Source organism: Halocynthiibacter sp. C4 (genome assembly GCF_028823805.1).
GTDB lineage: Bacteria > Pseudomonadota > Alphaproteobacteria > Rhodobacterales > Rhodobacteraceae > Falsihalocynthiibacter > Falsihalocynthiibacter halioticoli.
The window spans coordinates 114,126-169,285 of sequence record NZ_JAPEIE010000001.1; the positions used below are offsets into that span (position 1 = coordinate 114,126).

Annotated in this window: 63 protein-coding genes and 1 tRNA gene (2 of these 64 cut by a window edge); 54 read left to right on the forward strand and 10 right to left on the reverse strand. The window is 53.1% G+C overall.

What is annotated here, in order from left to right; genetic code table 11:
* The 3 genes from OU789_RS00540 to OU789_RS00550 all read left to right on the forward strand — a co-directional run.
* Positions 1-318 carry the 3' portion of a P-II family nitrogen regulator gene (locus OU789_RS00540; RefSeq protein WP_263954860.1) on the forward strand. 21 nt of this gene lie to the left of the window's left edge, so the window shows 318 of its 339 coding nt (coding positions 22-339); its start codon lies beyond the left edge, outside the window; its stop codon occupies positions 316-318.
* 29 nt (positions 319-347) lie between these two features.
* The gene (locus OU789_RS00545) at positions 348-1,679 is read left to right on the forward strand and encodes an ammonium transporter (RefSeq protein WP_263954861.1); all 1,332 of its coding nucleotides are present in this window, start codon (positions 348-350) and stop codon (positions 1,677-1,679) included.
* Between the two features lie 105 nt (positions 1,680-1,784).
* Positions 1,785-2,192 (forward strand): DUF1801 domain-containing protein, encoded by a 408-nt coding sequence (locus OU789_RS00550; RefSeq protein ID WP_274652387.1) that lies wholly within the window; start codon positions 1,785-1,787, stop codon positions 2,190-2,192.
* Here the strand turns inward: OU789_RS00550 and OU789_RS00555 are convergent.
* Positions 2,189-3,868, reverse strand: a complete 1,680-nt coding sequence (locus OU789_RS00555; protein ID WP_274652389.1) for an acyl-CoA dehydrogenase family protein — start codon at positions 3,866-3,868, stop codon at positions 2,189-2,191. The genes OU789_RS00550 and OU789_RS00555 overlap by 4 nt on opposite strands.
* A 160-nt stretch (positions 3,869-4,028) precedes the next feature.
* Between OU789_RS00555 and OU789_RS00560 the strand changes: the two genes are divergently transcribed.
* Positions 4,029-4,799, forward strand: coding sequence for a sulfite exporter TauE/SafE family protein (locus tag OU789_RS00560; protein WP_274652391.1), 771 nt, complete (start codon positions 4,029-4,031; stop codon positions 4,797-4,799).
* A gap of 59 nt (positions 4,800-4,858) precedes the next feature.
* On the opposite strand, the gene OU789_RS00565 is transcribed toward OU789_RS00560, so the two are convergent.
* The gene (locus tag OU789_RS00565; RefSeq protein WP_274652393.1) at positions 4,859-6,457 is read right to left on the reverse strand and encodes a phosphoenolpyruvate carboxykinase; all 1,599 of its coding nucleotides are present in this window, start codon (positions 6,455-6,457) and stop codon (positions 4,859-4,861) included.
* 347 nt (positions 6,458-6,804) lie between these two features.
* On the opposite strand from OU789_RS00565, the gene OU789_RS00570 reads away from it, so the two are divergent.
* From OU789_RS00570 to OU789_RS00595, 6 genes are read left to right on the forward strand one after another with little or no spacing between them, the layout of a single operon-like run.
* On the forward strand, positions 6,805-7,506 hold the full coding sequence (locus OU789_RS00570) for a response regulator transcription factor (protein WP_263954866.1): 702 nt from the start codon (positions 6,805-6,807) through the stop codon (positions 7,504-7,506).
* A gap of 39 nt (positions 7,507-7,545) precedes the next feature.
* Positions 7,546-9,222 carry a sensor histidine kinase gene (locus tag OU789_RS00575; RefSeq protein WP_274654478.1) on the forward strand — a complete coding sequence of 559 codons (1,677 nt, stop codon included), beginning with the start codon at positions 7,546-7,548 and terminating at the stop codon, positions 9,220-9,222.
* Between the two features lie 21 nt (positions 9,223-9,243).
* On the forward strand, positions 9,244-9,666 hold the full coding sequence (locus OU789_RS00580; protein ID WP_274652395.1) for an HPr kinase/phosphorylase: 423 nt from the start codon (positions 9,244-9,246) through the stop codon (positions 9,664-9,666).
* On the forward strand, positions 9,663-10,601 hold the full coding sequence (rapZ, locus tag OU789_RS00585) for an RNase adapter RapZ (protein WP_274652397.1): 939 nt from the start codon (positions 9,663-9,665) through the stop codon (positions 10,599-10,601). The genes OU789_RS00580 and rapZ overlap by 4 nt, the downstream gene beginning before the upstream one ends.
* Positions 10,598-10,993 carry a PTS sugar transporter subunit IIA gene (locus OU789_RS00590; protein WP_263954869.1) on the forward strand — a complete coding sequence of 132 codons (396 nt, stop codon included), beginning with the start codon at positions 10,598-10,600 and terminating at the stop codon, positions 10,991-10,993. Before rapZ ends, OU789_RS00590 begins: the two co-directional genes overlap by 4 nt.
* Before the next feature lie 5 nt (positions 10,994-10,998).
* Positions 10,999-11,271 (forward strand): HPr family phosphocarrier protein, encoded by a 273-nt coding sequence (locus OU789_RS00595; RefSeq protein ID WP_263954870.1) that lies wholly within the window; start codon positions 10,999-11,001, stop codon positions 11,269-11,271.
* A 6-nt stretch (positions 11,272-11,277) separates the two neighbouring features.
* On the opposite strand, the gene OU789_RS00600 is transcribed toward OU789_RS00595, so the two are convergent.
* On the reverse strand, positions 11,278-12,153 hold the full coding sequence (locus OU789_RS00600) for a 3-hydroxybutyryl-CoA dehydrogenase (RefSeq protein WP_274652400.1): 876 nt from the start codon (positions 12,151-12,153) through the stop codon (positions 11,278-11,280).
* Positions 12,154-12,329: 176 nt separating this feature from the next.
* Here OU789_RS00600 and OU789_RS00605 point away from each other — a divergent pair, with 176 nt between their 5' ends.
* A complete protein-coding gene (locus tag OU789_RS00605; protein ID WP_274652402.1) occupies positions 12,330-13,148 on the forward strand; it encodes a DUF6473 family protein in 819 nt (272 codons plus the stop codon).
* A gap of 59 nt (positions 13,149-13,207) precedes the next feature.
* Here OU789_RS00605 and OU789_RS00610 read toward each other — a convergent pair whose 3' ends face one another.
* The 5 genes from OU789_RS00610 to OU789_RS00630 all read right to left on the reverse strand — a co-directional run bounded on the left by OU789_RS00610 (position 13,208) and on the right by OU789_RS00630 (position 16,714).
* Positions 13,208-14,134, reverse strand: a complete 927-nt coding sequence (locus OU789_RS00610; protein ID WP_274652404.1) for an electron transfer flavoprotein subunit alpha/FixB family protein — start codon at positions 14,132-14,134, stop codon at positions 13,208-13,210.
* Entirely contained in the window at positions 14,134-14,892 is a 759-nt protein-coding gene (locus OU789_RS00615; protein WP_274652406.1) for an electron transfer flavoprotein subunit beta/FixA family protein, read from the reverse strand. Before OU789_RS00615 ends, OU789_RS00610 begins: the two co-directional genes overlap by 1 nt.
* 147 nt (positions 14,893-15,039) lie before the next feature.
* Complete coding sequence (locus tag OU789_RS00620) at positions 15,040-15,612, reverse strand: cob(I)yrinic acid a,c-diamide adenosyltransferase (protein WP_274652408.1); 573 nt, start codon at positions 15,610-15,612, stop codon at positions 15,040-15,042.
* Between the two features lies 1 nt (position 15,613).
* Positions 15,614-15,820: a twin transmembrane helix small protein gene (locus OU789_RS00625; RefSeq protein ID WP_263954876.1), complete on the reverse strand. Its 207-nt coding sequence runs from the start codon at positions 15,818-15,820 to the stop codon at positions 15,614-15,616.
* A 63-nt stretch (positions 15,821-15,883) separates the two neighbouring features.
* Positions 15,884-16,714, reverse strand: coding sequence for an SDR family NAD(P)-dependent oxidoreductase (locus tag OU789_RS00630; RefSeq protein WP_274652411.1), 831 nt, complete (start codon positions 16,712-16,714; stop codon positions 15,884-15,886).
* A gap of 110 nt (positions 16,715-16,824) precedes the next feature.
* Here OU789_RS00630 and parC point away from each other — a divergent pair, with 110 nt between their 5' ends.
* The 29 genes from parC (at position 16,825) to rplP (ending at position 46,970) form a co-directional block, all read left to right on the forward strand.
* A complete protein-coding gene (parC, locus tag OU789_RS00635; protein WP_274652413.1) occupies positions 16,825-19,062 on the forward strand; it encodes a DNA topoisomerase IV subunit A in 2,238 nt (745 codons plus the stop codon).
* Between the two features lie 182 nt (positions 19,063-19,244).
* The gene (tuf, locus tag OU789_RS00640) at positions 19,245-20,420 is read left to right on the forward strand and encodes an elongation factor Tu (RefSeq protein ID WP_274652414.1); all 1,176 of its coding nucleotides are present in this window, start codon (positions 19,245-19,247) and stop codon (positions 20,418-20,420) included.
* A gap of 144 nt (positions 20,421-20,564) precedes the next feature.
* Positions 20,565-21,224, forward strand: a complete 660-nt coding sequence (locus OU789_RS00645) for a CatB-related O-acetyltransferase (protein ID WP_274652416.1) — start codon at positions 20,565-20,567, stop codon at positions 21,222-21,224.
* A gap of 86 nt (positions 21,225-21,310) precedes the next feature.
* A tRNA-Trp gene (locus OU789_RS00650) sits at positions 21,311-21,386 on the forward strand.
* A 91-nt stretch (positions 21,387-21,477) separates the two neighbouring features.
* Positions 21,478-22,443, forward strand: coding sequence for a hypothetical protein (locus OU789_RS00655; RefSeq protein ID WP_274652418.1), 966 nt, complete (start codon positions 21,478-21,480; stop codon positions 22,441-22,443).
* Between the two features lie 103 nt (positions 22,444-22,546).
* On the forward strand, positions 22,547-22,750 hold the full coding sequence (gene secE / locus OU789_RS00660; RefSeq protein WP_263955030.1) for a preprotein translocase subunit SecE: 204 nt from the start codon (positions 22,547-22,549) through the stop codon (positions 22,748-22,750).
* A gap of 185 nt (positions 22,751-22,935) precedes the next feature.
* Positions 22,936-23,469, forward strand: a complete 534-nt coding sequence (gene nusG / locus OU789_RS00665) for a transcription termination/antitermination protein NusG (RefSeq protein ID WP_263955019.1) — start codon at positions 22,936-22,938, stop codon at positions 23,467-23,469.
* Between the two features lie 126 nt (positions 23,470-23,595).
* On the forward strand, positions 23,596-24,021 hold the full coding sequence (gene rplK, locus OU789_RS00670; RefSeq protein ID WP_263955020.1) for a 50S ribosomal protein L11: 426 nt from the start codon (positions 23,596-23,598) through the stop codon (positions 24,019-24,021).
* Between the two features lie 2 nt (positions 24,022-24,023).
* Positions 24,024-24,722, forward strand: a complete 699-nt coding sequence (rplA, locus tag OU789_RS00675; protein ID WP_263955021.1) for a 50S ribosomal protein L1 — start codon at positions 24,024-24,026, stop codon at positions 24,720-24,722.
* Positions 24,723-24,959: 237 nt separating this feature from the next.
* The gene (gene rplJ / locus OU789_RS00680; RefSeq protein ID WP_263955022.1) at positions 24,960-25,475 is read left to right on the forward strand and encodes a 50S ribosomal protein L10; all 516 of its coding nucleotides are present in this window, start codon (positions 24,960-24,962) and stop codon (positions 25,473-25,475) included.
* Between the two features lie 69 nt (positions 25,476-25,544).
* Positions 25,545-25,925: a 50S ribosomal protein L7/L12 gene (gene rplL / locus OU789_RS00685; RefSeq protein ID WP_263955023.1), complete on the forward strand. Its 381-nt coding sequence runs from the start codon at positions 25,545-25,547 to the stop codon at positions 25,923-25,925.
* A 238-nt stretch (positions 25,926-26,163) separates the two neighbouring features.
* Positions 26,164-30,300, forward strand: a complete 4,137-nt coding sequence (gene rpoB, locus OU789_RS00690; RefSeq protein WP_274652422.1) for a DNA-directed RNA polymerase subunit beta — start codon at positions 26,164-26,166, stop codon at positions 30,298-30,300.
* Between the two features lie 48 nt (positions 30,301-30,348).
* Entirely contained in the window at positions 30,349-34,593 is a 4,245-nt protein-coding gene (rpoC, locus tag OU789_RS00695) for a DNA-directed RNA polymerase subunit beta' (protein ID WP_263955025.1), read from the forward strand.
* Between the two features lie 134 nt (positions 34,594-34,727).
* Positions 34,728-35,540 (forward strand): glycosyltransferase, encoded by an 813-nt coding sequence (locus OU789_RS00700; RefSeq protein WP_274652426.1) that lies wholly within the window; start codon positions 34,728-34,730, stop codon positions 35,538-35,540.
* Positions 35,537-36,445 carry a DMT family transporter gene (locus OU789_RS00705; RefSeq protein WP_274652428.1) on the forward strand — a complete coding sequence of 303 codons (909 nt, stop codon included), beginning with the start codon at positions 35,537-35,539 and terminating at the stop codon, positions 36,443-36,445. The genes OU789_RS00700 and OU789_RS00705 overlap by 4 nt, the downstream gene beginning before the upstream one ends.
* A 357-nt stretch (positions 36,446-36,802) precedes the next feature.
* The gene (gene rpsL, locus OU789_RS00710) at positions 36,803-37,174 is read left to right on the forward strand and encodes a 30S ribosomal protein S12 (RefSeq protein WP_039003445.1); all 372 of its coding nucleotides are present in this window, start codon (positions 36,803-36,805) and stop codon (positions 37,172-37,174) included.
* A 12-nt stretch (positions 37,175-37,186) separates the two neighbouring features.
* Positions 37,187-37,657: a 30S ribosomal protein S7 gene (gene rpsG / locus OU789_RS00715; RefSeq protein ID WP_263955028.1), complete on the forward strand. Its 471-nt coding sequence runs from the start codon at positions 37,187-37,189 to the stop codon at positions 37,655-37,657.
* A 24-nt stretch (positions 37,658-37,681) separates the two neighbouring features.
* Positions 37,682-39,799: an elongation factor G gene (gene fusA / locus OU789_RS00720; protein ID WP_274652434.1), complete on the forward strand. Its 2,118-nt coding sequence runs from the start codon at positions 37,682-37,684 to the stop codon at positions 39,797-39,799.
* A 57-nt stretch (positions 39,800-39,856) separates the two neighbouring features.
* Positions 39,857-41,032, forward strand: a complete 1,176-nt coding sequence (gene tuf, locus OU789_RS00725; protein WP_274652414.1) for an elongation factor Tu — start codon at positions 39,857-39,859, stop codon at positions 41,030-41,032.
* Between the two features lie 136 nt (positions 41,033-41,168).
* Positions 41,169-41,477: a 30S ribosomal protein S10 gene (rpsJ, locus tag OU789_RS00730; RefSeq protein ID WP_263954417.1), complete on the forward strand. Its 309-nt coding sequence runs from the start codon at positions 41,169-41,171 to the stop codon at positions 41,475-41,477.
* Between the two features lie 13 nt (positions 41,478-41,490).
* Positions 41,491-42,213 (forward strand): 50S ribosomal protein L3, encoded by a 723-nt coding sequence (gene rplC / locus OU789_RS00735; protein ID WP_263954416.1) that lies wholly within the window; start codon positions 41,491-41,493, stop codon positions 42,211-42,213.
* Positions 42,210-42,830, forward strand: coding sequence for a 50S ribosomal protein L4 (rplD, locus tag OU789_RS00740; protein ID WP_263954415.1), 621 nt, complete (start codon positions 42,210-42,212; stop codon positions 42,828-42,830). The genes rplC and rplD overlap by 4 nt, the downstream gene beginning before the upstream one ends.
* On the forward strand, positions 42,827-43,123 hold the full coding sequence (locus OU789_RS00745; protein WP_263954414.1) for a 50S ribosomal protein L23: 297 nt from the start codon (positions 42,827-42,829) through the stop codon (positions 43,121-43,123). Before rplD ends, OU789_RS00745 begins: the two co-directional genes overlap by 4 nt.
* Positions 43,124-43,312: 189 nt before the next feature.
* On the forward strand, positions 43,313-44,005 hold the full coding sequence (locus tag OU789_RS00750) for an FkbM family methyltransferase (RefSeq protein WP_274652441.1): 693 nt from the start codon (positions 43,313-43,315) through the stop codon (positions 44,003-44,005).
* Between the two features lie 323 nt (positions 44,006-44,328).
* On the forward strand, positions 44,329-45,171 hold the full coding sequence (gene rplB, locus OU789_RS00755) for a 50S ribosomal protein L2 (RefSeq protein ID WP_263954411.1): 843 nt from the start codon (positions 44,329-44,331) through the stop codon (positions 45,169-45,171).
* A 3-nt stretch (positions 45,172-45,174) separates the two neighbouring features.
* Positions 45,175-45,453, forward strand: coding sequence for a 30S ribosomal protein S19 (gene rpsS / locus OU789_RS00760; protein ID WP_263954409.1), 279 nt, complete (start codon positions 45,175-45,177; stop codon positions 45,451-45,453).
* A gap of 4 nt (positions 45,454-45,457) precedes the next feature.
* Positions 45,458-45,838, forward strand: a complete 381-nt coding sequence (gene rplV / locus OU789_RS00765) for a 50S ribosomal protein L22 (protein WP_263954408.1) — start codon at positions 45,458-45,460, stop codon at positions 45,836-45,838.
* Positions 45,838-46,545: a 30S ribosomal protein S3 gene (gene rpsC / locus OU789_RS00770; RefSeq protein ID WP_263954407.1), complete on the forward strand. Its 708-nt coding sequence runs from the start codon at positions 45,838-45,840 to the stop codon at positions 46,543-46,545. The genes rplV and rpsC overlap by 1 nt, the downstream gene beginning before the upstream one ends.
* 11 nt (positions 46,546-46,556) lie before the next feature.
* Entirely contained in the window at positions 46,557-46,970 is a 414-nt protein-coding gene (gene rplP / locus OU789_RS00775) for a 50S ribosomal protein L16 (RefSeq protein WP_263954406.1), read from the forward strand.
* A gap of 239 nt (positions 46,971-47,209) precedes the next feature.
* On the opposite strand, the gene OU789_RS00780 is transcribed toward rplP, so the two are convergent.
* Positions 47,210-47,896 (reverse strand): L,D-transpeptidase family protein, encoded by a 687-nt coding sequence (locus OU789_RS00780; RefSeq protein ID WP_274652446.1) that lies wholly within the window; start codon positions 47,894-47,896, stop codon positions 47,210-47,212.
* Positions 47,897-47,961: 65 nt separating this feature from the next.
* Complete coding sequence (locus tag OU789_RS00785) at positions 47,962-48,582, reverse strand: TIGR02466 family protein (protein ID WP_274652448.1); 621 nt, start codon at positions 48,580-48,582, stop codon at positions 47,962-47,964.
* 99 nt (positions 48,583-48,681) lie between these two features.
* Here OU789_RS00785 and OU789_RS00790 point away from each other — a divergent pair, with 99 nt between their 5' ends.
* The 14 genes from OU789_RS00790 to secY form a co-directional block, all read left to right on the forward strand.
* Positions 48,682-49,188 (forward strand): GNAT family N-acetyltransferase, encoded by a 507-nt coding sequence (locus tag OU789_RS00790; protein ID WP_274652450.1) that lies wholly within the window; start codon positions 48,682-48,684, stop codon positions 49,186-49,188.
* A gap of 208 nt (positions 49,189-49,396) precedes the next feature.
* Entirely contained in the window at positions 49,397-49,600 is a 204-nt protein-coding gene (gene rpmC / locus OU789_RS00795) for a 50S ribosomal protein L29 (protein WP_263954402.1), read from the forward strand.
* Between the two features lie 11 nt (positions 49,601-49,611).
* On the forward strand, positions 49,612-49,839 hold the full coding sequence (rpsQ, locus tag OU789_RS00800) for a 30S ribosomal protein S17 (protein ID WP_263954400.1): 228 nt from the start codon (positions 49,612-49,614) through the stop codon (positions 49,837-49,839).
* 74 nt (positions 49,840-49,913) lie between these two features.
* A complete protein-coding gene (gene rplN / locus OU789_RS00805; protein WP_263954398.1) occupies positions 49,914-50,282 on the forward strand; it encodes a 50S ribosomal protein L14 in 369 nt (122 codons plus the stop codon).
* Position 50,283: 1 nt separating this feature from the next.
* A complete protein-coding gene (gene rplX / locus OU789_RS00810) occupies positions 50,284-50,589 on the forward strand; it encodes a 50S ribosomal protein L24 (protein WP_274652453.1) in 306 nt (101 codons plus the stop codon).
* On the forward strand, positions 50,589-51,149 hold the full coding sequence (rplE, locus tag OU789_RS00815; protein WP_263954396.1) for a 50S ribosomal protein L5: 561 nt from the start codon (positions 50,589-50,591) through the stop codon (positions 51,147-51,149). The genes rplX and rplE overlap by 1 nt, the downstream gene beginning before the upstream one ends.
* A gap of 21 nt (positions 51,150-51,170) precedes the next feature.
* Complete coding sequence (gene rpsN, locus OU789_RS00820) at positions 51,171-51,476, forward strand: 30S ribosomal protein S14 (RefSeq protein WP_263954394.1); 306 nt, start codon at positions 51,171-51,173, stop codon at positions 51,474-51,476.
* 12 nt (positions 51,477-51,488) lie between these two features.
* Positions 51,489-51,881, forward strand: a complete 393-nt coding sequence (gene rpsH / locus OU789_RS00825) for a 30S ribosomal protein S8 (protein WP_263954393.1) — start codon at positions 51,489-51,491, stop codon at positions 51,879-51,881.
* A gap of 12 nt (positions 51,882-51,893) precedes the next feature.
* Positions 51,894-52,427, forward strand: coding sequence for a 50S ribosomal protein L6 (gene rplF / locus OU789_RS00830; protein WP_263954392.1), 534 nt, complete (start codon positions 51,894-51,896; stop codon positions 52,425-52,427).
* Positions 52,428-52,438: 11 nt separating this feature from the next.
* On the forward strand, positions 52,439-52,798 hold the full coding sequence (rplR, locus tag OU789_RS00835; RefSeq protein ID WP_263954391.1) for a 50S ribosomal protein L18: 360 nt from the start codon (positions 52,439-52,441) through the stop codon (positions 52,796-52,798).
* A 108-nt stretch (positions 52,799-52,906) separates the two neighbouring features.
* A complete protein-coding gene (gene rpsE, locus OU789_RS00840; protein ID WP_263954390.1) occupies positions 52,907-53,497 on the forward strand; it encodes a 30S ribosomal protein S5 in 591 nt (196 codons plus the stop codon).
* Positions 53,498-53,508: 11 nt separating this feature from the next.
* On the forward strand, positions 53,509-53,697 hold the full coding sequence (gene rpmD / locus OU789_RS00845; RefSeq protein WP_263954389.1) for a 50S ribosomal protein L30: 189 nt from the start codon (positions 53,509-53,511) through the stop codon (positions 53,695-53,697).
* Positions 53,698-53,825: 128 nt separating this feature from the next.
* On the forward strand, positions 53,826-54,305 hold the full coding sequence (gene rplO, locus OU789_RS00850; protein WP_263954388.1) for a 50S ribosomal protein L15: 480 nt from the start codon (positions 53,826-53,828) through the stop codon (positions 54,303-54,305).
* Positions 54,306-54,408: 103 nt separating this feature from the next.
* Positions 54,409-55,160: the 5' portion of a preprotein translocase subunit SecY gene (secY, locus tag OU789_RS00855; protein WP_274652458.1), read on the forward strand. Its footprint extends 607 nt past the window's final position; only the first 752 of its 1,359 coding nucleotides appear in the window; its start codon is at positions 54,409-54,411; the stop codon falls past the right edge of the window.

The following is a 55,160-nucleotide window of genomic DNA, read 5'->3' on the forward strand; positions in this document are numbered from 1 at the left end:
ATCAAGCCGTTCAAGCTCGAAGAGGTGCGTGAGGCACTCACCGCGATTGGTGTTCGGGGCATGATGGTTACAGAAATCAAAGGCTTCGGCTCGCAATCCGGCCACACCGAGATCTACCGTGGTGCTGAGTATGCGGTGAATTTTGTGCCGAAAGTGAAGCTTGAAATTGCTGTTTCTGCGGCCATGGCCGACCAGGTGGTCGATACCATCCAGAAAACCGCCAAAACCGACAAGATCGGCGACGGCAAGATTTTTGTACTCGACGTGGCTCAAGCGGTCCGCGTGCGCACAGGCGAAACAAACGAAGACGCGCTTTAAGGCGCAGCCGTCACCAAAGGACGAAAGACATGAAACTTACTAAACTCATCCCGCTAAGCGCGACCGCTGCACTTCTGCCGCTCGCTGGCTTTGCACAAGACGCTGAGGTTGCTGTTGCCGTGCCAACAGACTCCGTCTTTATCCTCAACTCGCTGTTGTTCCTCATTGGCGGTTTCCTTGTATTCTGGATGGCCGCTGGCTTTGCGATGCTTGAAGCGGGCCTCGTGCGCTCCAAGAACGTTGCAATGCAGCTCACCAAGAACATGGGCCTCTTTGGTCTCGCTGCGATCTTCTATTACCTCATCGGTTACAACCTCATGTACCCACTTGGTACATGGTCGGTTGACGGCGTCCTCTCAGGTGTCTTCGGCCCTGGCGTGCTTGAAGCTGTTGGCGTAACAGCCGAAGAGGCAGACGATTACGGCTATGCCGCGACCGGTTCTGACTTCTTCTTCCAGCTGATGTTCTGTGCGGCGACTGCGTCCATCGTTTCCGGTACTCTCGCTGAGCGTATCAAACTGTGGCCATTCCTGATCTTCACGATCGTTCTCACAGCAGTTATCTACCCAATCCAGGCTTCCTGGAAGTGGGGCGGTGGTTTCCTCGACGAAGCTGGCTTCCTTGATTTCGCCGGTTCCACAGTTGTTCACTCCGTTGGTGGCTGGGCTGCTCTAACTGGTGCGCTGATCCTCGGACCACGTATCGGCAAGTACAAAGACGGCAAAACTATCCCGATGATGGGTTCCAACCTGACACTCGCTACGCTCGGAACATTCATCCTCTGGATGGGCTGGTTCGGATTTAACGGTGGCTCGCAGCTTGCAATGGGTTCCGTAGGTGATGTTGCCGATGTATCGCGCATCTTCTCCAACACGAACGCTGCTGCTGCTGGTGGTCTGATCACAGCGCTGCTGCTGACACAGTTCCTCTACAAGAAGCCTGACCTTACAATGGTACTGAACGGTGCACTTGCTGGTCTCGTGTCGATCACAGCCGAGCCGCTGACTCCAACTCTTGGTGGTGCGACGCTGATCGGTGCTGTTGGTGGTGTGATCGTGGTGTTCGCGGTTCCAATGCTCGACAAGCTTAAAATCGACGATGTTGTGGGTGCGATCCCTGTACACCTTATCGCAGGTATCTGGGGCACAATTGCTGTTGTCTTCACAAACCCTGACGCTTCGCTCGGTACACAGCTCTACTCGATCGTAGTGGTTGGCGTATTCACAGTGGTTGCTTCCGGTATCCTGTGGTTCATCCTTGCTAAGACAGTGGGCATCCGCGTTAGCGAAGAAGACGAAATCACTGGCCTCGACCAAGCCGAGCTTGGCATGGAAGCCTATCCTGAGTTCGCTCAAGGCTAAGCCTAAACAAAATCCAAGGAAAAGCCCGCTCATTTGAAGCGGGCTTTTTCATTTTAGGCGACGCGAATGGTTGACGTGCGGCCAACTGAGGCCAAAACTAGCTGCATGACCAAACCTGAGCCGCCATTCCAATCTCCCGAAATCGCTGCTGTATTCGCTGGGTTTCCCGCTGGTGTGCGGCCAACTCTACTTGCGGTTCGGGAGGTGCTATTCTCTGAGGCTCATGCGGATACTGAAGTTGGCGAAGTGTCTGAAACGCTGAAGTGGGGGCAGCCATCGTATGTACCGACACGCGCAAACACCGGCACACCGTTGCGCCTTGGTGTTGCAAAGACAGGAGAAGCCGCCGTTTTCGTTCATTGCCAAACTACGGTCGTTCATGATTTCCAAAGCCTTTTCCCCGATGCCTTTGTTTATGAGGGCAATCGTGCGGTTTTGCTTTCAGACCTGAAGGAAGAGCAGCGAGCCGGCCTGCGGATGCTGATCCGAAGCTGTTTGCGTTATAAGCTCTAGCCTAAGAGCCTGCGTGCGATCACCTGAGCTTGAATTTCAGCAGCACCTTCAAAGATATTCAGGATACGTGCGTCACAGAGGATGCGGCTGATCTGATACTCAAGCGCAAAGCCGTTGCCACCATGGATTTGCAACGCATTGTCCGCAGCCGCCCACGCGACGCGTGCGCCCAGAAGCTTTGCCATTCCGGCCTCTAAGTCACAGCGCCTGTCGTTATCCTTCTCAGCGGCGGCGTGATAGCTTAGCTGACGGGCGATCATGATTTCGACGGCCATCATCGCTAGTTTTCCGCCAACGCGTGGGAAATTTATGAGGCTCTTGCCGAATTGCTTTCGGTCTATGGCGTATTGCATCCCGACCTCTAGGGCGTTTTGGGCCACGCCAATCGCACGTGCGGCAGTTTGGATGCGCGCGCTTTCGAAGGTCTGCATGAGCTGTTTAAAGCCTTTACCCTCTTCTCCGCCCAGGAGGTTCTCTGCATCCACCTTGAAGCCGTCGAAAGCCAGCTCGTATTCCTTCATGCCGCGATAGCCAAGCACCTCTATCTCGCCGCCGGTCATCCCAGCGCTAGGGAAATCTTCGGTTTCGGTTGCCGGCTCTTTTTCTGCCAAGAACATCGAGAGACCTTTGTGATCGCCGTTGTCCGGGTCAGTGCGGGCAAGGAGTGTCATGACGTTTGTGCGGGCGGCATGAGTGATCCACGTTTTATTGCCGGTGATCGAATAGGTTTCACCTTCGCGAATTGCACGGGTCCGCAGGCTACCGAGGTCGCTTCCGGTGTTTGGTTCGGTAAACACGGCGGTGGGTAGTGTCTCGCCCGAAGCGATACGGGGAAGCCAGCTTTGTTTCTGCTCCTCAGTGCCTCCGCACAGGATCAATTCCGCGGCAATCTCGCTCCGCGTGCCGAGGCTTCCAACGCCAATATAACCGCGAGATAATTCTTCGGAGACGACGCACATCGAAGCTTTAGACAGGCCAAAGCCACCGTATTCCTCTGGGATGGTTAGGCCAAACACGCCTAGCTCGGCCATTTCCTCAATGATCGCCATTGGAATGAGTTCATCCTTGAGGTGCCATTCATGCGCATTCGGAGCGACGCGCTCATCCGCAAAGCGGCGGAATTGGTCGCGGATCATTTCCAGATCCTCATCAAGCGCCGTGGCGCCGAATGTGGCGTGGCCATGGTTGGCTTGCATAAGCTCGACCAATTGGGTGCGCGCCGCTGAGGAGTTGCCTTGGGCCATCAGGCGCTCAACAGCGGGCGCGCTCAAAGCCGATGGAGAAATGCCGATGTCCTGCAATCGGGCGGTCTCTCCTTGGCTCATAGGTATGCCTCCTGCGATTTGGCAAAGGTACTCGCCAAAGCCGATCTGGAGGATCAATTGTTCAATTTCGGTAAAGCCATTGTCAGCAACAAGTTTTTCGGCCCAGTGGTGCAACTGTGTGAGCGCGACCTGATACGTCGCGAACCAAGATAGCGCATGGGCTGCGTATTGATGCTCTTCAAGGAGGGCCGCATCAATACGCCCGTCCTTGCTCAGCTTTTTGCGCAAGTTTTCCTTTGCTTCAGCGAGAAGCGCATCGACGGCGACGATGCTTTCGGCAGTAAGAGAAAGCAGGTTTGGGAGTACGGGAGTCGCGGCTTGGTTAAACATATCTTGTCCGTCGTGTGGCATGGCACCCTCGCTGTTTGGCTGAAACCTCAATAACCACTTCGCAGTCGCAGCGCAACAAAAATTCGTTCAGAGATAAGTTTGCCTCATTTTATAACCTTCTCGTTTTGTGGTGGCTTGCGCTTTTAATCGGCGTATAACGTGGGGCCAACGGAGATAATCTATGCTGTCCTTCTTTCCAGAGTTAGGTTTTTTACCCTTTGTTTTTGCTTGCTTAATCACGGTTATCGCCGGGTTTGTTAAGGGTGCTACCGGCTTTGCAATGCCGATGATTATGATCTCCGGCCTTGCATCAATCTTAAGCGCAGAGGCGGCTTTGGCTGCCTTGATCTTGCCGACTGTTGTTACAAATGCTGCGCAAGCATTGCGGCAGGGATTCGGTTCGGCTCTGGAGTCGGCCAAGAAGTATCGTCTCTATCTCGGGCTGGTCTTGGTGTTCATTCTGGGCAGTGCGCAACTCGTAAGTATCTTGCCGCAGAAGCTCCTGTTCATATTGATCGGAGCGCCCATCACACTCTTTTCTGTTACCCAAATCATGGGGTGGACCTTGCAGATTAGGCCGGAGCACAAGCGCAGGGCCGAAATTATTATCGGAAGCTTTGCAGGGTTTGTTGGAGGATTGTCTGGCGTTTGGGGCCCGCCGACAGTCGCCTATCTCACAGCTCTGAACACCGAAAAGCGCGAGCAAATTCGCATACAAGGCGTGATCTATGGCCTAGGGGCTGTTGCGCTTCTTCTGGCGCATATCAAGTCGGGGGTGTTTAACGCTGAGTCAGCGCCATTCTCCGCTCTTATGCTAGTCCCCGCGATGATTGGGATGTGGGTAGGCGTGAAGGTTCAGGATCGCCTCGATCAAGCTAAATTCAAAAAGGTAACGCTTTTTGTTTTGATGATCGCAGGATTGAACTTGGTGCGTCGTGGTTTGATCGGATAGAAAAACGCCCCAACCAACTGGTGGGGCGTTTCTCGTTTCTCTCTACAATTCGGTATGCGTTAGCCGATAGCTGCAGCGCGTACGTCCTCGTCAATGTGATCTTCGTATTGGGCAAAGTTCTCCGAGAACATTGTGACAAGCTTTTCAGCCTGACGATCATAGGCTTCGGGGTTATCCCATGTACGGCGAGGATCAAGAAGAATGTCCGCGACGCCGTCAACAGAAACCGGAACATCAAAACCGAAGTTCGGGTCTTTGCGGAAGACCGCTTTATTCAGGGAACCATCAAGCGCCGCGGTGAGCAAAGCACGTGTCGCCTTGATCGGCATCCGCGAGCCAGTTCCGTATGCGCCGCCGGTCCAGCCGGTGTTCACAAGCCAGCAGGTTGCGCCGTGCTTCGCAATTTTGTCGCGCAGTAGGTTGCCGTAAACCTCGGGGCGGCGTGGCATGAAGGGGGCGCCGAAACAGGTTGAGAATGTGGGCTCCGGCTCGGTAACGCCGCGCTCTGTACCCGCGACCTTCGACGTGAAGCCGGACAGGAAGTGATACATGGCCTGTGCAGGCGTCAGGCGACTGATCGGAGGAAGCACACCGAACGCATCACATGTCAGCATGATGATGTTTTTCGGATGGCCGCCAAGCGCGCTTTGCGAGGCGTTCGAAATATACTCCAGCGGATACGCACAGCGCATGTTTGCGGTAAGACTATCGTCTTTGAAGTCCAGTTCCTTAGTATGCGGATCAAAGACCATATTCTCGATCACGGTTCCGAATTTCTTTGTCGTTTCAAAGATTTCCGGCTCGGCCTCGGCCGACAGGTTGATCGTTTTCGCATAGCACCCGCCTTCGAAGTTGAAGGTGCCGCGATCAGACCAGCCATGCTCGTCATCGCCAATCAGGACGCGCGCCGGGTCTGCGGAAAGCGTCGTTTTCCCCGTGCCTGAAAGACCGAAGAAAATTGCTGTATCGACCGGATTGCCCGGTGCGTGGTTGGCTGAGCAGTGCATCGGCATGATGCCTTTGTCAGGCAGCAGATAGTTCAGGAGCGAGAAGACGGATTTCTTGTTTTCACCCGCATATTCCGTACCCGCAATCAGGATGAGTTTCTTGTCAAAGTTCATCGTGATGACGGTTTCGCTCCGGCATCCATGGCGCTCAGGGTCGGCCTTGAAGCTCGGGCAGTTGATGATTGTGAACTCGGGTACGAAATCCTCCAGCTCATCAAGCTCTGGGCGGCGTAGGAGGTGACGAATGAATAATCCGTGCCACGCGAGCTCTGTCACAACACGCACATCAAGACGTTGGCTCGCATCTGCGCCACCGAAAAGGTCTTGAACGAAATAGTCGCCGCCCTTCATGTGCTCCAGAATGTCGGCGTAAAGAATGTCGAACTTCTCTGGTTCCATTGCTCCGTTGTTGTCCCACCAGATGTTCTCATCGACGCTTGGTGTGCGCACGACGAATTTGTCCTTGGGAGAACGACCTGTGTGCTTTCCGGTCGAGACGAGCAATGTGCCGCCTTGGCCGAGCGTACCTTCGCCGCGCTTCAGCGAAGCTTCGACAAGGGCAGGTTCTAGGAAGTTGTAGTAGATGTTTCCAAGGTCGGAAATTCCTTGGGATTCCAAAGTGAAGGAAGGGTTCACACAACCGTGTGTCATAATCAAGCTCCTCGTGCCGTGTCCGCGCGGCACGCAATCTCTTATTAAACGCGAAGGGCCAGTTTCGCGTACCAGTCGTGGGCCCGACTGATTTGACCAACTTATCATAGCTTTAGAAGATTTGAACCGTGCGGATACGCGCAGTTTGCGCAAACAGTTCAACGTTAGCGCAAGCATTGTCGCCAAAGTTTCCGATAATGCACGGCCAGATGTGAAAACTTATGCCTTTTGGGGCACATTGTCTTTCAAACCCGAGAAGCGATTCGCAGTTAGTTGTTGATTCGGTGAACTGACTTAAGGACAATGGCTGAAAAATTGGGCAGTCATAACAATAAGAGGAAAAATCCATGTCGAAGATCGCTTTGGTCGACGATGACAGGAATATCCTGACGTCGGTTGCAATGACCCTCGAAGCCGAGGGTTTTGAAGTTGAGACATATAACGACGGTCAATCCGCACTAGACGCTTTTAACAAGCGGCTTCCGGACATGGCTGTTCTTGATATCAAAATGCCGCGTATGGATGGCATGGACCTGCTTCAGCGCCTGCGTCAGAAAACGAAAATGCCCGTCATTTTCCTGACGTCCAAGGATGACGAGATTGACGAAGTCCTCGGTCTGCGGATGGGTGCGGATGATTATGTTAAGAAACCGTTCTCGCAGCGCTTGCTTGTTGAGCGGATCCGCGCGCTGCTTCGTCGTCAGGATGCAATTGCCGGAGAGGCCATTGCTGAAACAGAAGAAACCAAAGTCATCGAGCGCGGTGAACTTCGGATGGACCCGTTGCGGCACGCGGTGTCGTGGAAGGGCAAGGATGTATCGCTTACAGTGACAGAGTTTTTGTTGCTGCAAGCTTTGGCTCAGCGTCCCGGTTTTGTAAAAAGCCGTGATCAACTGATGGACGTGGCTTATGATGATCAGGTCTATGTGGATGACCGAACCATCGACAGCCACATTAAACGTTTGCGTAAAAAGATGCGGACCGCGGATGACGACTTCTCTGCGATCGAAACGCTCTATGGTATTGGCTACAGGTATAACGAAGAGTAGTAGCCCTCAAGTATTGGTAATGGTGTGCGCGATTCAGTAATGGCAAAAGAGGCGAACGTCGTCCTCGGCGAAGATTGGGACGGTCCAAGCAGTAGTGTTGAGTCCGAGTTGCGAGCAAGCCGCCGCAGACGGAACATCGTTGCGCTTAATCGTTCGCCATTGGCGCGGAAAATCATCACCTTCAATTTGTTGGCGCTGGTTATCCTTGTTGCCGGCGTTCTGTATTTGAATCCGTTTCGCGACAGTCTCGTTCTGCAACGTGAAAAAGGGTTGATCGTTGAGTCCCAATTGATTGCCAATGTTTTCCAAGCGCAATTTTCAGATCAGACGAATGTTCCCAATGCCATTGATATTTCGAAGACGCTGCAGTCTCTCGCGCTTCCTCAAGGTGTAGAGGCCTATGCGTTTGATACCCAGGGGCGTCTGATTGCAAGCACCGAGGGGCGTGAACGGCCGGAAAATGCCGCTTTGGCAAACCTCGAAGCCAAGCAGCGCAGCACGATGATTACGGATTTCCTGAATTCGGCATGGGAAACTTTATCGGGTGTATTCGGTGAAGGGCCTGAGGTCGGTGTACAAGGGTCCATCTCTGATATGGCAAGCAATCTTGCCGCCAAAACCACCGAGGGAACACAGGTTCACACCGGTTATGATGCGGATGGCGGAGCTATATTCGCCGTGGCGTCGCCAGTTATTGTGAACGGTGTGCAAATTGGTGCGGTTGCGATAACGAGCGCTGAGGGTGAGATTGACTTCCTCGTGCGGAGCGAGCGCGAACAGGTCTTGCAGATGTTCGTAATCGCGATACTTGTGTCTGTTGGCCTCAGCCTTGTATTGGCTTCCACCATCGCAAATCCACTCTCTGATCTTGCCGCTGCTGCCGAGCTTGGCCGCGACAAGAACGCTCGCAAGATGAGCCCGAACCGTGTTCGTATTCCTGATCTGACGGCCAGACCGGACGAGATCGGACGGCTCTCTGGCGCGCTGCGTGGGATGGTGACGGCACTCTATGACCGTATTGAGGGCAACGAGCAGTTTGCCGCTGATGTCGCCCATGAGATCAAGAACCCGCTGGCTTCTCTGCGTTCCGCAGTGGGCACGCTTCGCGTTGCAAAGCGTGATGATCAGCGCGAGAAACTGCTTGATGTCATCGATCACGACGTTCGGCGGCTTGATCGTTTGGTGAGTGATATTTCCAACGCATCGCGTCTTGATAGCGAGTTGGTGCGTGAGGAAGAAGAGCGCTTTGATCTTCTGCATATGCTCTCCAATATTACCGACTATCTAGGGAGTGATGCCAAAAGCAAAGGCGTTGAGTTCATCTCCGATTTGCCGAACCAACCAATTTATCTGCAAGGCCTAGAAGCGCGACTTGCGCAGGTCTTTGTGAACCTTGTGACCAACGCGATTTCGTTTTGTGACAACGGTGATGCAATCCGCGTTTGGGCACGGCAGCGTGAGAACCGTGTTCTGATTGTGGTTGAAGATACGGGCCCCGGTATTCCGGACCAAGCCTTGCAGAAGATTTTCCAACGGTTCTATTCCGAACGTCCCCCTGGTCAATTCGGTAATAACTCCGGTTTAGGGTTGGCGATTTCCAAACAGATCGTCGAAGCACATGGTGGCGTAATCTGGGCCGAGAACATTCGCCCAACAGACGCTGACATCACCTCAGAGCCACTTGGTGCGCGTTTTGTCGTTGGTCTACCGCTTTAAGCCATCCATGCGTGTGCTCCCATGAGTGAGCAAGAATATCTGCATGCAAGTTGTGTTGCGTTGAATGGTAAAGCTGCGGTGATCCTCGGGGCATCTGGAAGCGGTAAGTCGACATTGGCGCTTCAAATGATCGGACAGGGCGCAAAGCTCGTTGCCGATGATGGCGTGTTCTTAAGATGCGCGGGAGAGACACTTGTCGCAGCAGCGCCAGAGGCTCAGCGTGGCAAGATCGAAGTCAGGGGAATTGGGATCGTAAACGCGGAATTCACGGAGCGTGCGACGGTTTCTTTGTTTGTTGATCTCGATACGGAAGAAAGCGAGCGATTACCGCCATTTCGAACAATCGAGTACCTTGGCCAAAAAGCCCCCTTGTATCATCGCATTAAGGGTGATCACCTTGCAATCGCACTCACACAGATTCTCTTGAACGGTAGATCCGATTGAACAGCACTACTTCATCTTCAACTGACGCCACTGCGCATCAAAATAACTTACGGGTTGTTCTGGTGACCGGCCCGTCTGGCGCTGGGCGTTCGACAGCGATCAACGCACTCGAGGACGCAGGGTACGAGGCGATTGACAATTTGCCTCTATCTTTGGTTCCACGCTTGCTGGAAGGAGCTGCGCACAGTGTGCCACTGGCCTTGGGCATCGATGCGCGGAACAGGGATTTCAGCGCGAGCGGCCTGATCGAGCTTATTGAAACACTGGCATCGCGCGATGATGTGTCTTGCGAGGTTCTCTATCTGGACTGCAGCAAAAACACGCTAATCCGCCGTTTCTCGGAAACGCGTCGGAGGCATCCACTTGCGCCAGCAGAGGAGCCGGGTATTGGGATTGAGCGCGAATTTGATCTCTTGAAGCCGATCCTTGTTCGGGCGGATGTGCTTATCGATACCACTGAGTTTTCGCCCCACGATCTACGTGCTGAAGTGGAACAGTGGTTTGCGCCGAAATCAGGTCAGAAACTCGCTGTCTCAATTCACAGCTTTTCCTACAAACGGGGCGTGCCGCGCGGGATCGATATGATCTTTGACGTGCGCTTCTTGCGCAATCCTTATTGGGACGAGTCGCTGCGCAGTTTGGATGGCCGAGATGCGCGTGTGGCAAGCTATGTCGAAGAAGACGAGCGCTTCGATGCATTCTTTGTGAAGATTCGTGAGCTTTGCGAAATGCTGCTGCCTGCCTATATCGAAGAGGGCAAAACGCATTTTTCAATTGGCTTCGGGTGTACCGGAGGGCAACACCGTAGCGTCACTGTTACGGAAAAACTCGCGAATGCGCTTGCAGAGGGCGGTTGGCAGGTGTCAATTAGACATCGGGAAATGGAACGTCGGGCGGTGGCATCGCCAGACCTAAGTACGGGAAAGCTGGCGTGATCGGAATTGTGATCGTCGCTCATGGCGGTTTAGCCAAAGAGTATAAATCGGCTGTCGAACATGTTGTCGGCAAGCAAGAAGGCATTCGCGCGATTGCAATCGAGGATGATTGTGACCGTGGCGATAAACAATGTGAAATTTGTGAAGCTGCGGATGCGGTCGATACGGGTGATGGCGTCATCGTCGTGACCGACCTTTTCGGTGGTTCTCCGTCGAACCTTTCCTTAAAAGCCTGTAGCCCGAAAAACCGTAAAATTCTGTACGGTGCGAATTTGCCTATGCTTGTGAAACTTGCAAAGTGCAGAACGAGTTCGGTGCAGAACGCAGTCGATTGCGCTATGCAGGCAGGCCGAAAATACATTAATAGTTTTGACGCAAGTCCAACAAATTAGGCATTATGAGCATTTCAAGAACGTTTCCGATCGTTAACGAAAAAGGGCTGCATGCACGTGCGTCAGCCAAACTCGTCGAAGTTGTCGAGGAATTTGACGCGCGCGCCGAAGTTTCAAAAGACGGCATGAGCGCATCCGGCGATTCCATTATGGGTTTGTTGATGCTCGCCGCCGCTAAGGGCTCTTCGATCGAAGTCACAACCTCTGGCAATGATGCCGAAAAACTTGCCGACGCGCTCGAAGCGCTTGTTGCCGACAAGTTTGGCGAAGAGTTTTAGCCCGTTCTATCGGGTCGGAACCGGCGTTTCCCCGCGATAATCATAGAAACCGCGCTGTGTTTTGCGGCCAAGCCATCCGGCCTCTACGTATTTGGTTAGGAGCGGGCAGGGGCGATATTTGGTGTCGGCAAGCCCGTCATGAAGCACGTTCATAATGGCGAGACACGTATCAAGCCCGATGAAATCGGCCAACTCTAGTGGACCCATAGGATGGTTCGCGCCAAGCTTGAGGGAGCTATCAATGGACGCGACCGATCCGACACCTTCATAGAGCGTATAAACGGCTTCGTTGATCATCGGCATCAAAATGCGATTCACGATGAAGGCAGGGAAGTCCTCGGCTGACGCTGCCGTTTTCCCGAGTTTTTCAACAACACCAAGGCAAGCTTGGTAGGTTTCCTCGTCGGTTGCGATACCACGGATCAGTTCGACCAACTGCATGATCGGAACCGGATTCATGAAGTGGAACCCCATGAACTTTTCGGGGCGGTCCGTGCCGCTGGCAAGTCGCGTGATCGAGATCGATGAGGTATTCGACGTTAGGATCGTTTCAGGCTTTAGGTGAGGCAACAAACTTGCGAAAATTTGAACCTTAATATCTTCACGCTCTGTCGCCGCTTCAATCACGAGATCAGTTTCGCCAAGGTCGGCAATGTTTAATGTTGTTGTGATATTGCTCATCGCGGCGTCACGGGTCTCTTGCGAGATTTTTTCGCGGCTCACCTGACGATCAAGATTAGACTGGATTGTGTTAACCGCTGCTTGCAACTGCTCTTCGGAAATGTCTGTTAATACAACTTCATAGCCGGCGGCGGCAAAAACATGGGCGATACCGTTTCCCATCTGCCCGGCGCCAATCACGCCAACTTTCCTGATTTCCATCGTCCGAGTTCCTTTGTGCCAATCGTGCGGATGTTATGCCGCAGCGCGGCGCAGATGCAAGGGCCATTCAACGTTTGAATGGGTTCTGCAAATAGAGACAATTTTAGCATTAGCATTTTGGAAAGAGCTTTGCAGCACCCTCAGCCTCGGGTGAGTCTAAATATGAGGTGGGTGTAATGGCCTATGAAAACCTGGGTGAAGGAGCCCTTGATTATCTGCCGTGCCGCTATGGCAAGTCGAAACTGTTGTTTCGTGGACCGCGGCGCAAAATGGAGAATGCATATATCGCTGCAATCGGCAGCACAGAAACATATGGCAAGTTCGTAGAGGAGCCGTTTCCAAACCTTGTGGAAAAAGCGCTCGGAATTGAGACGGTGAATTTTGGTTGTGTCAACGCGGGGCCAGACGTTTTTCTGAATGAACCTGTTGTTCTGGAAGCCTGCGCAAAGTCGCGTGTGACGGTTGTGCAGGCAATGGGGGCACAGAATATGTCAAACCGGTTCTACGCTGTTCATCCGCGCCGAAATGATCGTTTTCTCAAAGCCAGCGCCTTGATGAAAACCATCTTTCGCGATGTCGACTTTACAGAGTTCCATTTCACGCGGCACATGCTTCAAGCTTTGAAGTCGCTTTCAAGCGATAGGTTTGCCTTGGTCGAAGAGGAGCTTAAGGCAGCTTGGCGCGCGCGGATGCAGTTTTTGTTTGAGAAGATACAGGGCAAAACGATCTTGCTTTGGGTCGATAACCCAAATCCAGACACACACACGGACCTTGGCCCTGATCCGCTTTTCATTGATCGTTCGATGATCGAGGCTGTGCGCCCGTTCTGTACAGAGGTGGTTGAGGTGCAGCTTTCAGATGCTGCGCGCACGGCAGGAGTGAAAGGTATGGTCTACCCAGAGATGGAAGCACCAGTCGCGAAGGAGGTGATGGGGCTTCAGGCCCATACCGAAGTCGCGCAAGCTTTGGCCCCCGTACTCAAGCGCATGATGTGACCCAAAAAGAAAAAGCCCCGCGTTATGGCGGGGCTTCTCCAAAGAAATGTTCGTTTTGGTTAGACTGCGTCGATCAGAGCAGGAACCGCGTCGAAGAGGTCTGCGACAAGGCCGAAATCCGCAACTTGGAAAATCGGTGCTTCCTCGTCTTTGTTGATTGCAACGATGATCTTGCTGTCTTTCATACCTGCAAGGTGCTGAATCGCGCCGGAAATGCCAACCGCAATGTAAAGTTCCGGAGCAACGACCTTACCTGTTTGGCCAACTTGCCAATCGTTTGGTGCGTAACCAGAGTCAACAGCGGCACGCGATGCACCAACTGCCGCGCCGAGCTTGTCGGCGAGTTTCTCGATCAGTGCGAAGTCCTCTTCGGATCCGACACCACGGCCACCAGAAACAACAACTCCTGCGCTTGTCAGCTCTGGGCGGTCGCTTTCAGCCACTTTATCTTCAACCCATTCCGAAACAGCGGGATCGGCAACAGCGTCGATCTTCTCAACTGAAGCGGAGCCACCTTCGCCAGCTGCATCAAAAGTGGACGTCCGGATTGTTGCAACTTTTGTTGCGTCCGAAGTTTTCACCGTTTGAACCGCATTGCCCGCATAAATCGGACGCTCGAATGTATCTGCGTCAACGATTGCAGTAACGTCCGAAAGAACCATCACATCAAGAAGTGCAGCAACACGTGGCAAGATGTTTTTGGCGCTTGCGGTCGCTGGTGCGAGGATGTGTGTGTATCCTTCGGCGAGAGAAACAACGAGCGCAGCAACAGGTTCGGCGAGGCCATGACCATATGCAGCATCGTCCGCGCATAGAACCTTGGACACACCTTCGATTTTCGCGGCAGCTTCAGCAGCGCCAGAACAACCTGACGAAGCGCAAAGTACTGTGATGTCACCTAGTGAAGATGCGGCAGTTACAGCTTTGGATGTCGCGTCGAGCGCGAGTTCGTCGCCATGAACTTCAGCAAGAATAAGTACAGACATTAGAGGGCCCCCGCATCTTTGAGTTTCGAAACAAGCTCTTCAACATCAGAAACGATGATCCCGGCAGAACGTTCCGCAGGAACGGCCGTGTTCACGATCGAATGCCGTGGCGAGGTATCAACGCCGTAGTCGGCAGCTGTTTTCTCGTCGAGCGGCTTTTTCTTGGCCTTCATGATGTTGGGGAGGCTCGCGTAACGAGGCTCGTTCAAACGAAGGTCTGCGGTTACGATTGCAGGGAGCTTGACCTTGATGGTCTGTAGGCCGCCGTCAACTTCACGTGTGACGTTGGCGCTGTCGCCATCAACCACAACTTCGCTTGCGAAAGTTGCTTGGGGCCAGCCAAGAAGGGCAGCGAGCATTTGGCCCGTCGCGTTCATGTCGTTGTCGATGGCTTGCTTGCCAGCGATCACAAGGCCAGGCTGCTCTTCGTCGATAACGGCTTTAAGCAGCTTTGCAACGGCGAGTGGTTCAATGTCATCAGTGGCGTCTTCGGCGGCAACAATAAGAATTGCACGATCCGCACCCATGGCGAGCGCAGTGCGTAGTTCTTTTTGCGCATCTTTCACGCCGATAGATACAACAACAACCTCGTCGGCTTTTCCGGCTTCTTTGAGACGGATCGCTTCTTCGACGGCAATTTCGTCAAAGGGGTTCATCGACATTTTGACATTGGCAAGATCAACGCCTGTGCCGTCAGCTTTGACGCGCACCTTTACGTTGTAATCAATCACACGCTTGACCGGTACTAAGACCTTCATGGCAAGTTGCTCCTTAATAAATTCTCGAGCCGAAATACGACCCGGGTTAAGCTCTCAAGCATTGTGTTAGCCCGAAGTCGTATCGGATTATAGAGCAAAATCGACCAGAAACGCCTTTGCGACGCCGCGTTTTTATGAAGTCAGGCGCTAACGGTTGGCGCCAGGAACCCAAAGCACGTCATTTTCGCCGTTGTTGTTGGCAGCGCGCGCGGCAACAAAAAACCAATCCGAAAGGCGGTTCAGGTATTTGACAGCGGCGGGATTGATCGATTCGACTTGGTCGAGGGCCACCGCGAGGCGCTCTGCTCGGCGCGAAACCGTACGGCAATGATGCAGGTGTGCCGCGAGCGCCGAGCCTCCAGGCAAAATAAAACTGCGGAGCGGCGGTATGTTTTTGTTCATCTCGTCGATTTCAGTTTCAAGCCGCTCAACTTGAGCATCTGTCATCCGAAGCGGCGGATACTCGGCTTCTGCGTCTTGCTCGCTTTGAGGGCGGCAGAGGTCTGCGCCAAGGTCAAAAAGGTCATTTTGAATGCGTTCGAGTTTTTCGGCCGCCTCGCCAGTTGCGTGTAGGCGGGCCAAACCGACAATCGAATTCGTTTCGTCAACCGTCCCGTAAGCTTCAACGCGCGGGTCAAACTTTGCCACACGGTCGCCATTGCCAAGCGCGGTCTCGCCCTTGTCACCTGTGCGGGTGTAGATTTTGTTCAAGACAACCATGTTAACCTCCGCTCCGTCGTAGAAGAACGTAAATCACAATTAGCACGACGGCCAAGAGTTGAGCCGCCACACGATAGCGCATCATGCGATTGCCGTGTTTGCGATTGAATTCGCCGCCACGAGCAAATCCGAGGATCCCGATGACAAGCACCACAAGAACCAACAAAACTGCGGCAACGACAAGTAGGAAAAGTGGGTCTTGAAGCATGGTGTTTTCTCGAATTGGCCAAAAGATAATGCGCGCCAAAGCAGAGGCGCGTTGCAAAGGTGTCTAGAGCTTTGCCAGTATCTTGTCGAGTTGCCGCGTCGAAAGGACACGCTTTAGGAAGCCGCCAACATAGGTTGGGGTGGTGACATAGTACCGCGGTTTGGGGCGCGGGCTTTCGAGTGCGTGGATAAGCTTTTTGGTCACAGCACGTGCAGGGAGTTCAAACGGGTCGGGCCCTGATTTTTCAACATACAGCCGTTTCTTCAGTGTTTCATACTGTTTGGCGCGCGCAGAGTTTTTCCAGTCAACAAAACGTTCGAAATGGGCAACAGAGTTTTGGCGGATTCGTGATGTGATCGGGCCGGGCTCCACAAGAATGATTTTGATCGGGGTTCCGCGCATTTCGAGGCGCAACGTGTCTGTTAGGCCCTCCATCGCGTGTTTTGTTGCGTTGTAAGCCCCGCGCCAGCGCAACGGGGCAAATCCAAGGATTGAACTACAATTGATGATGCGCCCGTGTCCTTGTTTGCGCATCACCTTAATTACCCGTGTTGTCAGATCGTGGTATCCGAACAGATTTACCTCAAAGATCAACCGCAGCGCATCTCGTGGGATATCCTCAACAGCTCCCGGAACAGCGATCGCCCCGTTATTGTAAAGTGCGTCGAGCGTCCCGCCTGTGCGTTTTAAGCATTCCGCAAGAGCGTCCTCAATGCTGGCTTCGTCTGTATAATCAAGCACGAAACTTTCCAGCCCTTCGCGGCGTAAACGCTCGCAATCAGTTTCTTGGCGACATGTCGCAAAAACGCGCCATCCGCGCTCTGATAACCCGTGCGCCGCGTCGTATCCGATGCCCGAGGAGCATCCGGTGATTAGGATGGATTTCTTGCTCATGGTTTGCCTGCTTGTTGTTTGGTCCACAGAATGAGGATTTTGATGCGGAAAACAACCTCTGCTGCGCCTTGTTTCTTGTGCGCGGCACAGGGGGGCGCTATCACAGGTCTATGAGCCAAGAAACAGACCCCTCCGACATTGATCTTCACGAAGTTGCCGAGCCGCTGCGCCGCGCGATTGGCGAGCGCTATCTAACTTATGCGCTATCGACGATTATGCACCGTGCTTTGCCGGATGCGCGCGACGGGCTGAAACCGGTTCACCGCCGTATTCTCTATGCGATGCGAGAATTGAAGCTGGCAAGCAACGGCGGCTTCCGGAAGTCGGCCAAGATTTCCGGCGACGTCATGGGGAACTACCACCCGCATGGTGACGCTGCCATCTATGATGCGATGGCGCGTTTGGCGCAGGATTTCAACGTGCGCTATCCGTTGGTGGACGGGCAGGGGAACTTCGGCAACATCGACGGTGATAATCCCGCGGCGAGCCGATACACAGAAGCGCGAATGACTGCCGCCGCCGAGGCTTTGCTTGAGGGGCTCAACGAGAACGCAGTCAACTTCCGCGAAAACTATGACGGTACCCTGACAGAGCCGGAAGTTCTTCCTGCAACATACCCGAATTTGTTGGCGAACGGCTCCTCCGGCATTGCCGTGGGTATGGCCACAAATATTCCACCACATAACATTGCCGAACTCTGTGATGCGTGTTTGCACCTAATCAAAACGCCGGATGCGCGGGATGATACACTGGTCAATCTCGTACCAGGACCTGATTTCCCGACGGGCGGCATTATTGTCGAGCCACGCGAGAGTATTCTTGAAACCTACAGAACCGGTCGCGGCTCTTTCCGCCTTCGCTGTAAATACGAGGTCGAAGAGCTTGGCCGTGGGCAATGGCAGATCGTCGTCACTGAAATTCCTTATCAGGTTCAGAAAAGCAAGCTGATCGAGAAGCTTGCCGAGGTAATCCAGAACAAGAAGGTGCCAATTCTCGCCGATGTACGCGATGAAAGTGCCGATGACGTTCGGATCATTCTGGAGCCAAAGAGCAAGAATGTTGTGCCTGATGTTCTGATGAATACGTTGTATCGGGTCAGCGATCTTGAAGTGCGGTTCAGCATGAACATGAACGTACTGATTGATGGCCTGACTCCGAAGGTCTGCAGCTTGAAAGAAGTCCTGCGCGCCTTCCTTGATCATCGCCGCGAGATTCTGATCCGTCGCAGTAAGCACCGGCTAGAGAAAATCGACCATCGGCTCGAAGTGCTTGAGGGCTATATCGTCGCCTTCCTCAATCTGGATCGCGTTATCGAGATCATTCGCTACGAAGATGATCCGCGCGCCGTCATGATGGCCGAGTTCGAGCTAAGCGAGGTGCAGGCCGATGCAATCCTCAATATGCGTCTGCGGAGCTTGCGTAAGCTTGAAGAACTCGAACTGAAGAAAGAGCATGACGAGTTGCTTCAGGAGCGTGAGGGTCTTGAAGAGCTGTTGGCGGATGAAGATCTGCAATGGTCTCGCATCGCTGAGCAGATGAAAGTGACCAAGAAGAAATTCGGTCGTGATTACGAAGGCGGTGCGCGCCGTACCCAATTTGCAGAAGCTGGAGAAGTCGAGGACGTTCCGATCGAAGCAATGATCGAGCGCGAGCCGATTACTGTGGTCTGTTCGCAAATGGGATGGATTCGCGCCATGTCTGGCCACATCGATCTAAATCGCGAATTGAAGTTCAAAGACGGCGACGGGCCGCGCTTTGCCTTCCATGCCGAAACGACAGATCGCTTGCTTTTGCTTGGAACCAATGGCCGCTTTTATACCATGGGCGCCAGCACGCTCCCTGGAGGGCGGGGTATGGGCGAGCCGCTTCGATTGATGGTTGATCTACCAAATGAGTGCGAGATCGTAGATCTGTTCATTCACGAACCGGGCCGGAAACTGTTGGTGGCCTCTTCTGCGGGCGATGGTTTCATAGTTCCCGAAGACGATGTGGTCGCGCAAACCCGAACCGGCAAACAGGTTCTGAACGTGCGTGGCGATGTGGTGGCCAAGGTTTGCCGTCCGATTAAGGGTGATCATGTGGCCGCCGTTGGTGAAAACCGCAAAGTGCTTGTGTTCCCAATTGAGGAACTTCCTGAAATGGGGCGCGGCAAAGGTGTGCGCCTTCAGAAATACAAGGACGGCGGGCTTTCGGACGCGACAACATTCGTATTGGAGCAGGGTTTGAGTTGGCTCGATCCTGCGGGGCGAACCCGAACCGAGACCGAACTCGCCGAGTGGAGTGGAAAACGCGCAAGCGCAGGTCGAATGGCCCCCCGCGGGTTCCCAAGAGACAATAAATTCAACTGAGTTAGCGCCGATTTCAGGCGCTAATTCAGCACAAGCAAATTCCATGTGGTTGAAATCGAGTCACATCGTGCCGAGATAGGGCAGGAAGCGGTATGAAATGCTTGCATTTTGACCGCGAGGGCCCTAATCAGCCCGCGATGAAAACGGGGTGCATTTCTACCCCCCAAACATGAGGCCCTGTTATGGCTAAGGAAAAGTTTGAGCGTACGAAACCGCATTGCAACATCGGCACGATTGGCCACGTTGACCACGGTAAGACTACATTGACAGCTGCAATCACCAAGCAGTTTGGTGACTTCCGCGCGTATGACGAGATTGACGGCGCGCCCGAAGAGAAAGCACGTGGTATCACCATCTCGACAGCTCACGTTGAGTACGAGACAGCTGATCGTCACTATGCGCACGTTGACTGCCCAGGTCACGCTGACTACGTGAAGAACATGATCACTGGTGCGGCGCAAATGGACGGCGCGATCCTCGTTGTGAACGCGGCTGATGGCCCTATGCCACAGACACGTGAGCACATCCTGCTCGGCCGTCAGGTTGGTATCCCAGCCATGGTTGTCTTCATGAACAAAGTCGACCAGGTTGACGACGAAGAGCTTCTGGAGCTCGTTGAAATGGAAGTTCGTGAGCTTCTGAACGAGTACGGCTACCCAGGCGACGACATTCCTGTGATTGCAGGTTCTGCTCTTGCTGCTCTTGAAGACCGCGACGACGCGATCGGCAAAGACAAGATTGCTGAGCTGATGACAGCTGTTGACACATACATCCCACAGCCACCACGTGCTGTTGATGAGCCATTCCTGATGCCAATCGAGGACGTATTCTCGATCTCTGGTCGTGGTACAGTTGTGACTGGCCGTGTTGAGCGTGGCGCTGTGAACGTTGGCGACGAGATCGAAATCGTTGGTATCAAAGATACACAGAAGACAACCTGTACAGGTGTTGAAATGTTCCGCAAGCTGCTTGACCGCGGTGAAGCTGGCGACAACATCGGTGCGCTTCTGCGTGGTATCGATCGTGATGGCGTTGAGCGTGGTCAGATTCTCTGTAAGCCTGGTTCGGTTAAGCCGCACACCAAGTTTGAAGCAGAAGTTTACATTCTGACCAAAGAAGAAGGTGGCCGTCATACACCATTCTTCGCGAACTACCGCCCACAGTTCTACTTCCGGACCACAGACGTGACCGGCACAGTTGAACTGCCAGCAGGTACAGAGATGGTTATGCCAGGCGACAACCTGAAGTTCGGTGTTGAACTGATCGCACCGATCGCGATGGAAGAAGGCCTCCGCTTCGCGATCCGCGAAGGCGGCCGCACAGTCGGCTCCGGCGTTGTGTCCTCCATCAAAGAGTAAGCTTGCTCTGATATTAATAGAGAGGGCTGCCTTCGGGCGGCCCTTTTCTTTTTTGTGGCTTGCGATAAGATCGCCGTGAACGATGGAGGGTGACATGAACAATATCTGATCTGAGATATTAACTTCAATCACAGAGAGATATTCATGAAACGTCCTTTCATTCAGGCTGATCGTGCCTACCCGCTAACCTTACCAAATGGTGATGTTCTAAAGAGCTTGGTTTACCTGAACCAAGTTATCGACCACCCCAACATGAAGTTTGGTGATTACACATATTATTCGGATTTCGAGGTGGTCGAGGATTGGGCCGGTCGTATCGCGCCTTATCTATATCCTGGCGCACCGGAGCGGCTCGAAGTCGGTAAGTTCGGGCAGTTCGCTCATGGCACGTGTTTTATTACGGCCTCTGCCAATCATCCTATGGGTGGATTTTCGACCTATCCGTTTCTCACGTTCAATCCCGAAACCATGATGCAATATGCGAATGTGATTCCCGGCAAGGGAAATACTGTGGTCGGTAACGACGTCTGGATCGGTATGGACGCTAAAATTATGCCCGGAGTGAGAATCGGGGATGGTGCAATCATCGCGAGCGGATCCGTGGTAACAAAGGATGTCCCTGCTTATGCGATTGCGGCCGGAAACCCCGCCAAAGTAGTGAAAATGCGGTTTGATGCCGATACCATAAGAGAATTGTTAGAGATTCAGTGGTGGAATTGGCCTGTAGAACTGATTGAGGAGCACCATGACTTGATTGCTGGCGCAGATATTAGTGCGCTCAAACATGTAGCGCGCTCCAGATGAAACACGAAATGCACGCGAGATTTCGCAATTGGTGCAAATCGCTCTTGATTCCCGTCGCAGGGTGCCGTACTTCCTGCGACGGCTTTAGGGGTTTAGCTCAGTTGGTAGAGCATCGGTCTCCAAAACCGAGGGTCGTGGGTTCGAGTCCCTCAGCCCCTGCCAAAGCCGGTTTCATCCACATCGTTGCTCGTTCTTTTTCTGGTATAGAAAGAGATGCTGCGCTTAAGCGCGCCTTAAAGCCGAGGGTGATGGGATGACCTCAACCAATTCAACGCACCTCTGTGAATTGAGCTTGCATGTCGGTGCTCATAAAACGGCAACGACTCATCTTCAGCAAACGTTCAAAAAGAACAATGATCTGCTCCTAAGCGCCGGCGCTAAGTTCTATGGACCGAAAGAGCTTCGTGATGACTCAATCCAGTTTAGTGAACGGCTGGGTCTAAAGATTCCGTCAAGCTTAAGTGACGGTAATCGAGGAGGGCGATCGACGGGTGAGTCAGAGCGACGCAAAGTCCAAGACTCGCAGAAACTGAACATGCCGGCAATGATTGGCGAATATGAACGGGTAATAATCTCCGAAGAGAACCTCATCGGGCCGTATGTGCGACCGGAGAAGGAATTGAGCGGCAGGTTGTACCCACGATCAGATATGTGGCTGAGAGAATTCGCGAAGTGCATCCCGGAAACACCGGTAAATCTCTACTTCTCTACGCGGATGATCGCAGATCACATTGCCTCTCAATATGCCCAAAAATTGAAGGCTGGGGTTGGGATTAGTTTCCGAAACTATGCGACGAAAATTGATTGTTTTGGGCCGTTATGGGCTGACGTAATTGAGCGGTTTTCGAAGATTGAGGGAATCGAGCAAATTTACGTTTGGCGGTATGAAGATTATAAAGATGTTCATCGCAAAGTGATGAGCTTAATGGCAGGAAGCGATGAACTGATCTCTCGGTTTGATGTGATCTCTAAGCGGTCAAACCTCGGCCTTTCGCAGCGCGCTGTAGACGAGATCCTGTCATATACTCCTGAGAAAGATGATGGCTGCTCTAATCGTTCCGCGATAGCCAAAAGTATCCGAGATGATTTTCCAATTTCGGACGAGAATCCAAAGTTTGCCCCTTGGAGCGAGACGGAACTGGCGGCATCTGCTGAAGCGTATGAAGAAGATATCGACCGCATTTGCGAATTGCCAAAGGTGACGCTTATCACGCCATAGTTCCGGTATGGTTTCCGAAACATCCCTTGCCCGCCTTGCCAAGGTCCGGGCAATGGCATATATCCCCGTGGTCGCATATGGCGAATGGTTAAAAGGCAGCACGATGGCAGCAAAACGCACAAACCCGCTTCAGTTTATTCAACAGGTCCGTTCGGAAGGGTCAAAAATCACCTGGCCGACACGCCGTGAAGTGGCTTTGACAACAGCTATGGTATTTGTAATGGCGGCGTTGTTTGCGACCTTCTTCTCGTTGGTTGATCTTTCGATCCGTTCGTTGCTGCAATACGGGCTGAGCTTTTTCGGCTAAGGAATTCGCCGCTATTGGGTTGAATTCCGTGGCTTTCGGGGCTAATCCAAGCGGCAACATCAAAGAGGGCGTGCAGCGATTCGGGTTGCGCGCTGTTTTTTGTTCTGGGTTGGAGTGATCTAACCGTTTGGAATTTATACACCTTTTCGGGTTCTGCCCGAGGTTGAGACAAGGACTGAAGCAAGATGGCAAAGCGCTGGTATTCGGTGAGCGTACTCTCGAACTTCGAGAAAAAGATCGCCGAAGCAATTAAACATGCAGCTGAAGAAGCCGGTCTTGAGGATCAGATCGAGGAAGTTCTTGTTCCGACCGAAGAGATTATCGAGGTGCGTCGCGGCAAGAAAGTGACAACCGAGCGCCGCTTTATGCCGGGCTATGTTCTGATCCGTATGGAGATGAGCGACGAAGGATATCACCTTGTGACGTCGATCAACCGCGTGACTGGTTTCCTCGGCCCGCAGGGGCGTCCGATGCCGATGCGCGACGCTGAAGTGAACCAAATTCTCAACCGTGTTGAGGAAGGTCTTGAAGCGCCACGTACGCTTATTCACTTCGAAACTGGCGAAAAGGTACAGGTTACCGACGGTCCGTTCGAAGGGTTCGACGGCATGGTCGAGGAAGTGGACGAAGAAAACAGCCGCCTGAAGGTGACTGTAAGCATTTTTGGCCGGGCAACGCCGGTCGAGTTGGAATTCACGCAGGTTTCGAAAGAAGCCTAGTGTGCGTCGCGCGGGCTGTGGCTTGCGCATCAATGTGGGAGGGGAGCCGAGCGCGCTTGGCAATCCGGACCACACAACCAAAGACGGCGAAACGCGTTTCGTCGAAGTTGAAGAAGGAGAGGCCAGATGGCCAAGAAGATTGCTGGCACTATGAAGCTGCAGGTTCCTGCAGGTAAAGCCAACCCAAGCCCCCCCGTCGGTCCTGCACTGGGTCAGCGCGGCATCAACATCATGGAATTCTGTAAGGCGTTTAACGCCAAGACGCAGGATCTTGAGCCTGGTGCGCCATGCCCGACCGTGATCACTTATTACCAAGACAAATCCTTCACTATGGATATCAAGACTCCTCCGGCGTCTTACTTCCTGAAGAAGGCTGCGAAGATCACTTCCGGTGCGAAAACACCTAGCCGTGAGACCGTTGGTACTGTTTCTGCGAAGCAAGTTCGCGAAATTGCAGAAGCCAAAATGAAAGACCTGAACGCAAACGACATCGATGCTGCTATGCAGATCATCATGGGTTCTGCGCGTTCCATGGGCATCGAGGTAAAATAATCATGGCGAAGCTTGGAAAACGTACAGCCGCTGCTCGCGAAGCATTTGCTGGTAAAGCCGACGTAACAGTTGAAGAAGCTGTTGCTCTGGTTAAATCCGCCGCTACTGCAAAATTCGACGAAACTGTCGAGATTGCGATGAACCTTGGTGTTGACCCACGCCACGCTGACCAAATGGTTCGCGGCGTTGTTGGTCTGCCAAACGGCACAGGTAAAACTGTTCGTGTTGCTGTATTTGCTCGTGGCCCGAAGGCTGACGAAGCAAAAGAAGCTGGTGCGGATATCGTTGGTGCAGAAGACCTGATGGAAGTCGTTCAGGGCGGCAAGATCGAATTCGATCGCTGCATTGCGACTCCTGACATGATGGGCGTTGTTGGCCGTCTTGGTAAGGTGCTTGGCCCACGTAACCTGATGCCAAACCCACGCGTTGGTACCGTGACTATGGACGTAGCTGACGCTGTGAAAGCAGCAAAAGGCGGCGAAGTTCAGTTCAAAGTTGAAAAAGCTGGTGTGGTTCACGCTGGTGTTGGCAAAGCGTCCTTCTCCGAAGAGGCACTGGTTCAAAACATCCGCGCATTCGTTGATGCGGTTGCAAAGGCCAAGCCATCGGGCACAAAAGGCGCCTATATGAAATCTATCGCTGTGAGCTCGACAATGGGCCCTGGCGTAACCGTCAACGTGGATAACGCTGCCGGAAACTAATTTGGTGGGGCAACCTGCCAAATGATGGGGCCGCTGATTTGGCCCCATCCTGTCCGAGACGGAGGGTGGTTCGAAAGAGCTATAAATCCTTCCTGAGATGGGGAACGAGACAAATTTCCGAGGGTTGCCTCGGGTGATCTGGCCTCGGGACCCTGAAATTGGACCCGAACGGCCCAAACCCAAAATGGGGGCGGGTCAAACTGAGCCGGGGGGAAACCCCCAAATTTGGAGAAAACTGTGGATAGAGCACAAAAAGAACAGTTGGTCGAAGAGCTCGGCCAAATCTTTGACAGCTCTGGCGTCGTAGTGGTTTGCCGCTACGAAGGTCTCACGGTTGCTGAAATGCAAGACCTGCGTACTCAAATGGGTGCGGCTGAAGGGTCTGTTCGCGTTGCCAAAAACAAGCTCGCCAAGATCGCCCTTGAGGGTAAGCCCTGCGCAAGCATTGCTGACTATCTCAATGGCATGACTGTACTCGCTTACTCTGAGGACCCTGTGGCTGCGGCCAAGGTCGTCGAGAAGTATTCCAAAGAGAACTCCAAGCTGGAGATCCTCGGCGGTGCTATGGGCGAGACAGCACTGGACGTCGCCGGTGTGAAAGCCGTTGCTGCGATGCCATCTCGCGAGGAGCTTATCGCTTCCATCGTGGGCTGTATCGGAGCGCCAGCTTCCAACATCGCCGGTGCCATTGGCGCGCCTGCAAGCAACATCGCGAGCATCTTGTCTACTGTTGAGGACAAGGCTGCTGCTTAAGCAACATGAGCCTTCGTGGGGAATATCCTTACACGTTGGAACACAACTTAATCGAACGGAAACAGTATAATGGCTGATCTGAAAAAACTTGCTGAAGAGATCGTAGGTCTTACACTTCTCGAAGCACAAGAACTGAAAACTATCCTTAAAGACGAGTATGGCATCGAGCCTGCTGCTGGTGGCGCTGTAATGGTTGCTGGCGGTGCAGACGCTGGTGGTGCTGCTGGTGGCGAAGAGAAAACAGAATTCGACGTAATTCTGAAAGCGGCCGGTGCTTCCAAAATCAACGTGATCAAAGAAGTTCGCGGCATCACAGGTCTCGGCCTGAAAGAAGCCAAAGAGCTCGTTGAAGCTGGTGGCAAAGCCGTTAAAGAAGGCGTCTCGAAAGAGGAAGCCGAAGAGATCAAAGGCAAGCTCGAAGCAGCTGGCGCTGAGGTCGAAGTTAAGTAATTGGGCGGGGCGTTCGCTCCAACCGTTACTGGAATTGGCTGGATCCGGGATTTTCCGGGTCCAGCTTATCGCGTCTTAGAAAAGGCCTGTGACGCAGGCAGTTTGTAAGGAGCGGTTCAATGGATCGGGCGGAATCGGTGGGACGGTTCCGAGAATAGATCCGAATGCTCTGTTTTGCGGTGCGCCCGGGATGCCCGACCTGGACGTGATCGCGAAAATCTGAAAGGTGACCACGCACATGGCTCAATCCTACCTTGGCCAAAAACGGCTTCGCAAATATTTTGGCAAAATCCGCGAAGTACTTGAGATGCCGAACCTTATTGAGGTTCAGAAGTCTTCGTATGATTTGTTTTTGAAATCCGGCGATCAGCTTCAGCCACTTGATGGCGAAGGGATCAACGGTGTTTTCCAATCGGTCTTTCCGATCAAAGATTTTAACGAAACATCCATTCTTGAGTTCGTAAGCTACGAGCTTGAAGAACCGAAATACGACGTTGAGGAATGTCAGCAACGCGACATGACCTACAGCGCACCTCTCAAGGTGACGCTGCGCCTGATCGTGTTTGATATTGATGAAGACACCGGCGCGAAATCGGTTAAAGACATCAAAGAACAAGACGTGTTCATGGGCGATATGCCCCTGATGACACCAAACGGCACGTTTGTTGTAAACGGCACAGAGCGCGTCATCGTTTCCCAGATGCACCGTTCGCCCGGCGTTTTCTTTGACCACGACAAAGGCAAAACCCACTCTTCGGGTAAGCTTCTGTTCGCATGTCGGATTATTCCTTACCGTGGCTCTTGGCTCGATTTCGAATTCGACGCCAAAGATATCGTTTACGCTCGTATCGACCGTCGCCGCAAACTTCCTGTTACCACGCTGCTTTATGCGCTTGGTCTTGACCAGGAAGGCATCTGCGATGCGTATTATGATACCGTTGATTACAAGCTCAAGAAGAACAAAGGTTGGGCAACCAAGTTCTTCCCTGAGCGTGTGCGCGGTACACGTCCGACGTTTGATCTTGTTGACGCGAAAACAGGTGAAGTCATTGCCGAAGCAGGCAAGAAAATCACTCCACGCGCCGTTAAGAAACTGATCGAAGAAGGTAAAGTCACAGAGCTTCTGGTTCCGTTTGACAATATCCTCGGCAAGTTTGTTGCACGTGACATCATCAACGAAGAAACCGGTGCGATTTATGTCGAAGCTGGTGATGAGCTGACCTACGAGTACGACAAGGCTGGCGAGATCATCGGTGGTTCGCTCAAAGAACTGCTTGATGCGGGTATCACTGATATTCCGGTTCTCGACATCGACAACATCAACGTTGGTCCTTACATCCGCAACACAATGGCCGCCGATAAGAACATGAGCCGCGAATCCGCGCTTATGGATATCTATCGCGTCATGCGTCCGGGCGAGCCGCCCACCGTTGATTCTGCGTCCGCGCTGTTTGACACGTTGTTCTTTGACAGCGAGCGTTACGACCTTTCTGCGGTTGGTCGCGTTAAGATGAACATGCGTCTTGATCTTGATGCAGAAGACACACAGCGGACCCTTCGCAAAGAAGACATTATCGCCTGTGTGAAAGCGCTGGTGCAGCTTCGTGACGGGCACGGCGATGTGGACGATATCGACCACCTCGGTAACCGTCGTGTGCGCTCTGTTGGCGAACTCATGGAGAACCAGTACCGCGTTGGTCTGTTGCGTATGGAGCGCGCGATCAAAGAGCGTATGTCTTCGGTTGAAATCGACACAGTCATGCCGCAAGACCTGATCAACGCGAAACCGGCTGCTGCTGCTGTTCGCGAATTCTTCGGGTCGAGCCAGCTGTCGCAGTTCATGGACCAAACCAACCCGCTTTCAGAGGTGACACACAAGCGTCGTCTCTCCGCGCTTGGGCCAGGTGGTCTGACACGTGAGCGTGCGGGCTTTGAGGTGCGCGACGTGCATCCAACGCACTATGGCCGCATGTGTCCGATTGAAACGCCGGAAGGGCCGAACATTGGTCTGATCAACTCGCTCGCGACATTCGCGCGTGTGAACAAATACGGCTTTATCGAAACGCCATACCGCAAGGTTGTGGACTCTACAGTGACCGATGAGGTTCACTACATGTCCGCAACTGAAGAAATGCGCCACACTGTTGCGCAGGCGAACGCTCATCTTGATGAAAACGGCAAGTTCCAAAACGATCTTGTGTCGACTCGTCAGTCCGGCGAATACACTCTGAGCCCTGCTGGCAATGTTGATTTGATCGACGTTTCGCCAAAACAGCTCGTCTCGGTAGCTGCTTCGCTTATTCCGTTCCTTGAAAACGACGACGCCAACCGCGCTCTTATGGGCTCGAACATGATGCGTCAGGCTGTGCCGCTGCTCCAAGCAGAAGCACCGCTTGTTGGTACAGGTATCGAAGAGGTTGTGGCTCGTGACTCTGGCGCGGCCATCATGGCGAAACGTGCTGGTATCATCGACCAAGTTGATGCGCAGCGTATCGTTGTGCGTGCGACTGCTGATCTTGAGCCGGGTGATCCGGGTGTAGACATCTATCGTCTCCGCAAGTTCCAGCGTTCCAACCAAAACACATGCATCAACCAGCGCCCGCTGGTGAAAGTAGGCGACAAGGTAGGCAAGAACGAGGTTATCGCTGACGGTCCGTCTACGGATATCGGTGAACTCGCGCTTGGTAAAAACGTGATCGTCGCGTTTATGCCTTGGAATGGTTACAACTACGAAGACTCCATTCTGATCTCCGAGCGTATCGTTCGTGACGACGTCTTTACTTCGGTTCACATCGAAGAATTCGAAGTTGCGGCGCGTGATACAAAACTCGGCCCAGAGGAAATCACTCGCGATATTCCAAACGTTGGTGAGGAAGCCCTGCGCAACCTCGACGAAGCGGGTATCGTTTACATCGGTGCTGAAGTTCAGCCTGGTGACATCCTCGTTGGTAAGATCACACCAAAAGGCGAAAGCCCGATGACACCGGAAGAAAAGCTTCTGCGTGCTATCTTTGGTGAGAAGGCTTCGGATGTTCGCGATACATCGCTCCGCGTGAAACCGGGTGATTTCGGGACCGTTGTGGAAGTTCGCGTCTTTAACCGCCACGGCGTGGAAAAAGATGAGCGTGCCCTTCAGATCGAGCGTGAAGAAGTCGAACGTCTTGCACGTGACCGTGATGACGAGCTGACAATCCTTGACCGCAACATCTATGCCCGCCTGAAGTCTATGGTTCTGGGTAAAACTGTTGCCAAAGGTCCAAAGGGTGTCAAATCCGGCTCCGAAGTGACCGAAGAGCTTTTGGAAACACTTTCCAAGGGTCTGTGGTGGCAGCTTGCGCTTGAGGACGAAGACGCGGCGAAAATCGTTGAAGCTCTGCACGCTCAGTACGAAGTGCAGAAAAAGGCGATGGAAGCACGCTTCGAAGACAAGGTTGAGAAGGTTCGCCGCGGCGATGATCTGCCTCCTGGCGTGATGAAGATGGTCAAAGTCTTTGTCGCTGTGAAGCGCAAGCTTCAGCCGGGTGATAAGATGGCCGGTCGCCACGGGAACAAAGGTGTTATTTCCAAGGTTGTACCAATGGAAGATATGCCGTTCCTCGCCGATGGTACGCCGGTTGACTTCTGTCTGAACCCTCTTGGTGTGCCTTCGCGTATGAACGTTGGTCAGATCCTTGAAACTCACATGGGTTGGGCCAGCCGTGGCCTTGGTATCCAGATTGACGACGCGCTTCAGGAATACCGCCGCTCTGGCGATATGACACCTGTTCGTGACGCCATGAAGGTCGCCTATGGTGATGCCGTCTATGACGAAGGTATCGCAGAGATGGACGAGGATCGGTTGATCGAAGCTGCGGGCAACGTAACCCGTGGTGTTCCGATCGCGACACCTGTGTTTGATGGTGCCAAAGAAGCAGACGTGAACGACGCGCTGAACCGCGCTGGCTTCGATGTTTCTGGCCAGTCGATCCTTTATGATGGCCGTACCGGTGAGCAATTTGCCCGCCCAGTTACGGTCGGTGTGAAGTATCTTCTCAAACTGCACCACCTCGTGGACGACAAAATCCACGCACGTTCAACCGGGCCTTACAGCCTTGTTACGCAGCAACCTCTGGGCGGTAAGGCTCAGTTCGGTGGCCAGCGTTTCGGGGAGATGGAAGTCTGGGCGCTCGAAGCTTATGGCGCTGCCTATACCCTGCAAGAGATGCTGACAGTGAAGTCGGACGACGTTGCAGGCCGGACCAAGGTTTACGAAAGCATCGTCAAAGGCGACGACAATTTCGAAGCTGGCGTACCGGAAAGCTTCAACGTGCTTGTGAAAGAAGTCCGTGGCCTCGGCCTCAATATGGAACTCCTGGATGCGGAGGATGACGAGTAGAGCACCCGCTCTCTCGTCTCCCCTTCCCCTGATTAAAAGGAACGCAAAATGAACCAGGAACTGACAAACAACCCGTTTAACCCTCTTGCTCCGCAAAAGACCTTTGATGAAATCAAAGTGTCGCTTGCTTCGCCAGAGCGGATCTTGTCGTGGTCTTTCGGTGAAATCAAAAAACCGGAAACAATCAACTACCGTACGTTCAAGCCAGAGCGTGACGGCCTTTTCTGTGCGCGTATTTTCGGGCCAATCAAAGACTACGAATGTCTTTGTGGCAAGTATAAGCGCATGAAGTATCGCGGCGTTGTCTGCGAGAAATGTGGTGTTGAGGTTACGCTTCAAAAAGTGCGCCGTGAGCGCATGGGCCACATCGAACTCGCAGCACCTGTTGCGCATATCTGGTTCCTCAAGTCGCTCCCAAGCCGGATCGGCCTGATGCTTGATATGACGCTCCGTGATCTTGAGCGCATTCTCTACTTTGAAAACTATGTGGTGATCGAGCCGGGTCTGACCGACCTGACATACGGTCAGCTCATGAGCGAAGAAGAGTATATGGACGCTCAAGATGCGTTCGGTATGGACGCCTTCACTGCGGGTATCGGTGCGGAAGCAATCCGCGAGATGCTCTCGATGATCGATCTTGAGTCCGAAGCCGAAACGCTCCGCGCCGATCTGGCCGAAGCAACTGGCGAGCTCAAGCCCAAGAAGATCATCAAGCGTCTCAAGATTGTTGAAAGCTTCCTTGAGTCCGGCAACCGCCCTGAGTGGATGGTGATGACCGTGATCCCTGTGATCCCGCCAGAGCTTCGTCCGCTCGTGCCGTTGGATGGTGGGCGTTTTGCGACGTCTGACCTCAACGATCTTTATCGTCGGGTTATCAACCGGAACAACCGTCTGAAGCGTCTTATTGAGCTTCGTGCGCCTGATATCATCGTGCGTAACGAAAAACGGATGCTGCAAGAGTCGGTCGATGCGCTGTTTGACAACGGCCGCCGCGGTCGTGTGATTACAGGTGCGAACAAGCGTCCGCTGAAATCGCTCTCTGACATGCTTAAGGGTAAGCAAGGCCGTTTCCGTCAAAACCTTTTGGGTAAGCGCGTCGACTTCTCTGGCCGTTCTGTGATTGTGACTGGTCCAGAGTTGAAGCTGCATCAATGTGGTTTGCCCAAGAAGATGGCGCTCGAACTTTTCAAGCCGTTCATCTACAGCCGCTTGGAAGCCAAGGGCCTGTCTTCAACCGTTAAGCAAGCGAAGAAACTCGTTGAAAAAGAGCGTCCAGAAGTATGGGACATTCTTGACGAGGTGATCCGCGAGCACCCAGTGATGCTGAACCGTGCGCCAACGTTGCACCGTCTTGGTATTCAGGCGTTTGAACCAACGCTGATCGAAGGCAAAGCGATCCAGCTTCACCCGCTCGTATGTTCTGCGTTTAACGCTGACTTTGACGGTGACCAAATGGCGGTTCACGTTCCGCTGAGCCTTGAAGCCCAGCTTGAAGCGCGTGTTCTGATGATGTCGACAAACAACGTTCTGTCGCCAGCAAACGGTTCGCCGATCATCGTTCCGTCGCAGGATATGATCCTTGGCCTCTATTATATCTCGCTGATGCGCGAAGGTATGAAGGGCGAGGGCATGGTCTTTGCTGATGTTGACGAAGTTCAGGCTGCTCTTGATGCGGGTGAGGTTCATCTGCACGCCAAGATCCAAGCGCGTATTCCTCAGATTGATGAGGAAGGCAACGAGATCATGGTTCGCTATGAGACCACTCCTGGCCGTGTTCGCCTTGGCGCACTGCTGCCAAAGAACGCGAAAGCGCCGTTTGATCTGGTGAACAACCTTCTTCGGAAGAAAGACGTTCAGAACGTGATCGACACTGTTTACCGTTACTGCGGTCAGAAAGAGTCGGTTATCTTCTGTGACCAGATCATGACCATGGGTTTCCGTGAAGCGTTTAAAGCCGGTATTTCCTTCGGCAAGGACGACATGGTTATCCCTGACTCCAAGTGGCCCATCGTTGATGAAACACGCGATCAGGTTAAAGACTTCGAACAACAGTACATGGACGGTCTGATTACTCAGGGCGAGAAGTACAACAAAGTTGTTGATGCTTGGTCGAAGTGTAACGACAAAGTCACCGATGCGATGATGTCGACTATTTCGGCAACTCGTACCGATGAGAATGGCGCGGAAATGGAGCCGAACTCGGTTTACATGATGGCTCACTCCGGTGCGCGTGGCTCGGTTACTCAGATGAAACAGCTCGGCGGGATGCGCGGCCTGATGGCCAAGCCGAACGGCGACATCATCGAGACACCGATCATCTCGAACTTTAAAGAAGGTCTAAGCGTTCTTGAGTACTTCAACTCGACACACGGTGCCCGTAAGGGTCTGTCTGATACCGCGCTGAAAACAGCGAACTCCGGTTATCTGACACGTCGTCTGGTTGACGTTGCCCAAGACTGTATCGTGCGCGAGCATGATTGTGGCACCGAGACTTCCATTACTGCAGATATCGCGGTTAAGGATGGCGAAGTTGTTGCAAGCCTTGGCGAACGTGTTCTTGGTCGCGTTGCTGGTGAAGACGTAGTTAACCCTGGCACGGACGAAGTTATCGTTTCGAAGAACGAGCTGATCGACGAGCGTAAAGCAGACCAGATCGAGGCCGCTGGCCTGACAACGATCCGCGTTCGCAGCCCGCTAACCTGTGAAGCTGAAGAAGGCGTTTGCGCCATGTGCTACGGCCGTGACCTTGCGCGCGGTACTTTGGTGAACCAAGGCGAAGCCGTCGGTATCATCGCGGCGCAGTCCATCGGTGAGCCGGGTACACAGCTTACAATGCGGACCTTCCACATTGGTGGTGTTGCGCAGGGTGGTCAGCAGTCGTTCCAAGAAGCAAGTCATGAAGGCACAATCGCCTTCTCGAACGACGCGCTTCTCGAAAACGCGGCTGGTGAGCTCGTTGTGATGGGTCGTAACATGCAGCTTGCAATCATCGGCGACGATGGCGAAGAGCGCGGCAGCCACAAGGTGACTTATGGTTCCAAGCTTCACGTCAAAGCCGGTCAGAAAGTATCGCGTGGCGATAAGCTCTACGAATGGGATCCATACACGCTTCCAATCATCGCGGAGAAGGCCGGTACAGCGAAACTGGTTGACCTGATCAGCGGTATTTCGGTTCGTGACGATACCGATGACGCAACCGGCATGACCCAGAAGATCGTGACCGATTGGCGCGCTGCGCCGAAGGGTAACGAGCTGAAACCTGAAATCTTCATCATCGGTGACGATGGCGAGCCTCTGCGCAACGACGCAGGCAACCCAGTGTCCTATCCGATGTCTGTGGATGCGGTTCTTTCTGTTGAAGAAGGCACCAAAGTTCAGGCTGGTGACGTGGTTGCGCGTATCCCGCGCGAAGGGTCCAAAACCAAGGATATTACCGGTGGTCTGCCACGGGTTGCGGAACTCTTTGAGGCACGTCGCCCCAAAGATCACGCGATCATCGCAGAAGTTGACGGTTATGTTCGCTTTGGCCGCGACTACAAGAACAAGCGTCGCATTTCGATCGAGCCTGCAGATGAGAGTCTGGAGCCAGTCGAATACATGGTGCCAAAGGGTAAGCACATCCCAGTTGCCGAAGGTGATTTCGTTCAGAAGGGCGATTACATCATGGACGGTAACCCGGCTCCGCACGATATTCTTGCGGTTATGGGTGTTGAAGCTCTGGCCAACTACATGGTCGACGAGGTTCAGGATGTGTACCGTCTGCAAGGTGTGAAGATCAACGATAAGCATATCGAAGTGATCGTGCGCCAGATGCTGCAAAAATGGGAAATCCTTGATAGCGGTGAAACAACGCTTCTCAAGGGTGAGCATGTTGATAAGGCCGAGTTTGACGCCGCCAACGCAAAGGCAGAGGCCGCTGGTCGCCGCCTTGCTTCGGGTGAGCCAATCCTTCTCGGTATTACCAAAGCATCGCTGCAAACGCGTTCGTTCATCTCGGCGGCGTCGTTCCAAGAGACAACCCGCGTACTTACCGAGGCCTCCGTTCAAGGTAAGCGCGACAAACTGGTTGGCCTCAAGGAAAACGTCATCGTGGGTCGCTTGATCCCTGCGGGTACTGGTGGGGCAACCCAGCAAATCCGTGCGGTTGCTGTGAAACGCGATAACGCCGTGATTGAAACGCGTCGTGAAGAAGCAGAGCAGGCCGCTGCGTTGGCCGCACCTGTTCCAACCGAAGACGAGATCATCGGTGGTGATGTGTTCAAGAGCGACATCCCAGAGAGCCGCGAAGACTAAAAGTCTTTAGCACTCGTTGAAATTGGCCCCCTCGCTGAAAGGTGAGGGGGCCTTTCTTTTTGGGACAGTGATTTCTTGTCTGGGAAATCTGCTTTCCCGCGACTAGGTTGAGCGAAACAACCGCGAGTGTTTGCATGCCGTCGGATTTCAACAACCAAATAATAGGTCTTGTTCGCTTCTCCTTTCCTGCGCTTTCGGGGTTCGGGAAAGGTGGACAAGATATTGCCGAGCGCGAGGCATTCCTCTTTGATCCGGCACGTTTGGAGCGGCGATTCTACCTGTTTGAAAAGCTGTGCTTGCCGTCTCTGTTGGCGCAAACCGATCCGGATTTTACAATTTTGTTTCTGATCGGAGAGCGGATGCCGCCAACTGCTGTCGCTCGCCTTGCGAGGTTGATCGCTCCGCTTAAAGATGCGCGCATCATTCAACGACAAAGCGGTCATAACTATGGTGCGGTATGCAAGGCATTCGACGAAGTTGGCGCGGTCGGCTTTACCCATCGCACGAGTTTTCGTTTAGATGACGATGACGCGCTGTCTTGTTCTTACATTGAGCGGCTCAAACGGACTGCGCGAGACTTGAAACCAATGTGTCGGCCCGAACGCCCCGTTGCGATCGCGTTTAACCGCGGCTTCTATGTTGAGGTTCAAGAGGGTGAGAATACTGTTATCGACGCAAACGAACGAACGCCCGTTTCGGTTGGCTCGGCGTTATTCGCTGAAGTGAGCGAGCCGCAGAATATCTATGCACGCAATCATCGTTTTCTTGGTCAGTTCTTTAATCTGTATTCCGACGTAGGTGCCCCTAATTTCATTCGGACGATCCATGCTGATAACGATAGCAAACCGTCTATTGTGGGGCTTTCGAACATGATGTCGCCCCAGACAATCGCCGAGGAAATCGCAGCAAGCTTTCCCTTTGATTTAGCAGAATTGAAATCCCTATGACCGTCGAAACGCCCCAACGCGAGAACTTACAAGGTGTAGGTATGATGACGGCTTCTATGGCGGGTTTCGCTATAAATGATGCGTTCATGAAGCTCGTGCTCGAAAACGTGCCGTTCTACCAAGCCATTGTGCTTCGCGGGCTTGCGGTTACGTTTATGTTGGTGCTGATCGGGCTGTACCTACGGAAGCTGGATTTTCGCCTGTCTCGGCGCGATGGGAAGCTCGTGCTTTGGCGGTGTGTGGGCGAGGTCGGCGCGACCTATTTCTTCATCACCGCACTTATTCACATGCCAATTGCGAATGTGACGGCTGTTTTGCAATCGCTCCCCTTGACTGTCACCTTGGCAGGGGCGGTGTTCATGAAGGAACCATTGGGCTGGCGACGCTTTTCAGCAATTGTAGCTGGGTTTATGGGGGTTCTGCTCATTGTCCGTCCTGGCGCGGACTTTGACGTCTACGCCCTCTATGCGCTGGGGGCGGTCGCCTGTGTGACCTTGAGGGATTTGTCCTCTCGGCGTCTACCTGGGCATATATCGACTTGGACGGTCTCGGTCTTCGCTGCCATCTCGGTTACGCTTTTTGGTTTGGTCGGAAGTCTGTTTGAGCCGTGGGAGCCGGTATCTGCATCATCATTTGGATTACTGGCAGGAGCGACCCTCTGTCTGATCGGTGCCTATGTGTTTAGCGTGAGTTCGATGCGCACCGGAACTTTGGCTGTTGTGACGCCTTTCCGATATACGGGAATCCTCTGGGCGATTATCTTGGGCGTCGTGGTATTTGGCGACTGGCCCGATACGCTGACCATCATAGGAATCATTATTGTCGTCGGGTCTGGTTTGGTTACGCTATACCGCGAGCAGGTCATGTTGCGTCGGAAGATTGATTCCCGCGTGACACGGATTTAGCTTGGGTTTGGCGCTCGAAACTCAAAGTAGACAGGCAGTTTTCAATGATACGCGCTATTTTTTGCCTGCTTCGCAAGAGTTGATGTATTTGCGGCCATAGTCGTGTTGACAACCACCGCGACTCCTCATAAACAGCGGCCACTTGGCACGGGTGTATTCCCATTTGCCGTTGTCAGAACCGAAGTGGTCACGATCCGGGCCTAACAGCTCCGATCCTCTGAATGCCCGCCGCGTCGTTCCCGAGAAAGGGGAATGGATGTGGTTTTTTGCGTTGTGTAAACGGGAAACGCCTACTCGCCTGCGGGGTTTCGCCTCGTTTTTGATAATTTTGTGTTGCAACACGGGGAAATAACCGGAATGCCAACGATACAACAGCTGATCCGCAAGCCGCGCCAGCCGAAAGTCAAACGCCAGAAGTCCATGCACCTGCAGGCTTGTCCTCAGAAGCGTGGTGTCTGCACACGTGTCTATACAACGACACCAAAGAAACCTAACTCCGCTATGCGTCGAGTCGCCAAGGTGCGCCTGACAAATGGCTTTGAGGTCATTAGCTACATCCCGGGTGAAGGTCACAACCTTCAGGAGCACTCTGTTGTTCTGATCCGCGGCGGCCGTGTGAAAGACCTTCCGGGTGTTCGCTACCACGTTCTTCGCGGTGTGCTGGATACCCAAGGTGTTAAAGACCGTAAACAACGTCGTTCGAAATACGGCGCCAAGCGTCCTAAATAAGGAGAGGCCGAGATGTCCCGTCGTCACGCCGCAGAAAAACGCGAAGTCCTTCCAGACGCAAAGTTTGGTGACCGCGTTCTGACTAAATTCATGAACAACCTCATGATTGATGGTAAAAAATCCGCCGCTGAGCGTATTGTTTACAACGCATTCGACCGCGTTGAAGACAAGATCAAGCGCGCACCTGTAGAAGTGTTCCACGAAGCACTCGAAAACATCAAACCGTCCCTCGAAGTGCGTTCGCGCCGCGTGGGTGGTGCGACATACCAGGTGCCTGTTGATGTGCGTCCTGAGCGTCGTGAAGCACTTGCCATCCGCTGGTTGATTTCGTCTGCGCGCAACCGCAACGAAAACACAATGGAAGAGCGTCTCGCCGGCGAGCTGCTGGATGCGGTCAACAACCGCGGCACAGCCGTCAAGAAGCGCGAAGATACGCACAAGATGGCCGAGGCGAACAAAGCCTTCAGCCATTACCGCTGGTAACCCTTAGGGCTTAGGACCAACACCATGGCACGCGAATACCCACTCGAAAGATACCGCAACTTTGGCATCATGGCGCACATCGATGCAGGTAAAACAACCTGTTCCGAGCGCATCCTGTACTACACAGGCAAGTCTCACAACATTGGTGAGGTGCACGATGGTGCGGCCACCATGGACTGGATGGAGCAAGAGCAAGAGCGCGGTATTACAATTACCTCCGCTGCGACAACAACATTCTGGGAGCGCACAGAAGACGGCCAAACAGCCGAAACTGAAAAGCACCGGATGAACATCATCGACACACCGGGCCACGTTGACTTCACAATCGAAGTTGAGCGTTCGCTTGCGGTTCTTGATGGTGCGGTTGCTGTTCTTGATGCGAACGCTGGTGTTGAGCCTCAGACAGAGACTGTTTGGCGTCAGGCTGACCGTTACAAAGTTCCACGTATCGTTTTTGTTAACAAAATGGACAAAATCGGCGCGGACTTCTTTAACTGCGTTCACATGATCCAAGACCGTACCGGTGCAACACCTGCACCGATCCAAATCCCAATCGGTTCTGAAACAGAACTCGAAGGCATGGTTGACCTTGTCACTATGGAAGAGTGGGTTTGGGCCGGTGAAGACCTCGGCGCATCTTGGGAAAAACGCCCAATCCGTGCCGAACTTCAGGACACAGCGAACGAGTGGCGTTCGAAGCTCATCGAGACTGCGGTCGAGATGGACGACGACGTGATGGAGGCTTACCTCGAAGGCGAAGAGCCAGACGTGCCAACACTGCGCCGTCTGATCCGTAAAGGTACGCTTGAAATCAAATTCATCCCTGTACTTTGCGGCTCCGCGTTTAAGAACAAAGGCGTTCAGCCTCTGCTCAACGCTGTGATCGACTATCTGCCGAGCCCGCTCGACGTTGTTGATTACATGGGCTTTAAGCCAGGCGACGAAACAGAGACACGTGACATTCCCCGCCGCGCGGACGATGACATGGCGTTCTCGGCGCTTGCGTTTAAAATCATGAACGACCCGTTTGTTGGTACACTGACATTCACACGGATCTATTCCGGCGTACTGAACAAAGGCGACAGCCTGCTGAACTCTACGAAAAACCGCAAAGAGCGCGTTGGTCGTATGATGATGATGCACTCGAACGACCGTGAAGAGATTCAAGAAGCATTTGCTGGCGACATCATCGCGCTGGCCGGCCTCAAGGACACAACAACAGGGGATACCCTCTGTGCTGTGAACGATCCTGTGGTTCTCGAAACAATGACATTCCCTGATCCTGTGATCGAGATTGCTGTTGAGCCAAAAACCAAAGCCGACCAAGAGAAAATGTCTGCTGGTCTTGGCCGTTTGGCTGCTGAAGATCCTTCCTTCCGTGTGGAAACTGACCTCGAAAGCGGCCAGACCATCATGAAAGGCATGGGCGAACTTCACCTCGACATCCTTGTTGACCGCCTGAAGCGTGAATTCAAGGTTGAGGCGAACATCGGTGCGCCACAGGTTGCTTATCGCGAGACTATCGGTCACGAGGTTGAGCACACTTACACGCACAAGAAGCAGTCTGGTGGTTCCGGTCAGTATGCTGAAGTTAAACTTCAGATCATCCCGACCGAGCCTGGCGAAGGTTACTCCTTCGAGAGCAAGATCGTTGGTGGTGCTGTTCCAAAAGAATACATCCCTGGTGTTGAAAAAGGCATCAAATCGGTTATGGACAGCGGCCCTCTCGCCGGCTTCCCAGTAATCGACTTCAAGGTTGTTCTTCTCGACGGTAAGTTCCACGATGTTGACTCCAGCATCCTCGCCTTCGAAATCGCTGCCCGTATGTGTATGCGTGAAGGTATGCGCAAAGCTGGCGCGAAACTGCTCGAGCCAATCATGAGCGTAGAGGTTGTTACTCCTGAGGATTACACAGGTAACATCATCGGCGATCTGACATCCCGTCGTGGGCAGGTTCAGGGTCAAGACGCACGCGGCAACGCAATTGCGATCGACGCCTTTGTTCCACTGGCCAACATGTTCGGCTACATCAACAACTTGCGCTCCATGTCTTCGGGCCGCGCAAACTTTACGATGCAGTTCGACCACTACGAGCCAGTTCCACAGAACATCTCGGACGAAATTCAGGCGAAATTCGCCTAAACGAAAATGCGGGTGCTGCCTTGGTGGCCCCCGCTCATTACATAAAAGGAGGCCATCATGGCTAAGGAAAAGTTTGAGCGTACGAAACCGCATTGCAACATCGGCACGATTGGCCACGTTGACCACGGTAAGACTACATTGACAGCTGCAATCACCAAGCAGTTTGGTGACTTCCGCGCGTATGACGAGATTGACGGCGCGCCCGAAGAGAAAGCACGTGGTATCACCATCTCGACAGCTCACGTTGAGTACGAGACAGCTGATCGTCACTATGCGCACGTTGACTGCCCAGGTCACGCTGACTACGTGAAGAACATGATCACTGGTGCGGCGCAAATGGACGGCGCGATCCTCGTTGTGAACGCGGCTGATGGCCCTATGCCACAGACACGTGAGCACATCCTGCTCGGCCGTCAGGTTGGTATCCCAGCCATGGTTGTCTTCATGAACAAAGTCGACCAGGTTGACGACGAAGAGCTTCTGGAGCTCGTTGAAATGGAAGTTCGTGAGCTTCTGAACGAGTACGGCTACCCAGGCGACGACATTCCTGTGATTGCAGGTTCTGCTCTTGCTGCTCTTGAAGACCGCGACGACGCGATCGGCAAAGACAAGATTGCTGAGCTGATGACAGCTGTTGACACATACATCCCACAGCCACCACGTGCTGTTGATGAGCCATTCCTGATGCCAATCGAGGACGTATTCTCGATCTCTGGTCGTGGTACAGTTGTGACTGGCCGTGTTGAGCGTGGCGCTGTGAACGTTGGCGACGAGATCGAAATCGTTGGTATCAAAGATACACAGAAGACAACCTGTACAGGTGTTGAAATGTTCCGCAAGCTGCTTGACCGCGGTGAAGCTGGCGACAACATCGGTGCGCTTCTGCGTGGTATCGATCGTGATGGCGTTGAGCGTGGTCAGATTCTCTGTAAGCCTGGTTCGGTTAAGCCGCACACCAAGTTTGAAGCAGAAGTTTACATTCTGACCAAAGAAGAAGGTGGCCGTCATACACCATTCTTCGCGAACTACCGCCCACAGTTCTACTTCCGGACCACAGACGTGACCGGCACAGTTGAACTGCCAGCAGGTACAGAGATGGTTATGCCAGGCGACAACCTGAAGTTCGGTGTTGAACTGATCGCACCGATCGCGATGGAAGAAGGCCTCCGCTTCGCGATCCGCGAAGGCGGCCGCACAGTCGGCTCCGGCGTTGTGTCCTCCATCAAAGAGTAAGCGATAAGCTTCTCGAACCAGATTTGGCGCCCTGCAATGGGGCGCCACTTTCATTGAACTACGAATAGGTTCGATGTGGGGGGCGCAATCCCGCGTGTTTCCACCTCTCAACTTTTAAGCCGCGAAAGGCAACGACATGCAGTCGCAAAACATTCGCATTCGGCTCAAGGCCTTCGACTTCCGTGTACTGGACGCCAGCACACAGGAAATCGTTTCTACGGCCAAGCGCACAGGTGCCACAGTCCGTGGTCCTATCCCGCTGCCGAACAAAATCGAGAAATTCACCGTTCTACGTGGTCCACACGTGAACAAGAAATCCCGCGATCAGTTCGAAATCCGCACGCACAAACGCCTGCTGGATATCGTCGATCCAACACCACAAACAGTAGACGCGCTGATGAAGCTCGACCTTGCTGCCGGTGTTGACGTCGAGATCAAGGTTTAAGGAGGGTATCTAGATGCGCTCTGGTGTAATTGCGAAAAAGGTCGGTATGACCCGCCTTTTCATGGAAGACGGCAAACAGATTCCTGTAACCGTACTCCAGCTCGAAAACCTTCAGGTCGTCGATCAGCGTACTGCTGACCGTGACGGCTACACTGCTGTTCAGCTTGGTGCAGGCACAGCCAAAGCAAAGAATACTTCGCAAGCTATGCGTGGTCACTTTGCCAAGGCTAACGTTGCGCCAAAGCGGAAAATCGCGGAATTCCGCGTTTCCGAAGAGAACCTCATTGCCGTTGGCGAAGAGATCTCTGCTGAGCATTACGTAGAAGGTCAAAAAGTTGACGTGTCCGGCACGTCGATCGGTAAAGGCTTTGCCGGTGCTATGAAGCGTCACAACTTCGGTGGTCTTCGCGCCACTCACGGTGTGTCGATCAGCCACCGTTCGCACGGCTCCACCGGTCAGTGTCAGGAACCCGGCCGTGTTTTCAAAGGTAAGAAAATGGCCGGTCACATGGGTGCTGCCCGTGTAACAACCCAAAACCTCGAAGTTGTTCGTACAGATGCCGACCGTGGCTTGATCATGGTCAAAGGCGCTGTTCCGGGCTCTAAAGGTGGCTGGGTGACTGTTAAGGACGCTGTCAAAAAGAAACTGCCTGAGGGTGTGCCCTTCCCAGCAGCGCTGAAAAGCGCAGTTGTAGAAGCGCCTGCCGAGGCTCCCGCTGAAGGAGCAGAAGAATGAAGGCTGATGTAATCAAACTCGACGGTGGCAAAGCCGGTACTGTTGACCTTGACGAGGCCCTTTTCGGCCTTGAGCCACGTGCAGACATTCTGCACCGTGTGGTTCGCTGGCAGCGCAACAACGCGCAAGCTGGTACACACAAGGTTAAGACACGTTCCGAAACCTCCTACTCGACCAAGAAGATCTATCGCCAAAAAGGTACCGGTGGCGCGCGCCACGGTGACCGTAACGCGCCGATCTTCCGCAAAGGTGGTGTTTACAAGGGTCCAACCCCACGTAGCCACGGCCACGAGCTGACGAAGAAATTCCGCAAGCTTGGTCTGCGTCACGCGCTGTCTGCGAAAGCGACTGCGGGTGAGTTGGTTGTGCTCGACACAACAGACGTCAAAGACGCAAAAACTTCGGTTCTGGCGAAAGCTGTTAAGGAACTGGGTTGGAAGCGTACTCTGGTGATTGACGGTGCCGACGTAAACGAGGGTTTTGCCCGCGCAGCACGTAACATTGAAGGCTTGGATATCCTGCCAACAATGGGTGCAAACGTATATGACATCCTGAAGCGTGATACACTTGTTATCACAAAAGCAGGTGTCGAAGCATTGGAGGCACGTTTGAAATGAGCACCAAAGCAGAACAATACGATGTGATCCGCAAGCCGGTCATCACCGAAAAAGCAACTATGGCTTCTGAAAATGGTGCCGTTGTTTTCGAAGTGGCGATCGACGCCAACAAACCACAGATCAAAGAGGCCGTTGAAAGCCTGTTTGGTGTAAAGGTTAAGGCCGTCAACACGACGATCACAAAGGGTAAAGTCAAACGCTTCCGTGGCCAGCCAGGTAAACGGAAAGACGTTAAAAAGGCTTACGTTACTCTTGAAGAAGGCAACACAATCGACGTGTCCACAGGACTCTAAGATTAGCTTTCGTAAGTAAAGAGAGGCCCTCGCAGCGATGCGAGGGTCTTTTTCGTTGTTCGCGCAACACCTTTCATTACAGGTTGTGTACTACTTGGCCGCACCAAAACTTTCCTATGATCGATTTGCGTTGCCAACCTGGAAGTTCGTTGATTTAGTGCTCGAGAAATATTTCTGAGGGGCATTTTCGTGAGTGATGATGAACTAGGTTTAACTAGTAGAGGGATCAGAATACCACTGAGAGAAGGTGTCATAACTTCAAGAGTGAAGAAAAAACTAGAACTAGACTTCTACGAGACTCCTGAGATTACAGGCTTATCAAAATTTGTCAGGCCGTCTGATACGGTCCTCGAACTGGGTGCGGGAATAGGGTACGTATCGACTTTTTTGGTCAAGAGTTTGAAGGTTTCTGAAGTTGTATGTGTTGAAGCAAACCCCGTTCTTTGCGACTATATTTCAGAGCTACATACGTTAAACGGGGTCACTAACGCCGGCGTTCTAACTGGAGTGATGTTTCCTGATGATGCGGCGGTCCCAACGTCTGATACGGTGCCATTTTTTGTAACTGAGCCTTTTTGGTCTTCTTCCCTCACAAAACCGTCGACCAAATCCTATAAGAAGATAGAGGTTCCCGTCTATAAACTTAGCAAGACCATCGCCAAATATGAACCAACGGTGTTGGTTTGCGATATTGAAGGGGGCGAGGTCGATCTGTTTAGTAAAGCAGAGTTAGCCAGTGTGAACTATGTCTTTCTTGAGCTCCACACGCGTGTGATCGGAAGTAGGGGGGTCGTCAAGGTCTTTGATGATCTGCATAAGCTCGGATTTTTTTACCACCAGCAGGTTTCTGTGGGTGGCGCAGTGCTCTTCAAACGGCTTTGACTTCCGGGTGGCGTCAGTCGCTTTTTCGATAGAGGCAAGCGAATCAGTCGAACTCACAATCTCTGAGCAGGCCAAAAGAATTATATTTTCACGCGTTGCGCACTATCTTGCGGGCTCCGCAAAAAACATTCCCCCGGCCATAGACACCCCCTAACATCTCTGATACTCCGCGCGGGTGGTGATGGCCCCAGATTCGTTCTGGGGCTCTTTACCTTTTGGAATAGAGGTTTTCGGACCTTGCAATATTGGCCACCTTCGGGGGGCTCACACCGCGGATCTTTTCAATTGGATTGGTTCGCATAGCTAAACGGAAGACAGAAAGCATGGCACTAAAGTCGTATAAACCGACGACGCCAGGCCAGCGTGGGCTGGTTCTGATCGACCGTTCGGAGCTTTGGAAAGGACGTCCAGTCAAGGCCCTCACAGAGGGTATGACAAAATCGGGCGGCCGGAACAACACCGGGCGGATTACAATGCGTCGCATTGGTGGGGGTGCAAAGCGCCTTTACCGTATCGTGGACTTCAAGCGTAACAAGTTTGACGTTCCTGCCACCGTAGAGCGGATCGAATATGACCCGAACCGGACGGCATTTATCGCGCTCATCAAATACGAAGATGGCGAACAAGCATACGTATTGGCACCACAGCGTCTCGCAGTTGGTGACACTATCGTTGCTTCGGCCAAGGCCGACATCAAGCCCGGTAACGCAATGCCATTCTCCGGCATGCCTATTGGTACAATCGTTCACAACATTGAGCTCAAACCTGGCAAAGGCGGTCAGATCGCCCGTGCTGCTGGTACATACGCTCAGTTCGTGGGTCGCGACGGTGCTTATGCACAGATCCGCCTCTCCTCGGGTGAACTTCGCCTCGTGCGTCAGGAATGCATGGCCACAATCGGTGCCGTGTCTAACCCTGACAACAGCAACCAAAACCTCGGTAAAGCTGGCCGCAACCGTCACAAGGGCATCCGCCCAAGTGTTCGTGGTGTGGTTATGAACCCGATCGATCACCCACATGGCGGTGGTGAAGGTCGTACCTCCGGTGGTCGTCACCCAGTGACACCATGGGGTAAGCCAACCAAGGGTGCGCGCACTCGCAACAAGAACAAAGCGTCCAGCAAGCTTATCATTCGCTCGCGGCACGCCAAGAAGAAGGGGCGTTAATCTATGTCTCGTTCTGTATGGAAAGGCCCTTTTGTCGACTCTTACGTGCTTAAGAAAGCCGAGAAGAGCCGTGAATCTGGCCGCAATGAAGTTATCAAAATCTGGTCGCGTCGTAGCACCATTCTGCCCCAGTTCGTGGGTCTGACATTTGGTGTTTACAACGGCCACAAGCACATCCCCGTCAACGTCACTGAAGACATGATTGGTCAGAAGTTTGGTGAGTATTCACCAACTCGTACCTATTACGGTCACGCTGCTGACAAAAAAGCGAAGCGGAAGTAGAGCCATGGGAAAAGTGAAAAACGCACGTCGCGTGGCTGATAACGAAGCAATGGCCAAGGTCAAAATGCTCCGTACTTCGCCACAAAAACTTAACCTCGTTGCTGCAATGATCCGTGGCAAGAAAGTTGATCGCGCTCTGACCGATCTGACTTTCTCCAACAAACGGATTGCTGCCGACGTTAAAAAATGTCTTCAGTCCGCGATTGCGAACGCCGAAAACAACCACAACCTGGATGTTGACGAGCTGATCGTAGCCGAGGCCTATGTTGGCAAGAACCTGACCCTGAAACGCGGACGCCCTCGCGCCCGTGGCCGGTTTGGCAAGATTTTGAAGCCGTTTTCCGAGCTGACAATCTTGGTGCGCCAGAATGAGGAGCAAGCATAATGGGTAATAAAGTAAATCCAATTGGCATGCGCCTTCAGGTCAACCGGACTTGGGACAGCCGCTGGTACGCTGATACGAAAGATTTCGGCGATCTTCTTCTGGAAGACATCCGTATTCGTGAGTTCATCAAGGAAGAGTGCCGTCAGGCTGGCGTTTCCCGCGTGATCATCGAGCGTCCACACCGTAAGTGCCGTGTGACGATCCACACAGCGCGTCCTGGTGTGATCATCGGTAAAAAAGGTGCTGACATCGAAGGTCTTCGCAAGAAGCTCGCAGCGCTGACAGAGTCCGAACTGCACCTCAACATCGTTGAAGTTCGCAAGCCAGAGATGGATGCGGCTCTCGTTGGTGAGAATATCGCACAGCAGCTTGAGCGCCGTGTTTCTTTCCGTCGCGCTATGAAGCGTGCGGTACAGAACGCAATGCGTATGGGCGCGCTTGGTATTCGTATCAACGTTGCCGGTCGTCTTGGCGGTGCGGAAATCGCGCGTACTGAATGGTACCGCGAAGGCCGCGTGCCTCTGCACACTCTGCGTGCCGACATCGACTACGCACATTCCGAAGCGATGACTGCTTATGGCATCATCGGCATCAAGGTCTGGATCTTCAAAGGCGAGATCATGGAGCACGATCCTTCGGCGCATGAGCGTAAGCAACAGGAACTCCAAGAAGGCCCAGCACCCCGCGGTGCCGGCGGCCGTCGTTAAGGAGAAATTAGATGCTTCAACCAAAGCGCACAAAATTCCGCAAAATGCACAAAGGCCGTATCCACGGTGAGGCAAAAGGCGGAAGCACACTGACATTCGGGACGTATGGCCTCAAATCCACACAGCCCGAGCGTATCACAGCGCGTCAAATCGAAGCCGCGCGTCGTGCAATGACACGTCACATGAAACGTCAGGGCCGTGTTTGGATCCGTGTATTCCCGGATCTGCCAGTTACCTCGAAGCCAACCGAAGTTCGGATGGGTAAAGGTAAAGGTTCTGTCGATTTTTGGGCTGCGAAAGTTAAGCCTGGTCGTATTCTCTTTGAGATCGACGGTGTTGACGAAGTAACAGCGCGTGAGGCTCTTCGCCTTGCAGCGATGAAACTGCCGGTCAAAACCCGCACAGTGGTCCGCGAAGATTGGTAAACCGTTCAAAGCGCCCCGCGCATTGAACGAGGTGGTGTAGCGGGTTTTCAAAGAAAACCGGCGGGCCACCAACCAAAGGAAAAACAAAAACCCCCGTCGAGAAATCGGCGGGGGTTTTGCTTTAGAGCGATGAATACTGGGCGAGACATCAGGCGAAACCACAATGCGACTTCAATCACTGATCTCGCCCCCGATCAAAGCGATACCAGTTTTGGTCGGTTTCAGAGAGGCCTTACCCCCTAATCTGCCGACGTAAAGTGATACTCGCCCGCCAAAGTGGTGACCGCGGCTGGATTACGGGTAGCTTCAAATATGTCGTAGCCCGATTTCAGGTTTTGCCAGAACGCGTACCACTGATGCGTGCTTTCCTGCTCCAATCGTTCGGGCGTCATGCGAAACGGGTAAGCATTGACCGAAACGAAATGCTGACCATTCTTGAGCGCAGACTCGACCAGAAAATAAATTTCCTCAATTCCTGCATCTGTCATCGCGTAGCACCCGATCGAAACACAGCTACCGTGCACCATTAAATAGCTACCGGTACGGCCCAAGGATTGATCAAAGCGATTGGGGAATCCCAGATTAAACGACAAATGATAACGGCTGTTTGGGTTTAAGGCTGATCGATCGACACGATAAAACCCTTCCGGTGATTGTCGATCACCTTCCTTAAGCTTGGGGCCGAGGTCACCTGAGAAATTGCAGATTTCATAAGATTTGAAAAGTTTGAACGTATCGTCGGGTTTCAACCAGACTTCGAGCTGCCGGTCCTCTTTGAAAATGCGAATATGGACGGGCATGCCTGCGTCGAAACCGGCATTGGCAAGCTGCTCTTGCAAGGGCAGGTCAATGCGTTCTCGTATATCAGGCCAGTTTTCGTGCGGGCGGAGGAGGCTGCCAATCGCATGCTTGGTTTGGTCGGGCACTAGATATACCGCCAAGGCAACCAAAATCCCAAACACGAGCACCCATCTCCCCAACCGCCGCAAGGCTATCGCCAAGCGTAGTTAAAGCTCACAGAGATCCTATCATCCTCGGCCATATTCATCGGGACTTCGTGGCGGAGCCAGCTTTCCCAGAGCAATACATCTCCAGCCTCTGGCGCAACATAGACGAAACTCTGTTGTTCGCGGCGTGCGTCTTTAACGCGGGTTGGCGCGGCCATCATCATAGAGGAACGCGGGTCTTCGTACTTTATCGCGCTTGCACCCTTCGGGACTGAAACATAGGTCGTGCCGCTGATCACGGAATGTGGGTGAATATGTGATGTGTGAATGCCGCCTTCGGGCAGGATGTTAATCCAGATGTTGTCGAGCTCGAGCTTGCGTCCGTCCAAGTCAAATTCAAGGTCTTTCACAAACTCCGCGACGTGTTTGTCGAGGATTTTTACAAGGTCTTCGAAAATCGGAAAGCGCCATCCGAGATCAGTGAGAGAAGCGTAGCTCGTATAACCGGCGTAGTCGTTCTCCTCGCACCAGATTTGGCCTGCTTCGTCGTCTTCGGCGATTGTAATGCAGGAGGTTTCAAATTCGTCCGCGCTGAGATTATCGCCGAATTCATTCAAGCGGGCACGGTAGAGGCGGGTCACGAAGAGAGATTCTATGTTTGACATACCCCATAGATAGCGGGGCGCTGCGTTTTGGACCAGAGGATGTGCTATAGTGCCGCGATCAAATCACTGACGGGTATGAGATTCGCACACGGAGAACGTATGGCTGTTGAATTGCTAAAGGTCCGAAGTGCAGAGGACGTAGAACATGCACAAGAGCTTGTTTGGGAGTTCTTTGACGTTTTGCGCCATCGCTATCCCGAAATGATCAATGACATAGATGCCTATATAAAAGACCAAAATGTTGCAGAGAGTTTAGATGACTTTCTGACCTGGTTCTCGCCGCCCGTTGGAGAGTGCTTTCTCGCTCGCGCGGATGGCCAACCTGCCGGTATTGTTATGCTCAAAGATTTGAAAGACGGTTCAGCGGAGATGAATCGTATGTATGTGCGCAAAAACGTGCGCGGTTTGGGCGTTGGCCGTAAGTTATGCGTTGCCGCGATCAACGGTGCTAAAGATTTGGGATTTAAGACACTTCGACTCGATGCGTTGCACAGGCATGTTGAAGCGCTGCCGCTGTATGAGAGTGTGGGATTCGTGCGTTATCATGATGCCGATGCGGTTGGTGGCGACGACGCGCGCTTCATTCATATGAAAATGCCGCTATAACCTTTGAAAAAAGGGGGCTGGCTGTTGTTTGCTACTGCGGCAATCTCCTGAAGTTTTTGCTTGCCCTCAAACCCTCACCCCCTTATAGACGCACATCTCGCGGATTCCGGGTTTCCGGGATTCGTGTGTTTGCTATTCATCCACCAGGTCTTAGGTGACCCTGAAAGAGTGTCAGGGGCCGGCTGGTGTTTTGAGAAAGGAATAGGCGATGAACGCCAATGAACTACGTGATAAGACACCGGATCAGCTCCAAGAAGAGCTGGACGCGCTGAAAAAGGAATCGTTTAACCTGCGTTTCCAACAAGCGACCGGTCAACTCGAGAACACTGCCCGTGTACGCGCCGCTCGTCGCGAAGCTGCACGTGTTAAAACAATTCTGAACGAAAAGGCCGCGCAAGCGGCTGGCGAATAGGAGCCTTAGGTATGCCCAAACGTATTCTCACAGGCACCGTAACCAGCAACCAAAACGCGCAAACAGTAACTGTTTCCGTTGAGCGCCGGTTCACGCACCCCGTTCTGAAGAAAACCATCCGTAAGTCCAAGAAATACCGGGCTCACGATGAGAAGAACGCTTTCAACGTAGGTGATAAAGTTCGCATTCAAGAATGTGCACCTAAGTCGAAAACGAAACGCTGGGAAGTTCTGTCTTAAGTCAGAGCTGACCGGTTTAACGAAACCCTGGGGAAAAGCCTAATAGTAGGTCCCCAAAGGTCGGGAGAAACCACATGATCCAGATGCAGACCAATCTGGATGTTGCTGACAACTCCGGCGCACGCCGAGTTCAGTGCATCAAGGTCCTGGGTGGTTCCAAGCGTAAATACGCTTCCGTAGGCGACATCATTGTCGTTTCGGTTAAAGAAGCCATCCCACGTGGCCGTGTGAAAAAAGGCGACGTCCGTAAGGCCGTTGTTGTTCGCACAGCCAAAGAAGTACGTCGTGAAGACGGCACAGCGATCCGTTTTGATCGCAACGCAGCAGTAATCCTCAACAACGCCAACGAGCCAATCGGTACTCGTATCTTTGGGCCAGTTGTTCGTGAGCTGCGTGCCAAGAACTTCATGAAAATCATCTCGCTCGCCCCGGAGGTGCTGTAAGATGGCTGCTAAGTTGAAAAAAGGCGACAAAATTGTCGTTCTTGCCGGTAAGGACAAAGGTAAAGAGGGTGTTATCTCCTCTGTAGACCCCAAAACCGGTAAAGCTGTTGTTGAAGGTGTAAACGTTGCGATCCGCCACACACGTGCGTCGCAAAACAGCCAAGGTGGTCGTGTACCACAGGCTATGCCTATCCAACTGTCCAACCTCGCGCTGCTTGATTCCAAAGGCAAACCAACACGCGTTGGTTTCCGTGAAGAAGACGGCAAAAAAGTGCGTTTCGCCAAGACCACTGGGGAGACTGTATAATGCTTGATACTGCAAACTACACACCCCGCCTGAAGACGGTCTACAAAGACAGCATCCGTGCCGCTCTTAAAGAAGAGTTCGGCTACAAAAACGAGATGCAGATCCCGAAGCTCGACAAGATCGTGTTGAACATGGGTATCGGCGAGACCACACGCGACACCAAAAAGATCAAATCCGCTGAGGCTGACCTCACTGCGATTGCTGGTCAAAAGGTTCTCATCACGAAAGCCAAGAAATCCATCGCGGGTTTCCGGGTTCGTGAAGATATGCCTCTTGGTGTTAAAGTGACACTGCGCGGCGATAAGATGTACGAATTCCTCGATCGTCTGATCACCATCGCGATGCCTCGTATCCGTGACTTCCGCGGTATTTCGGGCAAGAGCTTTGACGGCCGTGGCAACTACGCCATGGGTCTGAAAGAGCACATCGTTTTCCCTGAAATCGAGTACGACAAGGTCGACGAGATTTGGGGTATGGATATCGTAATCGCCACCACCGCAGCTACTGACGCGGAAGCAAAGGCGCTGTTGAAGCATTTCAACATGCCCTTTAATAGCTGATCGCGGAAGGAAAGGTTAGACATGGCTAAAAAAGCAATGATCGAACGCGAAAAGAAGCGCGCTAAGCTGGTGGAGAAATACGCCGCCAAACGTGCTGCTCTTAAAGAGATCGCAAACGACGAAAGCAAGTCGATGGAAGAGCGTTTTACTGCTCGCCTCAAGCTTGCGAAACTTCCACGCAATTCGTCCGCTACACGGCTTCACAACCGTTGCCAGCTGACGGGTCGTCCCCACGCTTACTACCGTAAGCTCAAAGTCAGCCGGATCGCGCTGCGGGAACTGGGCTCCACAGGCCAGATCCCCGGTATGGTCAAGTCAAGCTGGTAAGGGAGATACGATATGAACGATCCTATCGGTGATATGCTCACTCGTATCCGTAACGCTCAAATGCGCGGCAAATCGACAGTGGAAACACCTGCGTCGAAGCTCCGTGCATGGGTTCTGGATGTTCTTCAGTCTGAAGGCTACATCCGCGGTTACGAAAAAACCACTGGCAAAGACGGCCACCCGGCCATCGAAATCAGCCTGAAGTACTTTGACGGTACTCCTGTAATCCGTGACCTCAAGCGTGTTTCCACGCCTGGTCGTCGCGTTTATGCAAGCGTCAAAGACATTCCAGTTGTCCGTCAGGGCCTCGGGATTTCCGTTGTCTCCACACCTAAGGGTGTGATGTCGGACGCAAATGCACGCGCAGCCAATGTTGGCGGCGAAGTGCTTTGCACCGTATTCTAGGAGGTCATCAGGATGTCTCGTATTGGTAAAAAACCAGTGGCCCTACCCGCAGGCGTAACTGCCGCGGTCTCCGGCCAAAAAATCGAAGTAAAGGGCCCGAAAGGGACACTCGACTTCACAGCAACTGACGAAGTGACGTTGGTTGTTGCCGATGACGCCGTAACTGTTGAACCACGCTCGAAATCCAAGCGTGCACGTCAGCAGTGGGGTATGTCGCGCACAGTGATCCAGAATCTGGTGACTGGCGTAACAGAAGGCTTCAAGAAAGAGCTCGAAATCAACGGTGTTGGTTATCGTGCTCAGATGACTGGCAATGTTCTTAAGTTGAACCTCGGCCTGTCGCATGAAGTGAACTTCGAGGTGCCTGCTGGCGTAACAGTCACAGCCCCTAAGCCCACTCAAGTTCTTGTTGAAGGTATCGACAGTCAGCTTGTTGGCCAAGTCGCGGCAAACATTCGCGAATGGCGTAAACCCGAGCCATACAAAGGCAAGGGCATCAAGTACAAAGACGAGTATATCTTCCGCAAGGAAGGTAAGAAGAAGTAAGGACCCAGGACATGGCAAACAGCAAAAGAAATCTGTTTCTGAAACGCCGCCTGCGCGTTCGGAACAAGCTCCGCAAGGTGAACGCTGGTCGCGTTCGTCTTTCGGTGCACCGCTCCAACAAGAACATCAGTGTTCAGTTGATCGACGATGTAAACGGCGTAACTCTCGCCTCAGCTTCTACTCTCGAGAAGGATCTGGGCGTGGTTGGCAAGAACAACATCGACGCAGCAACAAAAGTCGGCGCCGCAATTGCGGAGCGTGGCAAGAAAGCTGGTGTAGAAGACTGCTACTTCGATCGTGGCGGCTTCCTCTTTCACGGCAAAGTAAAGGCTCTGGCCGATGCTGCGCGTGAAGGTGGCTTGAAGTTCTAAGACTTGCGGGCGGCGTTCTCGCCGCCCCGATGATCCGGGGGGCCGTTTCGGCGGCTTCACTTGGATTGAGTTTTTCTGGCGCACTGCGCCTTATGAAAGGAATGCCTCATGGCAGAACGTGAAAATCGTCGGGGACCTCGTCGCGACCGCGAAGAGACACCTGAATTTGCAGATCGCCTCGTTGCGATTAACCGTGTTTCCAAGACTGTTAAAGGTGGTAAGCGTTTTGGCTTCGCCGCTCTCGTAGTTGTTGGTGACCAAAAAGGCCGTGTGGGCTTTGGCAAAGGGAAAGCAAAAGAAGTTCCTGAAGCTATCCGCAAGGCGACAGAGCAAGCCAAACGTCAGCTGGTCCGCGTACCTCTGCGCGAAGGCCGTACACTGCACCACGACGTCGAAGGTCGTCACGGCGCAGGTAAAGTTGTGATGCGCACAGCACCACAAGGTACTGGTATCATCGCCGGTGGTCCAATGCGTGCTGTTTTCGAAATGCTCGGTGTTCAAGACGTTGTTGCGAAATCTATCGGTTCGCAAAACCCTTACAACATGATCCGCGCGACTATCGACGGTCTGACCAAAGAGGCTTCCCCTCGTATGGTTGCACAGCGTCGTGGTAAGAAAGTTGCTGACATTCTGGGTAAAGAGGCCGCTCCTGCTGCCGCTGAGCCTGCTGCCGAAGCAACTGAAGCTGCTGAAGCTTAAGGAGATACGACATGGCTAAAACTATCGTTGTTAAGCAGATTGGTTCGCCAATCCGTCGCCCCTCCAAGCAGCGCGAAACGCTGATCGGTCTGGGCCTCAACAAGATGCACAAAACCCGCGAGCTGGAAGACACTCCAGCCGTACGTGGCATGGTCGCAAAGATCTCCCACATGGTTGAGATCATCGAAGAAAAAGGCTAAGTGCCTTATCGGCTGATCCTGCAAGGGGTCAGCCAATGCCGTTCTATTGAGCGGAAGAGTTTTAATTGCAACGCCGCGTTTGCCCCAATCCGTCGCTGGGGGGCAGTTCCGGCAAAAGGAGAAGCGACATGAAATTGCACGAACTTCACGATAACCCAGGCGCAACAAAGCCACGCAAACGTATTGGCCGTGGTCCTGGTTCCGGCACTGGTAAAACTGGTGGCCGTGGTATCAAAGGTCAAAAGTCTCGCTCGGGTGTAGCCATCAATGGTTACGAGGGCGGCCAAATGCCATTGTACCAACGCCTTCCAAAGCGTGGTTTCAACAAGCCAAACCGCAAGAAGTTCGCGGTTGTGAACCTCGGCCTGATTCAGAAATTTATCGACGCGAAGAAGCTCGATACTAAATCTGCGATCACCGAAGATGTTCTGGTTGAGTCCGGCGTTGTTCGTCGTAAGCTTGACGGCGTTCGTGTTCTTGCCAAAGGCGAGATCACTTCCAAAGTGACACTTGAGGTCACAGGTGCGTCAGCTGGAGCAACCCAGGCTGTTGAAAAAGCTGGCGGAAAGCTCACAGTTACAGCAACTCCGAAGGCAGCGGCTGAATAAGCGCTTGTGAGCGGCTCTCTGGCCGCTTACATAAACATAAGTTTTCCAGCGCCGCCGACCGGAAAATGGTCTGGCGGCGCTTTTCGTGACAGGGAGAGGCCGAATGGCATCTGCAGCAGAGCAAATGGCGGCGAACATGAGCTGGGGCGCCTTTGGTAAGGCAACCGAGCTTCGTCAACGCATTCTTTTCACTATCGGACTTTTGATCGTCTACCGGATTGGGACATATATCCCTGTTCCGGGAATCGACGGATCGGAGCTTCGGAACTTCATGGAGGGCGCCGCTTCGGGTATCGGCGGCATTCTGTCGATGTTTACCGGTGGTGCGCTCGCACGGATGGGTATTTTTGCCCTCGGCATCATGCCGTACATCTCGGCATCGATCATTGTACAACTTCTGGCCGCGCAGTGGGCTCCGCTCCAGCAGCTTAAGAAAGAAGGCGATGCTGGCCGCAAGAAGATCAACCAATATACACGCTACGGCACGGTGCTCCTCGCGACCTTCCAAGCCTTTGGCATTGCAGCCAGCCTTGAGAGTGGCGGTCTTGTAACCGATCCGGGTTGGTTCTTCCGTATTTCCTGCGTTGTAACACTGGTTGGCGGTACAATGTTCCTGATGTGGCTCGGTGAGCAGATCACCGCACGCGGCATCGGTAACGGTATTTCCCTTATTATCTTCGTCGGCATTGTGGCTGAGGTGCCTGCGGCTGTGGCCCAGTTCCTTGCTCAGGGTCGTTCCGGGTCGATTAGCCCAGTGGTTATTATCGGCGTTATGGTGATGATCGTTGCGGTGATTGCCTTTGTCGTGTTCATGGAGCGCGCGTTGCGCAAAGTACATATTCAGTACCCACGCCG

Excerpts from the sequence above, each read along its gene's own strand:
- OU789_RS00545 (WP_263954861.1), top strand. The coding sequence starts at position 348 with ATGAAACTTACTAAACTCATCCCGCTAAGCGCGACCGCTGCACTTCTG.
- OU789_RS00550 (WP_274652387.1), top strand. The coding sequence starts at position 1,785 with ATGACCAAACCTGAGCCGCCATTCCAATCTCCCGAAATCGCTGCTGTA.
- OU789_RS00555 (WP_274652389.1), bottom strand. The coding sequence starts at position 3,868 with ATGCCACACGACGGACAAGATATGTTTAACCAAGCCGCGACTCCCGTA.
- OU789_RS00560 (WP_274652391.1), top strand. The coding sequence starts at position 4,029 with ATGCTGTCCTTCTTTCCAGAGTTAGGTTTTTTACCCTTTGTTTTTGCT.
- OU789_RS00565 (WP_274652393.1), bottom strand. The coding sequence starts at position 6,457 with ATGACACACGGTTGTGTGAACCCTTCCTTCACTTTGGAATCCCAAGGA.
- OU789_RS00570 (WP_263954866.1), top strand. The coding sequence starts at position 6,805 with ATGTCGAAGATCGCTTTGGTCGACGATGACAGGAATATCCTGACGTCG.
- OU789_RS00575 (WP_274654478.1), top strand. The coding sequence starts at position 7,546 with ATGGCAAAAGAGGCGAACGTCGTCCTCGGCGAAGATTGGGACGGTCCA.
- OU789_RS00580 (WP_274652395.1), top strand. The coding sequence starts at position 9,244 with ATGAGTGAGCAAGAATATCTGCATGCAAGTTGTGTTGCGTTGAATGGT.
- OU789_RS00595 (WP_263954870.1), top strand. The coding sequence starts at position 10,999 with ATGAGCATTTCAAGAACGTTTCCGATCGTTAACGAAAAAGGGCTGCAT.
- OU789_RS00600 (WP_274652400.1), bottom strand. The coding sequence starts at position 12,153 with ATGGAAATCAGGAAAGTTGGCGTGATTGGCGCCGGGCAGATGGGAAAC.
- OU789_RS00605 (WP_274652402.1), top strand. The coding sequence starts at position 12,330 with ATGGCCTATGAAAACCTGGGTGAAGGAGCCCTTGATTATCTGCCGTGC.
- OU789_RS00610 (WP_274652404.1), bottom strand. The coding sequence starts at position 14,134 with ATGTCTGTACTTATTCTTGCTGAAGTTCATGGCGACGAACTCGCGCTC.
- OU789_RS00615 (WP_274652406.1), bottom strand. The coding sequence starts at position 14,892 with ATGAAGGTCTTAGTACCGGTCAAGCGTGTGATTGATTACAACGTAAAG.
- OU789_RS00620 (WP_274652408.1), bottom strand. The coding sequence starts at position 15,612 with ATGGTTGTCTTGAACAAAATCTACACCCGCACAGGTGACAAGGGCGAG.
- OU789_RS00625 (WP_263954876.1), bottom strand. The coding sequence starts at position 15,820 with ATGCTTCAAGACCCACTTTTCCTACTTGTCGTTGCCGCAGTTTTGTTG.
- OU789_RS00630 (WP_274652411.1), bottom strand. The coding sequence starts at position 16,714 with ATGAGCAAGAAATCCATCCTAATCACCGGATGCTCCTCGGGCATCGGA.
- parC (WP_274652413.1), top strand. The coding sequence starts at position 16,825 with ATGAGCCAAGAAACAGACCCCTCCGACATTGATCTTCACGAAGTTGCC.
- tuf (WP_274652414.1), top strand. The coding sequence starts at position 19,245 with ATGGCTAAGGAAAAGTTTGAGCGTACGAAACCGCATTGCAACATCGGC.
- OU789_RS00645 (WP_274652416.1), top strand. The coding sequence starts at position 20,565 with ATGAAACGTCCTTTCATTCAGGCTGATCGTGCCTACCCGCTAACCTTA.
- OU789_RS00655 (WP_274652418.1), top strand. The coding sequence starts at position 21,478 with ATGACCTCAACCAATTCAACGCACCTCTGTGAATTGAGCTTGCATGTC.
- secE (WP_263955030.1), top strand. The coding sequence starts at position 22,547 with ATGGCAGCAAAACGCACAAACCCGCTTCAGTTTATTCAACAGGTCCGT.
- nusG (WP_263955019.1), top strand. The coding sequence starts at position 22,936 with ATGGCAAAGCGCTGGTATTCGGTGAGCGTACTCTCGAACTTCGAGAAA.
- rplK (WP_263955020.1), top strand. The coding sequence starts at position 23,596 with ATGGCCAAGAAGATTGCTGGCACTATGAAGCTGCAGGTTCCTGCAGGT.
- rplA (WP_263955021.1), top strand. The coding sequence starts at position 24,024 with ATGGCGAAGCTTGGAAAACGTACAGCCGCTGCTCGCGAAGCATTTGCT.
- rplL (WP_263955023.1), top strand. The coding sequence starts at position 25,545 with ATGGCTGATCTGAAAAAACTTGCTGAAGAGATCGTAGGTCTTACACTT.
- rpoB (WP_274652422.1), top strand. The coding sequence starts at position 26,164 with ATGGCTCAATCCTACCTTGGCCAAAAACGGCTTCGCAAATATTTTGGC.
- rpoC (WP_263955025.1), top strand. The coding sequence starts at position 30,349 with ATGAACCAGGAACTGACAAACAACCCGTTTAACCCTCTTGCTCCGCAA.
- OU789_RS00700 (WP_274652426.1), top strand. The coding sequence starts at position 34,728 with ATGCCGTCGGATTTCAACAACCAAATAATAGGTCTTGTTCGCTTCTCC.
- OU789_RS00705 (WP_274652428.1), top strand. The coding sequence starts at position 35,537 with ATGACCGTCGAAACGCCCCAACGCGAGAACTTACAAGGTGTAGGTATG.
- rpsL (WP_039003445.1), top strand. The coding sequence starts at position 36,803 with ATGCCAACGATACAACAGCTGATCCGCAAGCCGCGCCAGCCGAAAGTC.
- rpsG (WP_263955028.1), top strand. The coding sequence starts at position 37,187 with ATGTCCCGTCGTCACGCCGCAGAAAAACGCGAAGTCCTTCCAGACGCA.
- fusA (WP_274652434.1), top strand. The coding sequence starts at position 37,682 with ATGGCACGCGAATACCCACTCGAAAGATACCGCAACTTTGGCATCATG.
- tuf (WP_274652414.1), top strand. The coding sequence starts at position 39,857 with ATGGCTAAGGAAAAGTTTGAGCGTACGAAACCGCATTGCAACATCGGC.
- rpsJ (WP_263954417.1), top strand. The coding sequence starts at position 41,169 with ATGCAGTCGCAAAACATTCGCATTCGGCTCAAGGCCTTCGACTTCCGT.
- rplC (WP_263954416.1), top strand. The coding sequence starts at position 41,491 with ATGCGCTCTGGTGTAATTGCGAAAAAGGTCGGTATGACCCGCCTTTTC.
- rplD (WP_263954415.1), top strand. The coding sequence starts at position 42,210 with ATGAAGGCTGATGTAATCAAACTCGACGGTGGCAAAGCCGGTACTGTT.
- OU789_RS00745 (WP_263954414.1), top strand. The coding sequence starts at position 42,827 with ATGAGCACCAAAGCAGAACAATACGATGTGATCCGCAAGCCGGTCATC.
- rplB (WP_263954411.1), top strand. The coding sequence starts at position 44,329 with ATGGCACTAAAGTCGTATAAACCGACGACGCCAGGCCAGCGTGGGCTG.
- rpsS (WP_263954409.1), top strand. The coding sequence starts at position 45,175 with ATGTCTCGTTCTGTATGGAAAGGCCCTTTTGTCGACTCTTACGTGCTT.
- rplV (WP_263954408.1), top strand. The coding sequence starts at position 45,458 with ATGGGAAAAGTGAAAAACGCACGTCGCGTGGCTGATAACGAAGCAATG.
- rpsC (WP_263954407.1), top strand. The coding sequence starts at position 45,838 with ATGGGTAATAAAGTAAATCCAATTGGCATGCGCCTTCAGGTCAACCGG.
- rplP (WP_263954406.1), top strand. The coding sequence starts at position 46,557 with ATGCTTCAACCAAAGCGCACAAAATTCCGCAAAATGCACAAAGGCCGT.
- OU789_RS00785 (WP_274652448.1), bottom strand. The coding sequence starts at position 48,582 with ATGTCAAACATAGAATCTCTCTTCGTGACCCGCCTCTACCGTGCCCGC.
- OU789_RS00790 (WP_274652450.1), top strand. The coding sequence starts at position 48,682 with ATGGCTGTTGAATTGCTAAAGGTCCGAAGTGCAGAGGACGTAGAACAT.
- rpmC (WP_263954402.1), top strand. The coding sequence starts at position 49,397 with ATGAACGCCAATGAACTACGTGATAAGACACCGGATCAGCTCCAAGAA.
- rpsQ (WP_263954400.1), top strand. The coding sequence starts at position 49,612 with ATGCCCAAACGTATTCTCACAGGCACCGTAACCAGCAACCAAAACGCG.
- rplN (WP_263954398.1), top strand. The coding sequence starts at position 49,914 with ATGATCCAGATGCAGACCAATCTGGATGTTGCTGACAACTCCGGCGCA.
- rplX (WP_274652453.1), top strand. The coding sequence starts at position 50,284 with ATGGCTGCTAAGTTGAAAAAAGGCGACAAAATTGTCGTTCTTGCCGGT.
- rplE (WP_263954396.1), top strand. The coding sequence starts at position 50,589 with ATGCTTGATACTGCAAACTACACACCCCGCCTGAAGACGGTCTACAAA.
- rpsN (WP_263954394.1), top strand. The coding sequence starts at position 51,171 with ATGGCTAAAAAAGCAATGATCGAACGCGAAAAGAAGCGCGCTAAGCTG.
- rpsH (WP_263954393.1), top strand. The coding sequence starts at position 51,489 with ATGAACGATCCTATCGGTGATATGCTCACTCGTATCCGTAACGCTCAA.
- rplF (WP_263954392.1), top strand. The coding sequence starts at position 51,894 with ATGTCTCGTATTGGTAAAAAACCAGTGGCCCTACCCGCAGGCGTAACT.
- rplR (WP_263954391.1), top strand. The coding sequence starts at position 52,439 with ATGGCAAACAGCAAAAGAAATCTGTTTCTGAAACGCCGCCTGCGCGTT.
- rpsE (WP_263954390.1), top strand. The coding sequence starts at position 52,907 with ATGGCAGAACGTGAAAATCGTCGGGGACCTCGTCGCGACCGCGAAGAG.
- rpmD (WP_263954389.1), top strand. The coding sequence starts at position 53,509 with ATGGCTAAAACTATCGTTGTTAAGCAGATTGGTTCGCCAATCCGTCGC.
- rplO (WP_263954388.1), top strand. The coding sequence starts at position 53,826 with ATGAAATTGCACGAACTTCACGATAACCCAGGCGCAACAAAGCCACGC.